This window comes from Mangrovicella endophytica, from assembly GCF_002893625.1.
Lineage (GTDB): Bacteria > Pseudomonadota > Alphaproteobacteria > Rhizobiales > Rhizobiaceae > Mangrovicella > Mangrovicella endophytica.
Genome location: NZ_PKMZ01000004.1, coordinates 54733 through 111970, shown reverse-complemented (window position 1 = coordinate 111970; position 57238 = coordinate 54733). Strand labels below are relative to the sequence as shown.

48 protein-coding genes and 2 tRNA genes (2 of these 50 running past the window's edge) are annotated in these 57238 nt (G+C 66.9%); 23 read left to right on the top strand and 27 right to left on the bottom strand.

What is annotated here, in order from left to right; all coding sequences use genetic code 11:
* Both C0R46_RS12085 and C0R46_RS12080 read right to left on the bottom strand, forming a co-directional pair.
* Positions 1 to 224: the 5' end (the start) of a peroxiredoxin gene (locus C0R46_RS12085; protein WP_102959895.1), read on the bottom strand. 262 nt of this gene lie to the left of the window's left edge; the window shows 224 of its 486 coding nt (coding positions 1–224); it begins with the start codon at positions 222 to 224; the stop codon falls past the left edge of the window.
* A gap of 93 nt (positions 225 to 317) precedes the next feature.
* Positions 318 to 1169, bottom strand: coding sequence for a protein-disulfide reductase DsbD domain-containing protein (locus tag C0R46_RS12080; protein WP_102959894.1), 852 nt, complete (start codon positions 1167 to 1169; stop codon positions 318 to 320).
* 195 nt (positions 1170 to 1364) lie between these two features.
* On the opposite strand from C0R46_RS12080, the gene C0R46_RS12075 reads away from it, so the two are divergent.
* Positions 1365 to 1970: a YqgE/AlgH family protein gene (locus C0R46_RS12075; protein WP_102959893.1), complete on the top strand. Its 606-nt coding sequence runs from the start codon at positions 1365 to 1367 to the stop codon at positions 1968 to 1970.
* A gap of 121 nt (positions 1971 to 2091) precedes the next feature.
* Here C0R46_RS12075 and C0R46_RS12070 read toward each other — a convergent pair whose 3' ends face one another.
* The 4 genes from C0R46_RS12070 to thrC are packed head-to-tail and all read right to left on the bottom strand — an operon-like array spanning position 2092 to position 8406.
* Positions 2092 to 4989 carry a sensor domain-containing phosphodiesterase gene (locus tag C0R46_RS12070; protein ID WP_102959892.1) on the bottom strand — a complete coding sequence of 966 codons (2898 nt, stop codon included), beginning with the start codon at positions 4987 to 4989 and terminating at the stop codon, positions 2092 to 2094.
* A 46-nt stretch (positions 4990 to 5035) separates the two neighbouring features.
* Positions 5036 to 5659, bottom strand: coding sequence for a GNAT family N-acetyltransferase (locus C0R46_RS12065; RefSeq protein ID WP_102959891.1), 624 nt, complete (start codon positions 5657 to 5659; stop codon positions 5036 to 5038).
* 12 nt (positions 5660 to 5671) lie between these two features.
* On the bottom strand, positions 5672 to 6988 hold the full coding sequence (locus C0R46_RS12060) for a M16 family metallopeptidase (RefSeq protein ID WP_102959890.1): 1317 nt from the start codon (positions 6986 to 6988) through the stop codon (positions 5672 to 5674).
* Entirely contained in the window at positions 6985 to 8406 is a 1422-nt protein-coding gene (thrC, locus tag C0R46_RS12055; protein ID WP_102959889.1) for a threonine synthase, read from the bottom strand. Before thrC ends, C0R46_RS12060 begins: the two co-directional genes overlap by 4 nt.
* Positions 8407 to 8544: 138 nt before the next feature.
* Between thrC and C0R46_RS12050 the strand changes: the two genes are divergently transcribed.
* Positions 8545 to 9072, top strand: coding sequence for a hypothetical protein (locus C0R46_RS12050; RefSeq protein ID WP_102959888.1), 528 nt, complete (start codon positions 8545 to 8547; stop codon positions 9070 to 9072).
* Positions 9073 to 9134: 62 nt separating this feature from the next.
* On the opposite strand, the gene C0R46_RS12045 is transcribed toward C0R46_RS12050, so the two are convergent.
* Positions 9135 to 9821: an HAD family hydrolase gene (locus C0R46_RS12045; protein WP_102959887.1), complete on the bottom strand. Its 687-nt coding sequence runs from the start codon at positions 9819 to 9821 to the stop codon at positions 9135 to 9137.
* 194 nt (positions 9822 to 10015) lie between these two features.
* Between C0R46_RS12045 and C0R46_RS12040 the strand changes: the two genes are divergently transcribed.
* On the top strand, positions 10016 to 11143 hold the full coding sequence (locus tag C0R46_RS12040) for a site-specific DNA-methyltransferase (RefSeq protein ID WP_102959886.1): 1128 nt from the start codon (positions 10016 to 10018) through the stop codon (positions 11141 to 11143).
* A gap of 51 nt (positions 11144 to 11194) precedes the next feature.
* Here the strand turns inward: C0R46_RS12040 and C0R46_RS12035 are convergent, their stop codons facing one another.
* Both C0R46_RS12035 and mutY read right to left on the bottom strand, forming a co-directional pair.
* Positions 11195 to 11815 carry an HAD family hydrolase gene (locus tag C0R46_RS12035; protein ID WP_102959885.1) on the bottom strand — a complete coding sequence of 207 codons (621 nt, stop codon included), beginning with the start codon at positions 11813 to 11815 and terminating at the stop codon, positions 11195 to 11197.
* A gap of 25 nt (positions 11816 to 11840) precedes the next feature.
* Positions 11841 to 12908, bottom strand: coding sequence for an A/G-specific adenine glycosylase (gene mutY, locus C0R46_RS12030; RefSeq protein ID WP_102959884.1), 1068 nt, complete (start codon positions 12906 to 12908; stop codon positions 11841 to 11843).
* A gap of 70 nt (positions 12909 to 12978) precedes the next feature.
* On the opposite strand from mutY, the gene C0R46_RS12025 reads away from it, so the two are divergent.
* From C0R46_RS12025 to ppdK, 4 genes are all read left to right on the top strand, one after another.
* A complete protein-coding gene (locus tag C0R46_RS12025) occupies positions 12979 to 14244 on the top strand; it encodes an O-antigen ligase family protein (RefSeq protein WP_102959883.1) in 1266 nt (421 codons plus the stop codon).
* Positions 14241 to 14747, top strand: coding sequence for a DUF721 domain-containing protein (locus tag C0R46_RS12020; RefSeq protein WP_102960024.1), 507 nt, complete (start codon positions 14241 to 14243; stop codon positions 14745 to 14747). Before C0R46_RS12025 ends, C0R46_RS12020 begins: the two co-directional genes overlap by 4 nt.
* Before the next feature lie 161 nt (positions 14748 to 14908).
* Positions 14909 to 15634 carry a DsbA family protein gene (locus C0R46_RS12015; protein ID WP_102959882.1) on the top strand — a complete coding sequence of 242 codons (726 nt, stop codon included), beginning with the start codon at positions 14909 to 14911 and terminating at the stop codon, positions 15632 to 15634.
* Between the two features lie 197 nt (positions 15635 to 15831).
* Positions 15832 to 18525 carry a pyruvate, phosphate dikinase gene (ppdK, locus tag C0R46_RS12010; RefSeq protein ID WP_102959881.1) on the top strand — a complete coding sequence of 898 codons (2694 nt, stop codon included), beginning with the start codon at positions 15832 to 15834 and terminating at the stop codon, positions 18523 to 18525.
* A 24-nt stretch (positions 18526 to 18549) separates the two neighbouring features.
* Here ppdK and C0R46_RS12005 read toward each other — a convergent pair whose 3' ends face one another.
* Positions 18550 to 18948 carry a hypothetical protein gene (locus C0R46_RS12005; protein WP_102959880.1) on the bottom strand — a complete coding sequence of 133 codons (399 nt, stop codon included), beginning with the start codon at positions 18946 to 18948 and terminating at the stop codon, positions 18550 to 18552.
* Positions 18949 to 19077: 129 nt separating this feature from the next.
* Between C0R46_RS12005 and C0R46_RS12000 the strand changes: the two genes are divergently transcribed.
* Positions 19078 to 19989, top strand: a complete 912-nt coding sequence (locus C0R46_RS12000; protein ID WP_102959879.1) for a DUF1499 domain-containing protein — start codon at positions 19078 to 19080, stop codon at positions 19987 to 19989.
* A gap of 13 nt (positions 19990 to 20002) precedes the next feature.
* On the opposite strand, the gene C0R46_RS11995 is transcribed toward C0R46_RS12000, so the two are convergent.
* Complete coding sequence (locus C0R46_RS11995; protein WP_102959878.1) at positions 20003 to 20920, bottom strand: MBL fold metallo-hydrolase; 918 nt, start codon at positions 20918 to 20920, stop codon at positions 20003 to 20005.
* A 193-nt stretch (positions 20921 to 21113) separates the two neighbouring features.
* On the opposite strand from C0R46_RS11995, the gene C0R46_RS11990 reads away from it, so the two are divergent.
* Positions 21114 to 21188: transfer RNA gene (locus tag C0R46_RS11990), tRNA-Gln, on the top strand.
* A 53-nt stretch (positions 21189 to 21241) separates the two neighbouring features.
* Here C0R46_RS11990 and C0R46_RS11985 read toward each other — a convergent pair.
* The 10 genes from C0R46_RS11985 to C0R46_RS11940 all read right to left on the bottom strand — a co-directional run bounded on the left by C0R46_RS11985 (position 21242) and on the right by C0R46_RS11940 (position 32391).
* Positions 21242 to 22615 (bottom strand): aspartate aminotransferase family protein, encoded by a 1374-nt coding sequence (locus tag C0R46_RS11985; protein WP_102959877.1) that lies wholly within the window; start codon positions 22613 to 22615, stop codon positions 21242 to 21244.
* A 128-nt stretch (positions 22616 to 22743) separates the two neighbouring features.
* On the bottom strand, positions 22744 to 23673 hold the full coding sequence (gene rbsK / locus C0R46_RS11980) for a ribokinase (protein ID WP_102959876.1): 930 nt from the start codon (positions 23671 to 23673) through the stop codon (positions 22744 to 22746).
* Positions 23674 to 23675: 2 nt separating this feature from the next.
* Positions 23676 to 24131, bottom strand: coding sequence for an RbsD/FucU family protein (locus tag C0R46_RS11975; protein ID WP_102959875.1), 456 nt, complete (start codon positions 24129 to 24131; stop codon positions 23676 to 23678).
* 42 nt (positions 24132 to 24173) lie between these two features.
* Positions 24174 to 26570 carry an aldehyde dehydrogenase family protein gene (locus tag C0R46_RS11970; RefSeq protein WP_102959874.1) on the bottom strand — a complete coding sequence of 799 codons (2397 nt, stop codon included), beginning with the start codon at positions 26568 to 26570 and terminating at the stop codon, positions 24174 to 24176.
* 10 nt (positions 26571 to 26580) lie between these two features.
* Entirely contained in the window at positions 26581 to 27606 is a 1026-nt protein-coding gene (gene deoC, locus C0R46_RS11965) for a deoxyribose-phosphate aldolase (protein WP_102959873.1), read from the bottom strand.
* A gap of 146 nt (positions 27607 to 27752) precedes the next feature.
* Positions 27753 to 29972 carry a hybrid sensor histidine kinase/response regulator gene (locus C0R46_RS11960; RefSeq protein ID WP_198598313.1) on the bottom strand — a complete coding sequence of 740 codons (2220 nt, stop codon included), beginning with the start codon at positions 29970 to 29972 and terminating at the stop codon, positions 27753 to 27755.
* Between the two features lie 302 nt (positions 29973 to 30274).
* Complete coding sequence (locus tag C0R46_RS11955; protein WP_102959871.1) at positions 30275 to 30622, bottom strand: DUF3140 domain-containing protein; 348 nt, start codon at positions 30620 to 30622, stop codon at positions 30275 to 30277.
* A complete protein-coding gene (locus C0R46_RS11950) occupies positions 30619 to 31131 on the bottom strand; it encodes a hypothetical protein (protein WP_102959870.1) in 513 nt (170 codons plus the stop codon). Before C0R46_RS11950 ends, C0R46_RS11955 begins: the two co-directional genes overlap by 4 nt.
* A 161-nt stretch (positions 31132 to 31292) precedes the next feature.
* Positions 31293 to 31946, bottom strand: coding sequence for a copper chaperone PCu(A)C (locus tag C0R46_RS11945; protein ID WP_102959869.1), 654 nt, complete (start codon positions 31944 to 31946; stop codon positions 31293 to 31295).
* Positions 31947 to 32016: 70 nt separating this feature from the next.
* Positions 32017 to 32391: a hypothetical protein gene (locus C0R46_RS11940; RefSeq protein ID WP_102959868.1), complete on the bottom strand. Its 375-nt coding sequence runs from the start codon at positions 32389 to 32391 to the stop codon at positions 32017 to 32019.
* Between the two features lie 213 nt (positions 32392 to 32604).
* On the opposite strand from C0R46_RS11940, the gene C0R46_RS11935 reads away from it, so the two are divergent.
* Both C0R46_RS11935 and C0R46_RS11930 read left to right on the top strand, forming a co-directional pair.
* Positions 32605 to 32681 (top strand) — tRNA-Pro (locus tag C0R46_RS11935).
* Between the two features lie 358 nt (positions 32682 to 33039).
* On the top strand, positions 33040 to 34764 hold the full coding sequence (locus tag C0R46_RS11930) for a peptidoglycan D,D-transpeptidase FtsI family protein (protein ID WP_102959867.1): 1725 nt from the start codon (positions 33040 to 33042) through the stop codon (positions 34762 to 34764).
* A gap of 580 nt (positions 34765 to 35344) precedes the next feature.
* Here C0R46_RS11930 and C0R46_RS11925 read toward each other — a convergent pair.
* From C0R46_RS11925 to C0R46_RS11910, 4 genes are all read right to left on the bottom strand, one after another.
* Positions 35345 to 36520 carry a GGDEF domain-containing protein gene (locus C0R46_RS11925; RefSeq protein WP_157944634.1) on the bottom strand — a complete coding sequence of 392 codons (1176 nt, stop codon included), beginning with the start codon at positions 36518 to 36520 and terminating at the stop codon, positions 35345 to 35347.
* A 206-nt stretch (positions 36521 to 36726) separates the two neighbouring features.
* Positions 36727 to 39942 carry an ATP-binding protein gene (locus C0R46_RS11920; RefSeq protein WP_102959865.1) on the bottom strand — a complete coding sequence of 1072 codons (3216 nt, stop codon included), beginning with the start codon at positions 39940 to 39942 and terminating at the stop codon, positions 36727 to 36729.
* Positions 39943 to 40103: 161 nt separating this feature from the next.
* Positions 40104 to 41153: a UV DNA damage repair endonuclease UvsE gene (uvsE, locus tag C0R46_RS11915; protein ID WP_102959864.1), complete on the bottom strand. Its 1050-nt coding sequence runs from the start codon at positions 41151 to 41153 to the stop codon at positions 40104 to 40106.
* On the bottom strand, positions 41150 to 42214 hold the full coding sequence (locus tag C0R46_RS11910) for a single-stranded-DNA-specific exonuclease RecJ family protein (protein ID WP_102959863.1): 1065 nt from the start codon (positions 42212 to 42214) through the stop codon (positions 41150 to 41152). The genes uvsE and C0R46_RS11910 overlap by 4 nt, the downstream gene beginning before the upstream one ends.
* Before the next feature lie 176 nt (positions 42215 to 42390).
* Here C0R46_RS11910 and C0R46_RS20795 point away from each other — a divergent pair, with 176 nt between their 5' ends.
* Positions 42391 to 42558 (top strand): hypothetical protein, encoded by a 168-nt coding sequence (locus C0R46_RS20795; RefSeq protein WP_157944633.1) that lies wholly within the window; start codon positions 42391 to 42393, stop codon positions 42556 to 42558.
* Between the two features lie 32 nt (positions 42559 to 42590).
* Here C0R46_RS20795 and C0R46_RS11905 read toward each other — a convergent pair whose 3' ends face one another.
* On the bottom strand, positions 42591 to 43367 hold the full coding sequence (locus C0R46_RS11905) for a GntR family transcriptional regulator (protein ID WP_245413551.1): 777 nt from the start codon (positions 43365 to 43367) through the stop codon (positions 42591 to 42593).
* Positions 43368 to 43609: 242 nt separating this feature from the next.
* Here C0R46_RS11905 and C0R46_RS11900 point away from each other — a divergent pair, with 242 nt between their 5' ends.
* From C0R46_RS11900 to C0R46_RS11880, 5 genes are all read left to right on the top strand, one after another.
* Positions 43610 to 44596 (top strand): ABC transporter ATP-binding protein, encoded by a 987-nt coding sequence (locus C0R46_RS11900; RefSeq protein ID WP_102959862.1) that lies wholly within the window; start codon positions 43610 to 43612, stop codon positions 44594 to 44596.
* Between the two features lie 34 nt (positions 44597 to 44630).
* Positions 44631 to 45914 (top strand): ABC transporter substrate-binding protein, encoded by a 1284-nt coding sequence (locus tag C0R46_RS11895; RefSeq protein ID WP_102959861.1) that lies wholly within the window; start codon positions 44631 to 44633, stop codon positions 45912 to 45914.
* A 191-nt stretch (positions 45915 to 46105) separates the two neighbouring features.
* Positions 46106 to 46984 carry an ABC transporter permease gene (locus C0R46_RS11890; protein ID WP_102959860.1) on the top strand — a complete coding sequence of 293 codons (879 nt, stop codon included), beginning with the start codon at positions 46106 to 46108 and terminating at the stop codon, positions 46982 to 46984.
* Positions 46985 to 46986: 2 nt separating this feature from the next.
* Entirely contained in the window at positions 46987 to 47871 is an 885-nt protein-coding gene (locus C0R46_RS11885; protein WP_102959859.1) for an ABC transporter permease, read from the top strand.
* A gap of 20 nt (positions 47872 to 47891) precedes the next feature.
* Complete coding sequence (locus C0R46_RS11880; protein WP_102959858.1) at positions 47892 to 48530, top strand: aspartate/glutamate racemase family protein; 639 nt, start codon at positions 47892 to 47894, stop codon at positions 48528 to 48530.
* 100 nt (positions 48531 to 48630) lie between these two features.
* Here the strand turns inward: C0R46_RS11880 and ribB are convergent, their stop codons facing one another.
* Positions 48631 to 49755 carry a 3,4-dihydroxy-2-butanone-4-phosphate synthase gene (ribB, locus tag C0R46_RS11875; protein WP_102959857.1) on the bottom strand — a complete coding sequence of 375 codons (1125 nt, stop codon included), beginning with the start codon at positions 49753 to 49755 and terminating at the stop codon, positions 48631 to 48633.
* A gap of 294 nt (positions 49756 to 50049) precedes the next feature.
* Between ribB and C0R46_RS11870 the strand changes: the two genes are divergently transcribed.
* The 6 genes from C0R46_RS11870 to fdhD all read left to right on the top strand — a co-directional run.
* A complete protein-coding gene (locus C0R46_RS11870; protein ID WP_102959856.1) occupies positions 50050 to 50784 on the top strand; it encodes a TerC family protein in 735 nt (244 codons plus the stop codon).
* A 148-nt stretch (positions 50785 to 50932) separates the two neighbouring features.
* On the top strand, positions 50933 to 51811 hold the full coding sequence (locus tag C0R46_RS11865) for a LysR family transcriptional regulator (RefSeq protein ID WP_102959855.1): 879 nt from the start codon (positions 50933 to 50935) through the stop codon (positions 51809 to 51811).
* 116 nt (positions 51812 to 51927) lie between these two features.
* Positions 51928 to 52404, top strand: coding sequence for a formate dehydrogenase subunit gamma (locus C0R46_RS11860; RefSeq protein ID WP_102959854.1), 477 nt, complete (start codon positions 51928 to 51930; stop codon positions 52402 to 52404).
* The gene (locus C0R46_RS11855) at positions 52401 to 53954 is read left to right on the top strand and encodes a formate dehydrogenase beta subunit (RefSeq protein WP_102959853.1); all 1554 of its coding nucleotides are present in this window, start codon (positions 52401 to 52403) and stop codon (positions 53952 to 53954) included. Before C0R46_RS11860 ends, C0R46_RS11855 begins: the two co-directional genes overlap by 4 nt.
* Before the next feature lie 100 nt (positions 53955 to 54054).
* Complete coding sequence (gene fdhF / locus C0R46_RS11850; protein WP_102959852.1) at positions 54055 to 56901, top strand: formate dehydrogenase subunit alpha; 2847 nt, start codon at positions 54055 to 54057, stop codon at positions 56899 to 56901.
* Between the two features lie 7 nt (positions 56902 to 56908).
* Positions 56909 to 57238: the 5' portion of a formate dehydrogenase accessory sulfurtransferase FdhD gene (fdhD, locus tag C0R46_RS11845; RefSeq protein ID WP_102959851.1), read on the top strand. The gene runs 552 nt beyond the window's last position; 330 of the gene's 882 nt are visible here — the first part of the coding sequence; its start codon is at positions 56909 to 56911; the stop codon falls past the right edge of the window.

The following is a 57238-nucleotide window of genomic DNA, read 5'->3' as shown; positions in this document are numbered from 1 at the left end:
ACGACCGCGATCGTATCGACGCCCTTGGCGCGGATCGCATCGTTATGATCGAGGAAGCCGGGCAGGTGATTCATGCTGCAGGTCGGCGTAAAGGCGCCGGGGACGCCGAACAGGACGACCTTCTTGCCCGCGAAGATCGCGTCGGTCGAGATGTCGGTCACGCCGTCCTGCGTACGCGTCTTGAAGCTCGCGTTGGGGATCGTATCGCCTGCCTTGATCGTCATGCTTATTCGTCTCCGCTGCCCTTCAGGGCCTGTGATGCCCCGCGCGACATAGGACGGTACCGGACCGTGTCGAGGATCACGTCCGGTTGACGGTCAGTCCCCGACGCCGCCGACCCGGAGGTTCCGCGTCTCGATCGCGCCGGCCTCTGTTGTCAGCACGGCGCGAACTGCCAGCCGCTCGGCGGCCGGATGGCGCGGCCGGCTGTTGACGGGAACGGTGAAAGTGACGGCGGGGCCGTCGCGCCTGGCTGTCGCGATGCCGAAGTACCAGCCCTTCGGTCCAGTAAGAAAGAGATCCGCCGCGCTGTTCTCGGCACGTGCGCCAAGGGCGACGGCGACGGTGACGCTGCCGCGGTCCGGCGCGAGCTCAGCCGAGACGATGCGGCCGATGGCGGGATCAAAGCCGGGCAGGGTGGCGAAGGCCGCTTCGATCTCCTCTGCGTCGTCTGCACTGACGGGTGCGCTTGATGTCGTGAGACTGGCCGTCACCGGAATGCAGATGTCGCGGCAGACGCCGAGCATGATCAAGGCCGTCAGCGTTTCTGTGTCGCCAGGTGAGAGGCCCTTCATCGTGAAGGCGAAGGCGGTGTCACCTTCATAGCCGTTGGAGCGGCCGGAGGCATCGTCGCCGAACCGGTGCGGAGCAGGGAAGTCGATCTCTGCCGCTTCGCCCCCGGGAGCGCCCGTCGCTCTGATCTCGACGGACGGTGGAATTCCGGCGTCACCGGGATCGATCCAGTAAGTTTTCCAGCCGGGTGCGAGCTCGACGAGAAGCGCGCCGCGCATGACGCCGTCCGCGCCCACGATACCCCTGACGAGCCGCAGCGTCACTTCGTCGCTGCGGTAGACCGAAGGATCTGCATCAGCCGGCTGAGGACGCGCCGGCGAGGCTGTAGCCACCGTCAGAGCGAGGAGCAGTGGAAGAATGCATAGACGCAACGACATCGATCAAGATCGCTCCTTCTGCCGGGAACTTCGTACCGGCAAGACCCTTCTGCAGGACGGTCGCGACCAGATCGTGACCCGCCCGCGCGCAAGCGCGAGCCGTCCCGCTCGACGCCGCATTGCAACAAAGATGTTTCCTTTTGTGCAGGAACGATGTCTGATGAAATCCGGCGACACCAGGATTATCTCTAGGTCATGACCCGAGACGACCATTCTGCCGACCGTAACGCCCCCTCGCTGGAAGGGCATTTCCTCATCGCCATGCCGGGCATGCAGGACGAACGCTTCGCACGCAGCGTCGTCTATATCTGCGCGCACTCTCCGAACGGGGCGATGGGCTTCATCATCAACAAGGCGCAGCCGGTCTCCTTCGGCGCGCTGCTGACCCAGCTGGACATCGTCCAGGACGAGAACGACATCCGCCTGCCGGAGAAGGGGCGCGAGGTCTCTGTCTGCATGGGTGGGCCCGTGGAGCGCGGCCGCGGCTTCGTGCTGCATTCGAGCGACTACGATTCCGAGTCCACCGTGCCCGTTGCCGAGCACATCTCGCTGACGCCGACACTCGACATCCTCAAGGCCATCTCGGAAGGGATCGGCCCGCGCACCGCCATCATGGCGCTCGGCTATGCCGGCTGGGGTGCCGGGCAGCTCGAGGAGGAGATCGCCGCCAATGGCTGGCTGACCTGCGAAGCCGAGGACTCGCTCATCTTCGACACCGAGCTGGACAACAAATACAATCGGGCGCTCGGCCTTCTCGGCGTCGACCCGACCTTCCTGGCCAGTGAAGCCGGCCACGCCTGAGCGTCCGCCGTCGGCGGGCGCATTGTGGTATCTCGCCGATTGACGGCAGCGACGTCAGCGATCGCCGCTCGAACTCTTTCCGAGACAGTATGGCTGGCGGCAGCGGCCGGCCGCCGTCGGCTCAGCCGGCGCGCTTCAGCCCAATCGAGCGCTCCTGCAGGCGCTTACGCGCCTGCTCCACCGTCAGCGGCGGCGCATAGAGGTAGCTCTGCGCATATTCGCAGTTGAGCTGGCGCAGCTGCACGGCATCCGCCTCGCTCTCCACCCCTTCCGCCACCACCGCCAGACCCAGCTCGTGCGCCATGGTGACGATGGAATGGAGGATGATCGGCCGCTGCGGACGGTTGTCGTTGCGCAGAAACGACTGGTCGATCTTCAGCGTGTCGAACGGGAAGCGCAGGAGGTAGGACAGTGACGAGTAACCGGTGCCGAAATCGTCGAGCGACAGGCTGACACCCATCTCCCGCAGCCGCGCCAGCAGCTGCGCCGAGCGCTCCGGATTGTCCATGACGATGGACTCCGTCAGCTCCAGCTTCAGCGTCTGCGGCGGCAGCTCGTAGCGCTTCATCACCGTCTTCACATCGCTGACGAGGTCCTGGCGGATGAGCTGGCGGCTGGAAATGTTCACCGCCATGGTCAGCGTGTCGTCGCCGGTGAGCTTCTGCCAATCGGACAGGCGCTTCGACGCCTCCTCCAGGGCGAACTGGCCGAGCTGCACGATGAGGCCGGTGCTTTCGGCGATCGGGATGAACTCGGACGGGGAGATCGCCCCGCGCTTGGGATGCTCCCATCGGAGCAGCGCCTCGAAGCCCGCCGTCTCGCCGTCGCTGAGGCGGATAATCGGCTGGAAGGCCAGCGAAAGCTCGTCGCGGCTGAAGGCGCGGCGCAGATCGGACTCCAGCTGCAGCCGGCCTGAGCCCGACTCGCGAAACGCCGGTCGGAATGGCTCGATGCGGTCGCCACCGAAACGCTTGGCTTGGTACATCGCCAGTTCGGCTTCCTTCAGCACCTCTTCGCAGCGTGCGCCGTCGCTCCAGCCGGTGAGGCCGATGGCGCCGGTCAGGATGATCTCGCGATTGGCAAAGGCGATCGGCGCCTTGATCGTCTCGCGCAGCGTCTCGGCAAAGGCGGCGATCGCGCCAACCTCGCTCGTCGACATCAGGATAAGGCCGAACTCGTCTCCAGAGAGCCGCGCCAGCGAGTCCTGGGGCTTCAGCAGTCGCTTCAGCCGGCGACCGACGGTGAGCAGGATCGTGTCCCCGGTTGCCATGCCGAAGTCGTCATTGACCTGCTTGAAGCGGTCGATATCGACGACGAAGATGCTGGGCCTGAGGTCCGGGCGTGTCGCCGCCAGCGCGCCGATGGAGTCCAGCCTGTCGAGGAAAAGCTCGCGGTTCGGCAGCCCGGTCAGCTGGTCGTGCAGCGCGTCGTGCAGAAGCCGTTCCTCGGCCTTCTTGGCGTCGGTGACATCCTTCATCGTGCCGACGCAGCGCACCACCTCGCCGTCGCTGCCGAGCACGGGGCGGGCCCTCAGTGCCATCCAATGATAGTGACCGTCCTCGCCGCGCACTCGGAAGTCCTGCACGATACGGCCGCGGCGATGCTCGACGATGGTGTCCAGCGTCAGCTTGAAGCGGTCGCGATCTTCGGGATGCAGGATCGGCAGCCAGTCGCGCGCCGGCCCGTTCATCGAGGCGACCGGCATGCCGCTCAGCGTGTCGCCGTCGCTGCCGGCAAAAATCCGGTCGCGCGTGACGTCCCAGTCCCAGATCGCGTCGCCCGTGCCGGCGAGTGCGAGCGAGCGCCGCTCCATGTCGGACAGGATCCCTTGCGCAAAGGTGCCGCCGGCAAAGGCGTGCTGCATCACCGTAAAGCCGATCAGGAGCACGATCAGCACGAGGCCGCCGCCGAGCGCCGGCTGGATCACGTCGTTGGAGAGGCGGCCGGTGACGGTCAGCCAGCCACCGAACAGCCAGACGATGATCAGGCACCAGGTGGGGATCAGCATGATCGCGCGGTCGTAGCGCAGCCAGGTGAGGTAGAGAATGAGGATGAGACCCACCGCAGCCGTTGCTGCCATTGAGATGCGGGCAATGCCTGCGGCGATCTCCGGATTGACGGCGGTGACGACGCCAAGGCCGATCAGTCCGACGAGCCAGAGAGCCGTGAAGGCCGACAGCAGCCGGTGCCATCGGTTGAGGTTCAGATAGGCGTAAAGGAAGACGATCAGCGTGAAGGCGAAGGCGACTTCGGTGCCGGCCCGCCATATGCGCTCCTGGCCCGGCATGATCGGCACCAGCTTCTGCCAGAAGTCGAAGTCGATGCAGATATAGGCGAGCACCGACCAGGCGAGTGCAGCCGTCGCGGGGAACATCGCCGAACCCTTCACGACGAAGAGGATGGTGAGAAACACCGCCAGAAGGCCCGCAATGCCGAGGACGATGCCGCGGTAGAGCGTATAGGCGTTGATCCAGTCCTTGTAGGCGTTGGGCTCCCAAAGCCGGATCTCCGGCAGGTCATGCGAGGAGAGCTCCGCCACGAAGGTAACCACCGAGCCCGGATTGAGCGTGACGAGGAAGACATCCGCCTCCGAACTCGGCTGGCGTTCCAGCGCAAACCCTTCCGACGGCGTGATCGAGGCAATGCGCTGCGAGCCGAGATCCGGCCAGATCACGCCCGAGCCTGCCAGCTTGAAGTTCGGCGCGACGATCAGGCGGTCGAGCTGCTCGTCCGTATTGTTGGCGAAGGCGAAAACCGCCCAGTCGCCGGAGGAGTCGGGCGACTGCGCCTCCACCTCGATGCGGCGCACGATCCCGTCCGATCCGGGGACCGTGTCGACCTGAAAACTGCGGCCGCGCGCCTGATGGATGTCGACCGCGGTCTTCAGGTCGATGGCGACGTCCTCGCGCGAAACGTCGACGGGCTCCAGCGCTGCTGCCGGCAGAATCGCGGCGACCACCAGCAGCCACGCCAAAGCGATAGAAGCGGCAAACGCACGAAGGCGAAGGATGAAGGGCATTTAGACTGTCGAGATCCTTAGGCCGCAGGGGATGCGGCAGAACCGGTCACTCCGCCGCTGCGGAGTGCAGGCGCGACCCGTTATCCGACCGAATCCAGTCGTCGACGAGCAGCGAGTACAGATAGTGATCCTCCCAGGAACCGGCGATTTTGAGGTACTTTCGCAGATACCCCTCACGCCGGAAACCGGATTTTTCGAGAAGCCCGATGGAGCGGGCGTTCGACGGCAGGCACGCGGCCTCCATGCGGTGCAGCCCCTCCGTCTCGAAGACGAAGCGCTTCAGTGCCTCCACGCCCCGATGCATGAAGCCGCTGCCGGCATAGTGGACACCCATCCAGTAGCCCAGCATGCAGGATTGCGAGACGCCGCGACGGATCTGTCCGACCGTAGCGCCGCCGAGAATGTGCTCCCCAGAGGCGTCGAACAGGAAGAAGGTGTAGCTGGAGCGCTCGCGGGCATCGTCGCGGTAGCGCTGCAGGCGCAGGCGATAGGATTCACGGGACAGTTCATCCGCAGTCCAGGAGGGCTCCCAGGGCGTCAGAAAGGCGCGGCTGGCGCTGCGAAGATCACGCCAGGCCACGTAGTCACCCGGCTGCGGCATCCGCAACAGGACGCCGTCCCCGCCGACAACCGGGAAGGAGGCGCCGAAGAGGGTGTCGATGAAGCCCATTCCCCGCGCCGTTCAGTGACGGGCCGCCGTCCTCGTCGCGGCCGGGGCGGTGCCGCCGAGCCGCAGCTCCAGCTCGCCGAGGCTGGGAAGGGCGGCGACGGGGCCGATGGCGGCAAGCGTCGGCATCTTGCCGGCAAAGGTCGCGCCGGCGAGCTCGGCGAGGCGCTGCGGCGTGATCGCCGAGAGGCGATCCATCAGCTCCTCGTTGGTGATGATGCGGCCCGCGAACAGCAGCTGCCGCGCGATCTGGCCGGCGCGCGAGGCGGGGCTCTCCTGCGACATCAGGAGGCTGGCCCGCATCTGCGCCCGCGCCCGCGTGACCTCTTCGAGCGTGATGCCTTCGCTTGCCTTCATCAGCTCGTCGGCAATGACCGGTGCCAGCTCGGCGAGCTCGTTCTCGCCGGTTGCCGCATGGACGCCGAAGAGGCCGGAGTCCGAGTAGCTCCAGTGGAAGGCATAGATGGCGTAGCAGAGGCCGCGCTTTTCGCGGACCTCCTGGAAGAGGCGCGAGGACATGCCGCCGCCGAGGATCAGCGACAGCACCTGCGAGGCATAGAAGTCGCGGGCATAGTAGGGCCGGCCCTCGAAGCCGAGAACCATCTGCGCGTCCATCAGGTCGCGCGTCTGCCGGAATTCGCCGCCGGTATAGGATGCGGGCGCTCGGGCTGGCGTCACCGCAGGAATGTTGGGCTTCGGCGTGCTGACGCCCGCGAAGGCCTCCTCGACGCGCCGCACGATCTCCTCGTGCGAAACCGCGCCGGCGGCCGAGACGATCATCTTGTCGGGGGAGTAGTGCCGCGAGAGGTAGGAGCGCAGCTGCTCCGGCGAGAAGGACTTGACCGTCTGCCGCGTGCCCAGGATCGGGCGACCGATGATCTGGTCGCGGAAGGCGGCGGCCTGGAAATGATCGAAGACGATGTCGTCCGGCGTGTCTTCGGCCGCGCCGATCTCCTGCAGGATGACATGCTGCTCGCGCTCCAGCTCCTCTTCGTCGAAGAGGGAGTCAGTCAGGATGTCGGACAGAATGTCGAGTGCCAGCGGCACGTCGTCCTGCATCACGCGGGCATAGTAGGCGGTGGACTCGACGCTCGTCGCCGCGTTCAACTCGCCACCGACATCCTCGATCTCCTCGGCTATCTGCCGTGCGGTGCGCCGGCTCGTTCCCTTGAAGGCCATGTGTTCGAGAAGGTGGGCGATGCCGTGCTCGCCCTGCGTCTCGTCGCGCGCGCCGGTCTTGACCCAGATGCCGAGCGCGGCGCTTTCCAGATGCGGCATCTGCTCGGTGGCGACCGTCATGCCGTTCGGCAGCGTGCTGATCTTGACGTTCATGCGGCAGCTCCCCCCGCAGCCTCTTGCCGCAGGGCGCGCGAGCGCTCCCGCACGAAGCGCTCCACCGCTTCGAGATCGTTCGGCAGGCGCTCGAACACCTCTCGCTTCTGCATCAGATCGTGATGGCTCGGCGGCAGGCTCGGCTCGATGCCGCAGGCGGCCTTGACGGCTGCCGGGAACTTCGCGGGATGGGCAGTGCCGAGCGACACCATCATCTCGTCCCTGAGATGCTCCTCGGCGACCTTCACCGCGACCGCCGTATGCGGGTCGAGGAGATAGGCCGTGGTGTCCAAGACGCCAGCGATCGTGCGCGCCGTGTCGTCTTCGCTGGTGCGGCCGGCGCCGAACGCGGCGCGGATCGTTTCCAGCGTCTCGGCCGGCAGATCGAAGGCGCCGGATTGCGTCAGCTGCTGCATCATCCGGCGGATCGCCGCGCCGTCGCGTCCGCCCGCCTCGAACAGCAGGCGCTCGAAGTTGGACGAGATCTGGATATCCATGGAGGGAGACGTCGTGGCGCGAACGCCCGCCGTCTCATAGCGTCCGGTTGCAAGTGTGCGCTCCAGGATGTCGTTCTCGTTGGTCGCGATGACCAGCTGATCGATCGGCAGCCCCATCCGCTTGGCGGCGTAACCAGCGAAGATGTCGCCGAAATTGCCGGTCGGCACGGTGAAGGAGAGCGGGCGATCCGGGGCGCCAAGGCTTGCCGCCGCCGTGAAGAAGTAGACGATCTGGGCCATGATGCGGCCCCAGTTGATCGAATTGACGCCCGACAACGCCGTTTCCTCGCGAAAACGCCGGTCATTGAACATCGCTTTGACAAGCGCCTGGCAGTCGTCGAACGTGCCATCGACGGCAACGGCGTGGATGTTGGCGCCGCCGGAGGTGGTCATCTGGCGCTGCTGCACCGGCGACACGCGCCCATGCGGGAAGAGGATGAAGAGGTCGGTCCGTTCGCTGCCCGCGAAAGCGGCGATGGCGGCGCCGCCGGTGTCGCCCGAGGTGGCGCCGACGATCGTGGCTCTGCGGCCGCGCTCCTTCAGCACATGGTCCATCAGGCGCGCGATCAACTGCATCGCGACGTCCTTGAAGGCCAGCGTCGGGCCGTGGAACAGCTCCAGCACGAAGTGCTTCGGCCCGATCTGGACCAGCGGGGCCACGGCCGGATGCGGGAAGGTCGCGTAGGCCTCCTCGACCATGCGCTCGAGATCCGGCGCCGGGATCTCACCGCCGACGAACGGCGTCAGAATGCGTAGCGCCACATCCTTGTAGGGCATGCCGCGGAAGGCGCGGATCTCCTCCGCGGTGACGGTCGGCCAATCCTGGGGAACGTAGAGACCGCCGTCGCTGGCAAGACCTGCCAGCAGCACGTCCGCAAATCCCAGCACCGGCGCTTCACCGCGCGAACTCACATATTTCACGTCGTTTCCACTCCGCGTTCCCGACATTCGGCGGGACTGGCTATTCGCTGTGAAGAGCGGCGGCGCTGCCGTCGCCTAGCGGCCAAGGGCCTGATATAGAACGCCAGGGTACGATAAGGGAAGAACCGAAGCATGCATATGGTCACACCCTCCCGTCTGGCTGCTCTCGCATCTGCCGCCTTTATCCTGTCGGCCTGCAATTCGACGGGAACGACCGGTCCGGCTGCCGCCGTCGAGGAGGCCAAGGGGCCTCCGGCCTCCGCCTTCACCGAAGGTGTCGAGCCGCGCTACTGCCCGAAGATCGTGCTCAGGGAAGGCACGGCGATCCTGAAGCGCCAGAAGGGCGACGCGCTGGATTTCGTCGCCTCGGTCACCGGGACGTCCCGCGATTGCCGCATCATCGACGGCCAGCTTCACATGAAGGTCGGCGTCGCTGGCCGCGTCGTGCCGGGATCCGCCACCAAGGCCGCCAAGGTCAACCTGCCCATCCGCATCGCCGTCGTCCGGGGCAACGAGGTGCAGTATTCCCAGATGGGACGCCAGTCGGTGACGCTCGAAGGCGGCGCGACGCAGTTCGTCTATGTCGACGAGGCGGTTGTCGTTCCGCAGCCGACGGCGCAGGACCTGCAGGTCTTTGCCGGGTTCGACGAGGGGCCGCAGTCCTGACGCCCGGCTCGTACGGAGCCCGTTCTACTTAGCCGGAATGCCCGCTAGCGCAGCGGCGGGCCTCAGGCCCGCTCCCATTCGGCAAAGGCCTCGATCACGGCGGGGAAGTCGGCAAGCCGGCTGATCACCGTCTCGGCGCCGGCGTCTGTCAGCGCCTCGGCATGGCCGGCATAGGTGTGGCTGGCGCCGGTGAAGCCTACGACGCGGCAGCCGGCGGCTGCCGCCGCGGTCACGCCGTGCACAGAATCCTCGATGACGATCGCCTCGCGCGGCGCAACGCCGAATTCCTTGCAGGCATAGAGATAGACGTCCGGCGCCGGCTTGCCCTTTCTCGTTCCGACTTCGAGGGCGGAGAAGACGTATGGGCGGAAGCGATCCCACAGCTCGACGCGCTGCAACTCCATTTTCAGCCGCTCGGTCGTCGAGTTCGAGCAGATGCAGCGCGGCTGGTCGAAGCGCTCCAGGATGTCGGCGGCGGATGCGATCATCTCGACGCTGGACGCCAGCGCCTCGTCGATCGCCTTGTCGGTATCCTTCGCGAAGCCTTCGCGGAAGCGCACGCCCGTCTCTTCGGTGAGCAGCTCCATGATGCGCGGCCAGGTGAGGCCGGCGAAGCGCGTCGAGAACTCGTGCGCCTCGAATTCGATGCCGACCTCCTTGAGCATCTCCACCTCGACGCGGGCGGCAACGATCTCGCTATCCACGAGCACGCCGTCGCAGTCGAAGATGACGAGGGACAGGGCTGGCATGGCGGTTCCTTGCAGGGCTGGGAAGTTTTGGCCTCGCGCGAAGCCGGTCGCGCATCGGGATGAGGCTTGCGGTCAGGCGAGGTGCGAGCCGTTAGCACGCCAGGCCGGGCCCGGACAAATCGCATTTCATCGATTGTTTACGCCATTCGGTAACCATGAGGGTCGGTTTGTTGTTCTGAGTACCGGTGATCAAAATGGCGAAAGCGCAGGTGGCGGCTCATGCCGTCGCGGACGATGTCTCCTTTCTCGACACGATCATCAGGGGCGACTGCATCGCCCGCATGGAAGCCCTGCCGGAGAAATCCGTCGACGCGATCTTCGCCGACCCGCCCTACAACCTGCAGCTCGGCGGCGACCTGCATCGGCCCGACCAGTCGAAGGTCGATGCCGTCGACGATGCCTGGGACCAGTTCGAGAGCTTCCAGGCCTATGATGCGTTCACACGCGCCTGGCTGTTGGCGGCGCGGCGCGTCCTGAAGCCAAACGGCACCATCTGGGTCATCGGCTCCTACCACAACATCTTCCGCGTCGGCGCGACGATGCAGGACCTCGGCTTCTGGATCCTGAACGACGTCGTCTGGCGCAAGACCAATCCGATGCCGAACTTCCGCGGCCGCCGGTTCCAGAATGCCCATGAGACGATGATCTGGGCCTCCCGCGACCAGTCGGCGAAGGGCTACACCTTCAACTACGATGCCATGAAGGCGGCCAACGACGACACGCAGATGCGCTCCGACTGGCTGTTCCCGATCTGCTCGGGCTCCGAACGGCTGAAGGACGAGGAGGGACGTAAGGCGCACCCGACGCAGAAGCCGGAGGCTCTGCTCGCCCGCGTGATCCTGTCCTCGACCAAGCCCGGCGACGTGGTGCTGGATCCCTTTTTCGGCACGGGCACGACCGGCGCGGTCGCCAAGCGCCTCGGCCGCCACTTCGTCGGCATCGAGCGCGAGGAGAGCTACATCGAGGTCGCGACGCAGCGAATCGCCGACATCGTACCGCTCGACCAGGCAACGCTCCGCCTCGTGGCCGGCAAGCGCGCGGAGCCGCGGGTTTCCTTCGCCAGCCTCGTCGAGGCCGGGCTCGTTGCGCCGGGCGCCGAGTTGACCGATGCCAAGGGGCGCTGGACGGCGCATGTGCGCGCCGACGGCACCATCGCCATCGGCGACCACGCTGCCTCCATCCATCGCCTCGGCGCCAAGGTGCAGGGGCTCGACGCCTGCAATGGCTGGACCTTCTGGCACGTGCGGGCAGGGGGCACGTTGCAGTCGATCGACGAGCTGCGCCAGACGGTGCGCGAGCAGATGGGCGCCATCAGCGCCTGACCCGTCAGCGGAGCGCTTGCCAATGGCGAGAAGCGCTTCGCAGCTCCCGGATCAACCGGAGGCGCCGACCGGCAGATCGAGGTCCCTGAGGGCCCTGCCGAGCTGGTCGGCATTTTCGTGGCGGATGGCGCGCCATCCCGCGGCAATGGCGCCGGCGACGTTGTGCGCGTTGTCGTCGATGAACACGGTGCAGGCCGGATCGAGGTCGAAATCCTCGGCATGGCGATGGAAGATCTCGGCATCCGGCTTGATCATGCCGATGCGGCCGGACACGGTGACGCCGCGCGGCTCGGCGAGGAAATCGAAGATCATCTCCGCTTCGGCGAAGGTCTCGTCGTTCCAGTTGGTCAGCATCGTGACGTCGATGCCCTTGGCGATAAGGTCGCGCATGATGGCGACCGTGTCTTCAAAGGCGTAGGGCACCATCTCCCGCCAGTGGCGGCGGTAGGAGCGGATCAGGTCTTCCTTGTCCGGGTGGAGGGCGATCAGCTCGGCCTCGGCGTCGCTCCAGGAGCGGCCGCGGTCCTGTTCGAGGTTCCAGGCCGGTGAGCAGACCTCCGCCAGGAAGCGCGCGCGCTCGGCATCGTCGAGGATCAGGCGCCTGAAGGGAATTTCCGGATCCCAGTGGATCAGGACGCCGCCAATGTCGAAAACGACATGCTCGATGGTCATGGACGCGCTCGCCTTGCTGCCTCGATCAATCAGCGGATGCCGCCGCACCTGCCACCTCGACGACCTTTCGCATCAGGGTCGGCAGGTCTCGCGAGGATAGAGCGCCAGGGGCGGACCACCAACCCTCGCCGGGCGGATCGGCGAGAACAGCCGCTCGCCAGACCTCGAGCGTCAGGTCGAAATGGGTGAAACCGTGCTCGACACTGCCGGCGCGCACCCACACGGCGGGAAAGGGTGCGGCCTGTGCACCTGTGTCGCCGTCGCGCCGGGAGCTCCAGCCGGTGGTCGGCGGAGCGGCGGTGCCGCCGAGGAGACCGGCCGGCGGCCGGCGGATCAGCCAGACCGCGCCGTCCGGTCGACAGGCGACGAAGGCGGCGCCGACCCGCTGCGGCCGCGCGCGCTTCGGCGCCTTCACGGGGTAGCGCTCCATGGTTCCGGCCCGGCGCGCCTCGCAACCGTCGGCGATCGGGCAGAGGATGCAGGCCGGGCGCTTCGGCACGCAGATCGTGGCGCCGAGATCCATCATCGCCTGAGCGAAGTCGCCCGGCCTGTCCTGGGGCGTCATTGCGGCCACGGCTGCGCGCACAATCGGCTTGGCTGCAGGCAGCGGCGTCTCGATGGCGCCGAGGCGCGTGACGACGCGCTCGATATTGCCGTCGACCACGGGCGCGGCCTCGCCGAAGGCGATCGAGGCGATCGCCGCCGCCGTATAGTCGCCGATGCCGGGCAGGCCTTTCAGCGCCGCCGCCGTGGACGGGAATCGACCACCGTGCTCGGCGGCAACGACCTTGGCGCAGGCATGCAGGTTGCGCGCCCGGGCGTAGTAGCCAAGCCCCGCCCAGGCCGCCATCACCTCCGCCGTCTCCGCTTGCGCGAGATCCTCCACGCGGGGCCAGCGATTGACGAAGGCGACGAAGTAGGGCTTCACAGCGGCGACGGTGGTCTGCTGCAGCATGATCTCCGACAGCCAGACGCGGTACGGATCTGGCCGGACGCCGGACGCCAGCGCCTGCGGCGAAACGCGCCAAGGCAGGACGCGGGCCGAACGATCATACCAGTCGAGCAGGGACCTGGTGAGCGGAAGAACAGTCATGTGGCGGAGCGGCAGCGCTCGTTCGGCAGGAGAGGTGCAGCGACCGGACGGCCGAAGCAGGCTTGGCGCGATGCTCTATCCTCCCGTCGCCGACTTGGGGAGGCGCAATCGCGTCGCATTCGTCCTCACCTTCGCGGCAATCGCCACCATCGGGTCGGGAGGGACGGTTCTGATCGCCCTGTTCGGCGCCTGGGCGCTGATCTCAATCGTCGTCGGCCGGCTGCCGTTCCGCCTGTCGCGATCGGACTGGCCGGTCGCACTCTCCTGTCTCGTCTTCCCGCTCGTGCTCGTCGCCACCAATCTCCTGCAGACGCCGCCGCTAGACGTGGCGGCAAAGAGCCTGCCGCTGCTGACCTTTCTGATTCCGGTTTTCCTGATTGCGCGGATGCGCATGACAGAGCCCGCCGAGGTCCTGCCGGCCGCTTTCCTGGGCGCGGCCATCGGCGGTCTCGTTCTGCTGCCGCTGGTGATCGGCGAGGCGGTGATCTGGGGCGACAGGGTCGCGGTCTTTGCCGGCAATCCCGGTCCCTTCTCCGTCACCAGCCTCTTCATCGCCGGGCTTGCCGCGCTGCATCTGTCGAAGGACCGCGCCCTGTCCGGCAACCTGCTGGCGCTTGCCGGCTGCTTCGGCGCGAGCCTTGCTGTGGTGCTGTCCGGCATGCGGGGCAGCTGGGTCGCCCTTCCGATCGTCTTGGCGGTTGCCGCGGTGGCACGACGCGCCGTCATCATCGATCTCTGGCGCGCGGTCGACTCCCGGCGAAGACTGGCTGTGGTCGCCGCCGCCGCCGGATGCCTGATCCTCGCCGGCGCCCTGGCCGTGCCGGCCATCACAGCGCGGATCGCGATCCTGGAAAGCGACCTGTCGCTGCTGGAAACGGACGTCACCGCGCCGACCTCGCTCAACCTGCGCCGCAACATCTACTGGGGCAGCATCAAGGCTTTCGCCGAACGGCCGCTGACCGGCTACGGCATGAGCCACGAATGGGCGGCGATCACCCCCTATTTCGAGGAGCCATCCTTCAAGGCTTTCGAGTTCAGCCACCTCCACAACGTCTTCCTCACCGTCGCCATCGATGCCGGTATCTTCGGCATCGCGGCGCTCATCTTCGTCATAGGGGCGCCGCTCTGGATCGCCTGGCACACCCGAGATAGGATCGGCGGAGGAGATCGTGCCGCCTATGCTCTGATCCTCGTTGCCGCCTTTCTCATCCCCGGCATGACGAACCTGATGTTCTTCCACGACATCCTCGATGCCGTCTGGGTCTTTGCGGCTGCAACGCTATGCGCCAGCGTTCCGGTGCCGCGGCTGCAGGCATCGGAAGGCGCAACGCCATGAAGCCGGCGCGACGCCGCGGCGCCCAGCCCGTCAGCGATCTGATGGCAGCGCTGATGGACCCGATTCTGGCGCGTCGGTCCGGCATGACCAGCGGCCTCGTTACCGCCTGGCCCGAGATCGTCGGTCCACGTCTGCAGGACGTCACGCGGCCGGAGAAGATCGCCTGGCCGCCGCGCCGCGACATCGATGATCCGCACGAGCCGGCAACCCTGGTGGTGGCCTGCGAAGGCGCCGCGGTGCTGCGCCTTCAGCACCAGTCTGGCGAGATCATCGCGCGCGTGAACGCCTTCTTCGGCTACGGCGCCGTCGATCGCATGCGCATCGTTCAGAAGCCGGTGCATGTGCAGCGTGTCAGCCGCAAGCCGAAGACCCGTCCGCTCGCCGCCGCTGAAGAAGCCCGGATCGACGCGATGGTCGCGCGGATCGAGGATCCCGCTCTGAAGCGGGCGCTGGAAGCCTACGGCCGCAGCGTCTTTGCGCGGCTGCCGCCGCGACAAGGCTAGCGACGGCACGCAGTGTACGGTCGGCCATTGGAAAAGCCATATTGTCCCCGTACACAAGACGGAGCGGCGCCAGGCGCGCCGGACAGCAGCAGAAAGGCTCGTCATCGATGATCAACAGCGGTTTGGAACGCGGGACCCTTCGTCGATCCCCGGGCGTGCGGATGCTGTCCGTGCTGGCGGCCGGGACCGCTCTCCTTCTGACGGCGGCGCCGCTCGCCGGCAGTGCGACCGCTGCCGACCGCTCGATCCTCCTGGCCCAGGCGACCACGACCGAAGCACCGGCCGCCGATGCCGCGGCGCCCGCCAAGCCGGCCGTTGCCGCACCGGAAGCGGCCGGATCCGTTGATGTTGCCAAGCTGATGGCCGAAGGGCCGCTGAAGGACATCGTCATCGGCGACCCGAAGGCACCCGTCACGATCGTCGAATATGCGTCCACCACCTGCAGCCATTGCCGCGACTTCCATGAGGAGACGCTGCCGACGCTGAAGAAGGACTATATCGACACCGGCAAGGCCAAGCTGATCCTGCGCGAATTCCCCTTCGATCCGCGCGCGCTCGCCGCCTTCATGCTGGCGCGCTGCACCAATGACGATGCCAAGCGTACCGCAATGGTCGACATCCTGTTCCAGCAGCAGGATCAGTGGGCCCGCGCCGAGAACGCCTCGGTGGCGCTTCTCGGCATCGCCAAGCTCGCCGGCTTCACGCAGGACAGCTTCACGGCTTGCCTAAGCGACAAGGCACTGCAGCAGAAGGTGGTCGAAACGCAGCAGCGCGGCGAAACCGAGTTCGGGGTCAACGCCACGCCGACCTTCTTCATCAATGGCGACAAGTATGCCGGGGCGCTGTCGCCCGAGCAGATGGCGGCCGTGATCGACAAGCACCTGTGATCGAGAGGCGCTTCGGCGGCCTCGCTGCCGGAGCGCCGCACTCGGAGCGGTCGACGTGAAGGTGGCGAAAGCGGTGCATCCATCGCCTGATGCAGGTCGGCGTTTGCCGCAACGCAGCAACTAGACTCCTGCGGCAATTCACCTAAACGTGGACTGACAGCGGGCACGATCGGCGGGAGACGGCGGCAGCCTCCGAAATGGCCAGGAAGATTTTCACGTTCATGCGCGGCGCGTCGGACCGGACCGCCGATGCAACCGAGGCGCTCGGCTTCAAGGGCGCCAATCTGGCTCTCCTGGCATCGCTCGACATGCCGGTACCGCCCGGGTTCACCGTGTCCACAGCCGCATGGCGCGAGGCGGCGAACCTGCGCGGCGGCCTGCCGCAGCCCCTGCGTTCGGAGATCAATGCTGCTGTCGAATGGCTGGAAACCGTCACCGGCCGCAAGTTCGGCGGCAACGAGAAGCCACTTCTCCTTGCCGTGCGCACCAGCGCCCGCACGCAGATGCCGGGCCTGGCCGAAACCGTCCTCGACGTCGGTCTGAATGACGCGACGGTGGAAACCGTCGCGATCGAACTGGACGACCTGTCCTTCGCCTATCGCAGCTACCGCCGCTTTATCGAGAGCTTCGCCGCCCTCGTCTACGACGCCGATCCGGGCGCCTTCGAGGAGATCGCCGACGAGGAAGCCGAAGCATCCGGCCGCAGCGGCGATCCGCAGACGCGTGAGGAGTGGCGGCGCCTGATCGCGCGCTATCACGCTTTCATCGAGGCCGAATACGACGCCGTGCTGCCGCAGACCCCCCTGGAGCAGCTCTCCATGGTGATCGAGGCGAGTTTTGCCAGCTGGCGCAATCCAGTGGCCCGCTCGCACCGCGTGTTGCATGGCATTCCGGAAAATGCGGGTCTTGCCGTCACCGCCCACGCGATGATCTTCAATGAGCGCGACCGCAATTCCGGCACCGGCCGCGCGGTCTCGCGAGACCTGCGCAGCGGCGAGCCGCGGCTCACGGGCGAATTCTGGCTCGGCGGACGCGAACGGGCCGAGATCGGCGATCCCGTCGGCAGCTGGCCGCTCTCCGATCTCATCGCCGATGGCGGCCGGCCCGCCGGCGACTGGTTTCCGGCCGATGCGGCGGCGCTAGCCGCACATGTGCGGCGGCTCGAAAGCCATGTCGGCGACGCGGTCGAAGTCGACTTCATGGTCGGCGACGGCGAGCTTTTCTTTCTGCAGTCGCGGACGGCCCGACGCGGCGCGGGCGAGGCGATCCGCGTTGCGGTGGAACTCGTCAAGGAAGGGCTGATCGAGGAGGAGGAGGCGCTTCTGCGGATCGATCCAGCCTCGCTGGATCAGCTCCTGCATCCGACCATCGAGCGCACCACCGACCTGCCGATCATCGGGCGCGGCATGCCAGCCTCGCCGGGCGCGGCGACCGGCGAGATCGCCTTCACGTCGGAGCGCGCCGAGGCGCTGGCAGCGGAGGGGCGGCCGGTCATCCTGGTGCGCAACGAGACGTTTCCCGAAGACATCCACGGCATGCATGTCGCCAATGGCGTACTTGCCATCCGTGGCGGCACCACCAGCCACGCCGCCGTCGTCGCGCGCGGCATCGGCAAGCCCTGCGTCACCGGCGTCGGTGCCCTGCGGATCAATCTCGAGGACGAGACGCTGCAGGCGCCGGGCGTCATCTTGCGCGCCGGCGACATGATCACCATCGACGGTTCCTCCGGCGAGGTGATCGAGGGGCGAGTCGAGCTGAAGCGCCCCTCGCTGATCGGCGACTTCGCGACCCTGATGGACTATGCCGACCGGGCCCGCCGGATGCGCGTGCGCACCAATGCCGAAACACCGGTCGAGGCGCGCGCCGCCCGCGCCTTCGGCGCCGAGGGTATCGGCCTCTGCCGCACGGAGCACATGTTCTTCGAAGGCGACCGCATTCGCGCCATGCGCGAGATGATCCTGGCGCCGGATGGCGACGGTCGCCGGCTGGCGCTGGAGAAGCTCTTACCCTTCCAGCGCTCCGATTTCATCGAGCTGTTCGAGATCATGGCCGGGCTGCCGGTGACGATCCGCCTGCTCGACCCGCCCCTGCATGAATTCCTGCCGAAGGGCGACGCCGAGATCGCCGAGACCGCCGCGATGCTCGGCATCGAGGAGGGGGTGCTGCGCCAGCGCATCGCCAAGCTCGAGGAGTTCAACCCCATGCTCGGCCACCGCGGCTGCCGTCTGGCGATCTCCTATCCGGAAATCGCAGAGGCGCAGGCGCGCGCGATCTTCGAGGCCGCCGTCGAGGCCGGCGAGCGCGCCGGCGAGGCGGTGGTGCCGGAAATCATGGTGCCGCTGGTCGGGATGCGTAAGGAGCTCGCCTTCGTGAAGGAGCGCATCGACCGGGTCGCGCAGCTCGTCGCGGCCGAGCGCGGGCGCAGCGTCCATTATCAGGTCGGATCGATGATCGAGCTGCCGCGCGCCGTGGTGCGGGCGGACACGATCGCCGAGATCGCCGACTTCTTCTCCTTCGGCACCAACGACCTGACGCAGACCGTTTTCGGCATCTCGCGCGACGACGCCGGCAACTTCCTGTCGACCTACTATCGCCAGGGCATCATCGAGCGCGATCCGTTCCAGACGGTGGATGCCGACGGTGTCGGCGAGTTGATCGCGCTGGCGGTGGAGAAGGCGCGGCGCACGAGGCCGGACATCCAGCTGGGCGTCTGCGGTGAGCAGGGCGGCGACCCCGCCTCCATTGCTTTCTTCGAGCAGACGGGCCTCGACTACGTCTCCTGCTCGCCTTTCCGCGTACCGATCGCCCGCGTCGCGGCGGCGCAGTCGGCGATCCTGGAGCGCCGCGCCACCCGCGGCGGCACCGGCGTCAAAGGCCGCAGCCGGGCCTGAGCGTGTGCCGCAGAGGCGGCGCCCTCAGGCGCGGCCTTCCTCGGCGGAAAAGGGAAGGTCGTCGCGAATGCGCGTGAGCACGCCGACGAAGGCACGCGCAAAGCCGTAGAAGCGGTCGCCGATCTCCTCGCGGTCGGGAACGCGGACCTGTTCGCCCGCCTCGTCCAGCACGGCGAAGAGGATGCGGTCGCGCTCCTGCGACGGCAGGCGCACCGCTGCGATCCGTGAGGCGTCCTCGATCGTCCCATCCGACGGCATCTCGAACAGAAGCTCGCCGCCGATCACGGCAGCGGCGCTGCGCACGCTCGTCTCGAACGTTTCGGCCGTCGCACCCTGCAGGTCGAGGGCCAGCTCGAACTCGACCGACTCGAAGACGTCGGTCCCGACCTCGCCGGCAGCCGCCGCTGATTTCTCCATCATCATACGCAGAACCTCTCTCGCGGCCTCGTGACCTGCCGCAACGCAAACTGTCCGCCTGAAACGGCCGAACTGTGGCGACTTGGCAGACATGACAGAGCTTCCGGGCCGTGCATCGATCGGTTATGAACGGGCATGAGCGTCGCACTCGGCCGCATCCGCCCCACGGGCCATTACTTGAGGAAGCGCCTGCGGCTTGCGGGACTTGCCAGGCGCCTTGCCGCCTTCAGCCTCGTCCTCCTCCTCGTCGCGCTCGGCTTCTTCCGGCTCGGGAGCATCGGTCTGCCGGCGCTGCAGGGCTCGCTCGCGCTGGCTTTGGCACTCGCCGTCGTCGCAGCCTTGATCGGGCTGGGTGGCCTCTTCAAGGTCTGGCGCACCGGTGCCGAGGGTGGCGGCCGGGCTGTTGGCGCCTTTGCTCTGGCGCTGGTCGTGCTGGCGCCTTTCAGTCTCGCCGGCGTCCTCGCCTATGACAATCCCGCCACCAACGTGGCGGCAACGGACGGCATGGCCGACGCGGCGCCGGATCCGGTGGCCGCCGTCATCGCGCGGGCCGGAGCCGATACGCCTGCACAGCCGCTGACGGGCCGCCGCTTCGATGCGGCCGCGCCGACCGTCTATGGCGCCGCACGCCTGGTGCTCGCCGACGAGGGGTGGACGATCGGCACCGTCACCGCCGGTGACCCGCTCGCGCAGCCTGAGGAGGATGTTCCCTCGGCCGATCTCGGCCGCAGCGGTACCGGTCTCATCCCGGTGCCGACGCCGCGCACCAGCATCGATCGTGACGCCGAGGAGGATCCGCTGGACCAGCCTGACGCCGACCAGTACGCGATCACGGCCGTTGCGCATGATGTCGTCTTCGGCCTGCCGAGCGACATCGAGATCCGCATCATGCAGGACGATGCCGTGACCTTCGTCGACATCCGCTCGACCTCGCGTTCCACCAAGATCGATCTCGGCCAGAACCGGCGCTTCATCGAGGACTTCCTCACGCGCTTGGACGAGGCGATGGCGACCACCGGCACCCTCGCCGACGACGACGCCGACTGAGTTCTGCGGAACCTCAGGCCGGCCGGAAGGCGCTGCCGATCAGCGGGGGGCCTTCGCTGACGACGAGCCCGCGGGCGACGAGATCCTCCAGATGCGCCAGGACCGAGAGCCCCGCCGCGCCGAGGAGACGCGGGTCGGTGTTGCGGTAGATCGCAGCCACGATCGCCGGGATCTGCCGATCGCCCACGCGCAGTCGCTCGAGAATGGCGCTTTCCCGCATGCGGCGATGCGCCCGCAGAGCGCGCAGGAACGGCCGCGGCCGCGCCACAGGACCTCCGTGGCCGGGCAGGTGGAGAGTGTCGTCCCGCTCCAGCAGGCGGTCGAGCGAGGCCATGAAGTCGCCCATTGAGCCGTCCGGCGGCGCCACCACCGTCGTCGACCACGCCATCACGTGGTCGCCGGAAAGGAGCGTGCCGGTACCGCCGATCTCAAGGGCGAGGTGGTTGGCCGTATGGCCGGGGGTTGCCACTGCGGTGATGTCGAGCCCGGGCAACGCGAAGCGCTCGCCATCGGCGATCAGCCGGTCGAGCGTCAGGCCGGTGTCGCCGGCGGCATCCATCAGATTGGTCTCCCCGGCATGCAGCGAACGGGCGGCGCGATGCGGACCTTCCGCGATCACCGGGGCGCCGGTGGCGGCCTTCAGCTGCGGCACCAGGGCCGTATGGTCGCGATGGGTGTGGGTCAGAAGGATGGCGGCCACCGGCCGGCAGGCGATGGCGCTCAGAAGCGCCGCGAGATGGCGTGTGTCGTCCGGACCGGGGTCGACCACAACGACGGCATCGGGGCCGCCGACGACATAGCTGTTGGTGCCGCGGAAGGTGAAGGGACCACCATTATCGGCGGTGACACGGGTGACGAAGGGCGCGACCGGCACGGCGACGCCATGGGCAGGATCGAAGTGCGTGTCGAACTCCAGCGTCTCGGAACTCATGCCAGGCGGTGCTTTCGAAGATCGGCCGATCAGCGAGCGGCAGGTGCCGGCCGTCGGCGCCCTCCAAAGGCTCCAGATCGCCGGCTTCTCCGCCTCACATAGAAGGCGTTGGCCGCCTGTTCCAGCGGGCGGTAAGCGTTTGCCATGGGAGAGGGGAGCGGTTATAGCTCCGCCGCTTCCGCGATGCGGGCAATGGGGCGTCGCCAAGTGGTAAGGCAGCGGTTTTTGGTACCGCCATTCGCAGGTTCGAATCCTGCCGCCCCAGCCAGACCGGCGGCACGAAAGGTGCCGCAGGTCAGCCGGCTTCCTAAACGAGCGACCTTACCCCGCCGCCAGCACCGCTGCCGTGTCCTCCAGCGCAAGGCCGAAGCGCTTCACCATCTCGACGACTTCGTCTTCGGTGATGATCATCGGCGGGCAGAAGGCGATCTGATCGCCGATCGCGCGGACGATGACGCCGCGCTCGTGCCCCTTGCCGAAGAGGATGCCGCCCGCCTTGCCGACGGGGTCGAAGCGCGCCTTGGTCGCCTTGTCCGCCACCAGCTCGACGGCTGCGATCAGGCCGGCGCCGCGCACCTCGCCGACCAGCGGATGATCGCGGAAGCGGGCGAGTTCACGATGCAGCACCTCGCCCATGGCCTTGGCGTTGGCGACGAGGTTCTTCTCCTCGATGATGTCGAGATTCTCGTTGGCGACGGCACAGGCGACCGGATGGCCGGAGGTCGTGAAGCCGTGGCCGAAGGTGCCGATCTTCGCCGTGTTGTCGGCGACCGTCTGGTAGATCTCGTCGGTCATCAGGACGGCGGCGAGCGGGATGTATGACGAGGTCAACTGTTTTGAGATGACGAGCACGTCCGGATCGATGCCGTAATACTCGCAGGCGAAGGTCGTGCCGAGGCGGCCGAAGCCGTTGATCACCTCGTCGGCGACGATGAGGATGTCATGACGTCGACAGACCTCCTGCACCTTCTGCCAGTAGGTGGCGGGCGGCGGCATCACGCCGCCGGCGCCCATCAGCGGCTCGCCGATGAGGGCTGCGATCGTGTCCGCACCGGCTTCGAGGATCGTGTCCTCCAGCTCCTTGGCCAGACGCGTGGCGAACTCCTCCTCGCTCTCGCCCGGCAGGGCGTTGCGCCAGTAATGCGGGCAGGTGAGCTGGCGCACAGGGATCGCCGGCAGGTCGAAGTCGCGGTGGTTGGCGGCGAGCGTCGTCAGCGATCCAGAGGCGATGGTGATGCCGTGATAGGCGCCCTGGCGCGTCAGGAAGGTCTTTTTCTGCGGGCGGCCGCGGGCATTGTTGTAGTACCAGAGGAGCTTGACGACGGTGTCGTTGGCTTCCGAGCCGGAATTGGTGAAAAAGACGCGGCTCAGCCGCTCGGGGCTCATCGCCACCAGCCGCTCGGCGAGATTGATCATCGGCTCGTTCGATTTGTGGCTGAACGAGTGGTAGTAGGGCAGCTTCTGCATCTGCCGGAAGGCTGCGTCCGCGAGGCGCTTCTCGCCGAAGCCGACACCGACGCTCCAGAGCCCGGCCATCCCCTCGATATAGCGGTTGCCCTCGTCGTCGATGACATAAATGCCTTCGCCGCGGTCGATGACGATCGGCCCCATCTCCTCGTGCCGGCGCGCATTGGTGACGGGGTGGAGCACGTACTCCACGTCGCGGGCATGCGAGGAGTTGGGCAGCTTTGACATCGATCGATCCTCTTGCATCGCGCCGGTCTTAGACCGGCGCGCTCATGGCATCGCCAGTGGTCTCGCATTTTGCAGCCGCCGTCCAATCCGAAATGGAGATTTCGAAGATCGATCGCGGCTGACGCTGCTCAGGTGGCAGCGAGGAGAGCCTCCACCTCCGCGCGGCGCGGCATGGAGGGCGCGGCTCCGGCGCGGGTGACGGACAGGCCGGCGACGGCCGAGCCGAAACGCGCGGCCTCCGCCGGGTCTGCCCCGCCGGCCAGCGCCGCCGCGAAGCCGCCGACGAAGGCGTCGCCAGCGCCCGTCGTTTCCACCACCGGCCCGGCCTTGAAGGCAGGGATCAGCACCGAGCGGTCGGCGGAATGGAGAAGCGCACCGCGCTCGCCGAGCGTGATCAGCGCCGCGCCGGCGCCGCGGGCGAGCAGCACGTCGCCGGCTTCGCGGGCACCGTCCTCCGTTTCGAGCGAGACGCCCGTCAGCGCCGCCGCCTCGGTTTCGTTCGGCACGATATAGTCGCAGAGCGCGTAAAGCTCATCGTCGAAGGGCAGGGCGGGCGCCGGATTGAAGATGGTGGTGACGCCGGCTGCGCGCGCGATCTGGAGGCCGCGTATGGCTGCATCCAGAGGCTGCTCCAGCTGGGTGACGAAGACCCGTGCCGCCTCGATCGCCGGTGCCGCAGCATCCACATCGGCGGCCGACAGACGTGCCGCCGCACCGGAAAAGACGATGATGGCGTTGTCGCCGGTCGTCTCGCTGACGAAGATGAAGGCGGCGCCCGTCGGATCGTCGGGCGAGCGGATGACCCGCGGCACGATGCCCTCCGCCTCCCATGTCGCCATGGCGGTATCGCCGAAGGCGTCGGTGCCGATCCGCGAGATGAAGGTGACGGCCGCGCCGGCCCGTGCCGCGGCGACCGCCTGGTTCGAGCCCTTGCCGCCGGAATTCACCGCAAAGCCGGAGCCGGCGATGGTCTCGCCGACGACGGGCAGGCGTGCGGCGCGAAAGGCGAGGTCGGCATTGTAGATGCCGAGGATGGCGACGCCGCCCTTATCCGCCATGCTCACAGCGCCTCCGGCGGGATGACGCCCTTGGTCAGGATGAAGCAGCCATAGAAGCGGCGCTCGCCGGTCTGCACCACGCAATAGGCCTGTGAGGCCTCCTCATAGAAGTCGAAGCGCTCGACACCGACCAGCGGCCAGGAACGCCCCTCGGCACGGTCGATCTCGGCCTGCATCTCCACCTGCACCTCCGGCCACTCGTCCGGCGCGCCGACCACCTCCATGCGCATGGCGGCATCATCGATGAAGCTGTCGAGCGGCATCAGCGAGAGGATGGCGCGCGCTGCCCGCGGCGCCGACACGCCGTCGATGCGCAAGAGCTTGCCGAGCGCGGTCTGCCGCGCCAGCGAATCGGCGGGAAAGTTGCTGTCGGCGATCACCAGGCGGTCGCCATGCCCCATGGCCGCAAGCGCATGGAGAAGGTCCGCATTTAACAGCGGGTCGATGGTCTTCAGCACGGTCGTGTCCTCCCGGCGGCTATTGTCTCGCCGCCTGTTCCCTTATTCCCCGTAGGGTATCCAGATGCTCTTCACCTGCACGGCATGGCGCAGCAGCACCGCGCCTTCCGCCGCTGCCGGATCCTGCCAGTCGGTGGCAAGGCCGTCGTCGGTCAGCACACGCTTCAGATTGCCGGCCGACAGCCGTTCCGCGTCCGCGGCAAGCGCCGGGTCGCCGAAGACCCAGAGCGCGTCGACATCGTCGTGTTCGGCGAGCGTGCGGGCGAGGGGGCGCTGCGGCCCGGTGACGATGTTGATGACGCCCGCCGGCACATCTGACGTCTCGATAACCTGGTAGAGGTCGGTGGCGCTCAAGGGGTGCCGCTCCGACGGCAGGACGACGACGCGATTGCCCATTGCAACGAGCGGCGCGACGAGGCTGACCAGCGCCAGCAGCGGCGCTTCCGGCGGACAGACGACGCCGACCACGCCGATCGGCTCGTTCACCGCCAGCGCGACGCCTCGGATCGGCGGGTTGCGGACTGCGCCGTCGAACTTGTCCGCCCAGGCGCCATAGGCAAAGAGCCGGCGGATCGAGGCCTCGACTTCCGTCTCGGCATCATCGACGGAGGCGCCGGTCATCGCCGCGATGCGCGCCGAGAACTCCGCGGCGCGGGCGGAGAGGTTCTCGGCGAGATAATAGAGGATCTGCGCGCGGCCGTGTGCCGTGGCGCGCGACCACCCTTCGGCCCCGCGCGCGGCGGCGACGGCGTTGCGGATATCCTTGCGGCTGCCCTCACCGACTTCGCCGAGGCGGACGCCTTGAGGCGACAGCACGGGCAGCGAGCCGTTGCCGTCGGGCCGGACTTGGCGGCCGCCGACGAAGAGTTTGGCCGTGCGGTCGATCGGCGGGATGGTGAAGCTGCCGCTCGAGGCGGCCTGGATCGCCGTCTCCGGCAGCGGTGGCGGCGCGGCCAGCGGCCGGCGCTCCGCCCAGGCGCGGGGTTTCAGATAGTCGAGTGCGCCCTCGCGCCCGCCCTCACGGCCGAAGCCGGATTCGCGCGTGCCGCCGAAGCCAACCGCGGCGTCGAAAAGGTTGGTGGCGTTGATCCAGACGACGCCGGCTTTGAGCTTTGGCGCGATGTCGAGAGCAAGACCGATCGTCTCGCTCCAGATGCTGGCGGCAAGACCGTAGCGGGTGTTGTTGGCGAGCTGCACCGCTTCTTCGGGCGTGCGGAAGGTCATCGCCACCATCACCGGCCCGAAGATCTCCTCCTGCGCCACCGTCGCGGCCGGGTGGACGCCGGTCAAAAGCGTCGGCGGGAAGAACGAGCCGCCCTGCGGCAAGGCCGTCTGCGGTTGCACCAGCGTGGCACCCTCGGCAACGCCGGTCTCGACCAGCTCGCGGATGCGGTGGAGCTGGATGGGATCGACGATGGCGCCCATGTCGATCGTCTTGTCGAGCGGCGAGCCGATGCGCAGCGTCTCCATCCGCCGCTTCAGCCGGGCGATGAAGGGCTCGGCGATGCTCTCCTGGACGAGGAGCCGCGATCCCGCGCAGCAGACCTGACCCTGGTTGAACCAGATCGAGTCGACGACGCCCTCCACCGCGCCATCGAGATCGGCATCGTCGAAGACGATGAAAGGCGACTTGCCGCCGAGCTCCAGCGTCAGTGATTTGCCCGAACCGGCCGTCGCCTGGCGGATCTGCCGCCCGACCTCCGTCGAACCGGTGAAGGCGATCTTGTCGATATCTGGATGGCGCACCAGCGCCGCGCCGGTTTCGCCGCCGCCGGTGACGATGTTGAGGACGCCGTCAGGCAGGCCGGCATCGCGGGCGATCTCGGCAAAGAGCAGGGCCGTCAGGGGCGTGTATTCCGCCGGCTTCAGCACCACCGTGTTGCCGAGGGCTAGCGCCGGCGCAACCTTCCAGGCCAGCATCAGCAGCGGGAAATTCCACGGGATGATCTGCCCGACGACGCCGAGCGGCACGTGATCGGGGAAGCTCGTCTCCTGCAGCTGTGCCCATCCGGCGTGGTGATAGAAGTGGCGGGCGGCGAGCGGCACGTCGAGATCGCGCGACTCGCGGATCGGCTTGCCGTTGTCGAGCGACTCCAAGACCGCGAGGATGCGGCCGTGCCGCTGCACGGCGCGCGCCAGCGCATAAAGATGGCGGGCGCGGCCATGGCCGCCGAGCCAGCTCCACGGTTCCTGCGCCGCGCGGGCCGCGGCGACGGTGGCGTCGATGTCGGCCGTGTCGCCCTCGGCGACGGACGCGAGCATCCGACCGGTCGCAGGCTCCAGCGTATCGAAGCGGCGCCCGCCCGCCGGCTCCACGAAGCGTCCACCGATGAAGTGGCCGAAGCGGGATCCGTGTCGCTGCAGCCAGGCGCGCACGGCGTCGTCCGCTTCCGGCGCGCTGCCATAGTCCATGCTGTCGAAGAACTCTGCGACGCTCATCGCGATCCTCTCAGCCGACAGGGTGGCGGTTGAAGGCCGAATAGCGGCCGGTGACGTGATGCTCCAGCTGCCGCTCGATGTCGGCCAGCAGGCTCGAGGCGCCGATGCGGAAGAGCTCCGGCTCCAGCCAGGGTCGGCCGAGCTCCTCCTTCATCAGGAACTGGTAGGCGAGAACGTCCTTGGCCGCCGAGATGCCGCCGGCCGGCTTGTAGCCGACTCTGATGCCCGTCAGCTCTTCATAGGCGCGGATGGTGCGGATCATCGCCAGCGTCACGGCGAGGGTTGCGTTGACGCCCTCCTTGCCGGTCGAGGTCTTGATGAAGTCGGCGCCCGCCATCATGCAGACCAGCGACGCCCGCGCGACATTGCGCAGCGTCTTCAGATCGCCCGTGGCGAGGATCGCCTTCACATGCGCATCCCCGCAGGCAGCGCGGAAGTCGCGCATCTCGTCATAGAGCGCCTGCCAGTTGCCGGTAAGGACGTGCTCGCGGGTGATGACGATGTCGATTTCGGCAGCCCCGTCAGCGACCGACGCCTCGATCTCCCGAAGCTTCACGTCGTGTGGGACAAGACCGGCGGGAAAACCGGTCGAGACCGCCGCGACCGGTATGCCGCTGCCGGCGAGAGCCTCGACGGCGGTCGCGACATAGCGATGGTAGACGCAGATCGCGCCGGTGGTGATGCGCGTCGCGCTCATGCCGAGAGCATCGAGGATGTCGGCCCGCACAGGCGCCTTGGCTTTGGCGCAGAGGCGCTTGACCCGCTCCGGCGTATCGTCGCCGTTCAGCGTGGTGAGATCGATGCAGGTGACGGCCTTCAAGAGCCAGGCGGCCTGCGCGTCCTTCTTGACCGCGCGGCGGCCGGTGATCGAGGCGACGCGCCTTTCGGTCGCGGAGAGGTTGACCCTCACATCGGCGAGGAGGCCGAGATCCAGCGCCAGGCCTTCGTTGCGCGGCACGGTGTTCCGGCCGTGCGCGGCGCCGGCCGGCAAAGCTCCGGAGGCCGGCAGAGCCTTGAGGTTCGTCCCCGCCTCCATCCGCCTCGTCTCCACCCATCGTCTTCGACTTCGTGGCCGTTATGCTCCCGGCCTTCGGAGCCCGTCAATGTGGACAGAATGCTGCAGCGGTCCGACGGGATGCGGGCGTCAGGCCCGGCGCACCTCGGGCTGCGGCTGCGGTAGGGTCAGGCCGCCGCAGCTGGCCCAGGACCGCCGTCGAGCACCTTGCCGACACGCCGGGTCAGCTCATCCAGCGGGAACGGCTTCGTCAGCAGCTCCACCGGTCCGCCGGAGGCATCCGGCATCAGCGTCGCCTGCTCGGCATAACCGGTCATGAAGATGACCTTCAGGCCGGGACGCTCGATCCGTATCGTGTCGACGAGCTGTCGCCCGTTGAGGCCGGGCATGCCGATGTCGGTGATCAGCAGATCGACGCTCGGCGTCCGCCGCAGAAGAGCGAGCGCCGCCGTACCGTCGGCCGCTTCGAGCGTCCGGTGGCCGAGATCGCCGAGGATCTGCACCACCTGGTCGCGTACGGCCGACTCGTCATCGACGACGGCGATGAGGCGGCTCTCCGCGCGTCCGCCCCAGGCCGGATGGTCCTGCGCCACCACCGATGATGCCACCGCTGTTCGGCGCGGCAGGTAGAGGTGAAGGGTCGTGCCGACACCTTGCTTCGAGGCGATATCGACGAAGCCATCGGATTGCCTGACGAAACCATAGACCATCGAGAGCCCGAGGCCGGTTCCCTTGCCGAGTTCCTTGGTGGTGAAGAAGGGCTCGAAGGCCCGTGCGATCACCTCGGGGGGCATGCCGCTGCCGGTGTCGGCGACGGAGATCTGCACATAGTCGCCGGGCGGCAGGCCGGCGGGCATGCCCGCTGCGCCCGGCGCCAGCACGACGTTGGCGGTGCTGATCGTCAGCGACCCGCCCTCCGGCATGGCGTCCCTGGCGTTCACCGCGAGATTGAGTATGGCGTTTTCCAGCTGGTTGGCATCGCAGACCGTTCCCCAGAGATCCGCGGCCGGTGCCAGGCGGATGCTGATGGACGGTCCGAGCGTGCCCCGCAGGAGGTCCTGCATCGAGCCGAGGAGATCGTTGACCGCCACGGGTCGCGGGCTGAGCGGCTGCCGCCGGGAAAACGCCAGCAACCGGTGCGTCAGCGCCGCCGCGCGGTCGGCGGAGCGCAGCGCGCCATCGATGAAGCGGTCGAGATTGTCGGTCCGGCCTTCGGTGAGTCGACGCTTCAGGATGCTGAGGGCGCCGGTGATACCCTGCAGCAGGTTGTTGAAGTCGTGCGCGATGCCGCCGGTGAGCTGCCCCACCGCCTCCATCTTCTGCGCCTGGCGGAGGGCCTCTTCGGCGGCTTCGCGCGCCTGCACGGCCTGCTCGCGCTCCAGCGAAGCGGACTTCATCGCCTCATAGGCATGGAACTGGCGCACCAGTGCGACGATCAGGAGAAGGACGCAGAGAATGGCAAAGGCGATCGCGCCGCCGACATAGATGACCTCGCGGCGCCAGCCGGCGAGGATCAGCTCCTTGCTGCGTGCGACATTGACGAAGACCGGAAACCCGGCGACAGCATGGGAGGAGATCAGGCGCCTCGTCGTGATGCCGGCGACGGAGAAGTCGCTTTCGAACACGCCGTTGAGATCGTGCAATCCGGCTGAGTCCTGCGGCGGCAGGACCTGGCTGATCTGCACCCGCTGACCGACGAAGGCTTCCGGGTGGCGGGCCAGCAGCGTGCCGTCATCGCGCCAGAGGGAGATGACATTGCCCGGCTGGAGCTCGAGCGAGGCATAGAAGCTCTGATAATGCTCGAGCGCGATGGCGCCGAGAACGAGGCCGACGAACCTCCCGTCGGGAGCGCTGACGCGGCGCACGAGGTAGATGGTCCAGGTGCCCGAGCCGCGATTGACGACAGGTTCGCTGAGGAACGGCTTGTCCGTCGCGTGGTCGCGTAGATAGCGATAGTAGTCGCGGTCGGTCAGATCGACGTCGGGCACCGGCCAGGATCGGGAGAAGTTGATCAGCTTGCCGCTGGCGCTGATCATGGTGATGGCGTCAAGCTGCGGCACGCCAGCGAGGCGCGAGCGCAGAAACGTGTTCATCGCCAGCGTGCCCTGACGCTCGACAAAGGCCTCCGGCGTGCTGATGCCGTCGTTCTTGATCTGGTCGACCACATTGTCGAGGACAAGTTCAACGCTCTGAAGCGAGCGCGCCGTCTCCTGCGCGAGCAAGAGGTCGAGCGTGCGGATCTCGCGAGCCGCGTTAGCGAGTTCGATCGTGTAGCGATTGACGGCGACCGCGATGGCGGCCGCAACGATGGCAACGACAACGAAGGCCCCGATGCTCACGACGACAGCAATTGGATTGGCGAGCCGCGGAGCGATCCTGCCGATCAAGCCGCCTCGTCTCCGATCCTGCGCCGCATCAAGCGCCAATCTGGGTTCCTCTGGCTGCTTTCACCCGGCGCATTCGCAGCCGAGGCCTGCTTCGTTGAGCGATAGATACCAGCCAAGGTGTCGCGAGCAACGAAAAAAATGGGCAGCTGGGCCATAGTCCGCATGGACTGCCGCGCGATCAGCGGATTTCGCCTCGCCTGGGATGCGCATGGCGAGGAACGGCCAGTCGACCGCAGAGCAACTGCGGAGCCGCCCGTCTCATGATCCGCTATACGCCGCGTCGCCGGTGGAGGATGCAGGCGCTAGTCCTTCAGCGGATCATGCCCCCAGTTCATCAGCGAGTAGCGCCAGCGCGTTTCCTTTACGTCACCATTGGGACGCTGGGCCAGATGGCGGTGCACATAGCCGACCACCTTGCGCATGTGGGCATAATCATCGTTCGTGAGGTCTGCCTTGGCTTTGCGCTTGATCTCGACGATCCGCCGGCCTGAGTGGTGCCCCACCGACTCGGACGAGCCGTGGTCCGGCGGCCAGCCGACCGCGCGGCTGTCATCGCTCTCCAGCCAATGCTCCAGCTCAGCCGGCGCCATGTTGACAGCGTCCCGGAAAGCGGTGGCCGTCTCGTCATGATCCGCCTTCGCCGCGCTCACGATGCACGCTCCAGCGCCCGTTCCAGCTCGGCCTTCGACATCTTGGAGCGGCCCTCGATGTTGCGCTTCTTGGCTTCGGCATAGAGGTCGGATTTCGTCGGCTCGCCTTTGCCGTCATGGCGATAGGCGGCTGTCTTTTTGGCAACGTCCTTGGGCTGGTCGGAAAACTGCTTCCCCTTTGCCGAGTCCCGCCGTTTCTTGGCGGTGGTGCGGTCGTATTCCTCCTTTGTGAGGTGCTCGCGCGCTTCCTTGGGCAGATAGCGCTCGCCGGTCTCCCCGCTCTTCTCGCCGGACTTTGTACCCCAATCCTCCTCCGTCCATTGATGAAGGTGATTGTCCTCGCTCTTGGCGCCGACATAGCCGCCGCCTTCGCGCTTGTATTCCTGGACGGCGAGCTGCGCCTTGCGAGCGGACCACTCGCCGGCATCACCGCCCTTGCTGCCTTTGGTGACCTTCGTCTTCACCTTGTCCCAGAGCTTGGGATCGCTCTTCTTGGCCGTGCCCGCCATCGTTCATGTGTCCCTGTTGAAGGACATCAAACGCGGTTTGACGGCGAACGCTGCGGGTGCAGCCATCCGTAGCCGTCACTTCATCGTCATCACCCTGCCGGTTCGGACGGGCGGCGGCTTTGGGGGCGCCGCTATCGCCGGCGTCCCCAAGCTGCGCGTGATCAATGATTGGCGTGCGCGCCGTCGGCCGGTGCAGCCGTGGCATTGGGAGCAAGGACGGGGAGGGTGGTGGAGAGGCTGCCGGCCTTCTCGAAGGTCAGCGTCACCGGGACGCTATCACCGACCCTGAAGGGCTGCTTGACCGCCATGAACATCAGGTGCTTGCCGCCAGGCGACAAGGCGAGTGAGCCGCCGGCGGGAATGGCAACGGCCTCGTCGATCCGCCGCATCGTCATCACGCCGTTGTCCATCGCCATATCGTGCAGTTCCACCTGCCCGGCAGACGGCGATGCGATCGTCAGCAGCCGGTCATCTGCCGTGCCGCCGTTGATCACGGTGAGGTAGCCGCCGCCGACGGGTGCACCGGGCAGCATCGCACGCACGAAGCCGCCCTCGATCCGGATCGCATCGGCGGATTGCCCAGCGGCTGCTCCGGCCGCGACCTGCTCCGGCTGGTGGCTGGCACCGGCAGCGGCGCCATGAGCATGTCCGGCGGCAGCCTTGTCCTCTGCGGCGCTCATCCGCAGCAGCGGCGCCGAATGTTCCAGCCCTTGCGGATCGCCCGCCTGTGCCGGCGACGGTCCGATAAGGGCGGCGGTTGGCAGTGCGACACCGAGCGATAGCGCGCCCAATGCGATAAGGAACGTGGTCTTCATGGGAGTTGGTCTCGTCTGAACCGGTCAATCGATGTCCCCGATCCCGATGATCGAGGATGCTGGCATGGGGTCAGGCGAGGCGTGGTGGACTTCGGCCGGCGCGGGCGAAAAGCGCGAGCGGACGGCGATCCGATGGATCGACTCGTGCGGCGAAACAAGGCGGAGTCGCGCTGCCGGACCTATGGCCAGGCTTCGCGTCGGCGGCGGGCGCCGCGGCGAGGGCGGCAGAGCAGCAGGCGGAGCCTGAAAGGCAGGGGCAGTCCTTCAGCCCCAGTCTTTTCGCCGGGACTTGTTGCGGACCGAACTCGTGGCAGATCGCGCTGCCTTGCCCCAGCATCTCGGCAGCAAGGGCGCCCTGCGTCAGCCCGCCGAGGGCCATCTGGAACAGCAGCAGAAAGGCCGCCACGAGAGCGAACAGGCGGCCGTCGCGTCGCAGCGCGTCCATTGCCTCGTGTTCATGCCGTTGTTTCATGAGGGCGCTGTAGCATGGCGGGCGGCCGGTGCCGAGGGGACGCTGCAGTCAGCGCCGGCAAACATCACGGGGCAGATCGTGCGAGCACAAGCGTCCCCGCAGGCAGAGAAAATGGCAGCGTGCAATCGACCCGATTTGCCGCTTGCGACGGGCAGGACTCCCGGTTATACACCGCGCCGCAGGTCACGGAGTGTAGCGCAGTCTGGTAGCGCACCTCGTTCGGGACGAGGGGGTCGCAGGTTCAAATCCTGCCACTCCGACCAGCATTTTCCCGATTTTTTCAGACATATCGACGCAGAGCGGCCGGCCCGACGATGATGGCTGATGCTTCTGTTGCTGGAACACGCCGTGCGTATCCTTGCAGGGCATCTTCCGGCGTCCGCGCCGGCGTCCGGCTCGAGACGAAGCCGGATCGGCCAGCGATGCTGACAGGCGGCTGCTGCCGTTCAGCCCGGAAGCGGATGCCGCCAGGTGCAGCACGCCTGCGCCGCTCCACGAAAAAGGTGGCGTCGGAGCGTCATCAGAGCCGAAGCTTTACTAAGCCTTAGGGATAATTGCCTCATTTCATGAGGGAGGGCCGGCATTGCGCCTGGGTCCGCCTCGTGCTGCTGCAGGTTGGTCATGATCCCGGATTTCATCGGCGTTCGGTTCGGTGCTCTGCGGAAGCTGCTGGCGCCCACAGCGCCCGCCATGCCGGGTGTGGCTGCGCGCCAGAAGCGCTCCCGGGCAGCGAAGTCGCGCGTCATCATCGCCACCGGCCTGTTCTGCGCCGTTTACGGCGTCATCGGCGGCAAGCTGGTCTGGATGGGCGCCTTCTCGCCCACTGGCGGGTCCTACTTTGCGCCGCTCGCGGAAGCCGTCAGCCGTCCGGACATCATCGATCGCAACGGCAGCATCATGGCCATCGATGTCAAGACCGCCTCGCTCTACGCCGAGCCGAAGCGCATGGTCGACATCGACGAAGCGATCGAGCGGCTGCAGACGGTTCTGCCGGACCTCGACACCAAGTCGCTGTACAACAAGCTGTCGTCCCGCGCCGGCTTTGCCTGGCTGGAGCGCAAGCTGACGCCGGCGCAGCAGCAGCAGGTTCTGGAACTGGGCATCCCCGGCCTCGGCTTCCGCACGGAGAAACGCCGCTTCTATCCCGGCGGCTCGACGGCCGCCCACATCTTGGGCGCCACCAACGTCGACAATCACGGCATCTCCGGCATGGAGAAGTACATCGACGACAGCGGTTTCAGCGCGCTGCAGATGAACGGGCTTGCATCCGGTGAGCATCTGGAGCCGGTGCGGCTGTCGATCGACAATCGTGTCCAGCACGTCCTGAACGACGTCATCACCGATGCACTGCAGCGCTATCGCGCCGTTGCGGCCGGCGGCCTCGTTCTCGATGTGGAGACCGGCGAGATCATCGCGATGGCCTCGGCGCCGACCTATGACTCGAACCAGCCGGCCGATGCGCTGAAGAAGGAGAACCTGAACCGCATTTCCGCCGGTACCTTCGAGATGGGCTCGACCTTCAAGATCTTCACCACCGGCATGGCGCTCGACTTCGGCAAGGTCAACATGAACAGCCGCGTCGACACGACGCCGTTCCGCGTGGCCGGCCACACGATCAAGGAGTTCCACAACAAGGGGTCCTCCCTGACGGTCCCCGAGATCTTCAAATATTCGTCCAACGTCGGCTCGGCCCGCGAAGCCGACATGGTGGGCGTCGAGGGGCACCAGGAGTTCCTGACCCGTCTCGGTCTCTTGTCGCGCGTTCCCACGGAGCTGCCCGAGGTCGCGATGCCGACCCAGCCGAAGGTCTGGAAGAAAATCAACTCCATGACCATCGCCTTCGGCCATGGCGTCTCGACCACGCCGCTGAACACGGCCGTCGCCGCCGCGGCGCTGATCAATGGCGGCTACTACATCCCGCCGACTTTCCTGCCGCGCACCAAGGAGGAAGCGGACGCGATCAAGACGCGTGTGGTGAAGGAGCAGACCTCGCTCGACATGCGCGAGATCTTCCGCATCAACGGCATCGAAGGATCTGGCCGCCAAGCCGACGTCCCGGGCTACCACGTCGGCGGCAAGACCGGCACGGCAGAGAAGGTCGAGCACGGCCGCTATAACCACGACAAGCGCTTCAACGCCTTTGTCGGTGCCTTCCCGATCGAGAAGCCGCGTTATGTGGTCCTCTCCATCGTCGACGAGCCGAAGGTCGAGCCGGGCAAGCCGAACGCGCAGGCCGGCTGGAACGCCGCACCGATGGTCGGTGCCATCATCCGGCGCTCCGCGTCCTTCCTCGGCGTCAAGCCAGACTTCGGCCCGACCGGCAAGGCGCTGATGGTCTCCTACTAAGCCTCTCTGAGAGGTGCATGGCCACTAAAGTCAGGCGCGTCTGCATCGCTACTGAATCGGCGGCGGCGGGATCATCGGTCCCGCCGCCGTTCTGCTTCTGAGGGCCAAAGCTGGAACCTTCGCTCCGCCCTCGCCTGAAGCGAGCTGCGCGACGGGACAGCGCCGTCTCGGCCGCTGCCGTGAAGCCATCGGGCCCGGCCCATGCCTGCGACCCCCAACGAGAGCCCGCTCTGCCGCAACGGCATGGCGGCAAGAGCGCGTCCCGCAGGCGGGGCCGGCATCTGCCTCGAGTCTTGCCGCTCGACGTTCGGGAGAAACGCTGGACCTTCGGAGGTGGCTTGCCAGCATCAGAGGGCGGGGGATGCTTCGCCGACACGACAAGCACTTGCTCCACGCCCTGAATGCGCCCGGCCGACGTCGTGCGTGCCAGCGCCAAGCATTCGGCCGTGACGTCGCGGGATGGCTTGGATCGATCGGGGAACAGCAGGGATCACGCGCAGGGCGCTGCGGGGGCAGTCGCTGATAGCGCTGAGCCTGCCTTAGTTGGCGGGCATCGACCGGCGACCTCTCACCCGTTCCGTCAGGCCGCGGCGAGTGCCGAACCGGCCCGTCTCACCACCTGCTCGCCCAGCATCACGCGGTTCCGGCCGGCAGCTTTGGCGGCGTAGAGGCTGGTATCGGCGCGGGCGATCGCATCATGGAGTGAGTGATCGCCCGGCTGCGGTGAGGCGATGCCGAAGCTCGCCGTGATCGAGCGCTGAATGCCGCAGTCGCTCCAGTCGCGCGCGTTGAAGGCGCGTCGGAGGCCCTCGGCGACCAGCGAAGCGGTGTGCGCGCTGTGGCCCGGCAGATAGGCGACGAACTCCTCACCGCCGAACCGCGCCGCCAATGCGTGCTGCGGCAGGTGGCTGCGGAGCATCTGCGCAAAGGCGACGATGACATTGTCGCCGGCGCCATGGCCGTAGCCGTCGTTGATCGATTTGAAGTGGTCGATGTCGCAGGAAATCACCGCTCCGGAGCTTGGGCGTCCGCGCGCAGCATCCGGCGACGCGCGTTCGAAGCCGCGGCGGTTGAGAAGGCCGGTCATCGGATCGTGCTCGGCGGCGTCGCGGTAGGTGGCGACGACGTCGAGCGTCACCGCCGCCAGCGCGACGAGCGCCAGGACGAGGCCGAGCACGCTGGCCGTCGCCTGCATGTAGAAGGCGTAGGGCGAGCCGATGAAGCCCGCCGTGTCGGCCGACGGAGCCATAACGGCGGCGGTTATGGCTGTTCGGATCATCGTGTCGAGCACGACGAGCGAGACGATCACGAAGAGAGCCTTGTGGATCGGCTGCTGCAACCGGCGCCGGATCGCCACCAGCGGCACGGCAAGCATCAGCGACGAGGTGAGGTCGTGCAGGATGAGCTCCGCGGGCAGGCTTTGCCGTCCCAGCACGGCGAAGGTCACGAGCATTCCTCCGACCAGGCAGATCGACATCCGCAAGGCTGCGTAGGATGGCATCCCGAACTGGATCAGCAATGCCTGCCCGAACAGGTACATTGCGCCAAGCAGCAGCGTGTCGGCCGTCAGCGCCATGACAACGGTGGGGAAGGCCGACATCACCATCGGCGCGGCGAAGCCGCAGCCCGCGCAAAGATAGCCCATACCCCAGGCAAGTGCCGGCCGTGATCCCCAGCGTGCGACCACCAGAAAGGCGCACGCGAAGGTCAGCATCATCACCGGAAGCATGTAGGCGAAGTTGTCGCCAGCGTCCATCCAACCCTCGCGTGACGGCAGCACGCCGCCCAAGGCTCATTATCCCGAGCGACCCCCGTCCCTCGGCTCATGAGCATCTGCTTGGATAAGAGGTGCGGCCCCACCCGCTGAGCGCCCCCGCACTCTGCCTCTCATCATCTAAGCTCTAGATCACTGCGTCTTAAGAAACTCCTCCGGGTCCGGGCCGACATTTGATCCGCATTTCGTCAACCGGCCTTCCTGAGCGGCTCGTCTACCGAGACGGGTGGATCGAGCAACAGCCGCCGGATCGCATCCCTGGTCAAAGCGAAGATCCGGTCCAGATGGCCGGAGAGCGCGTTCAACTCGGCCATCTGCGGCTGTCCCGCGGCACGTGCACGCTTCTCCAGATCTTCCGCCAGAGCGGCCATGCCGGAGGCGCCAAGGATGCGGCTGGAGCTCTTGATGGTATGGGCGGGCATGACCGCGTCCTCCACCTGGCCCATGGCGAGCGCCCGCTTGATCTGCTGCAGGTAGTCCACCGTGTCGGTCAGATAGTACGACGCAAGGACGTCGAACTTCTTCATTCCCGCGCGGGTGCGGTTGAAGCTGTCGAGGTCGATCAGCGGGATTTTCGCACGGGGTTCCACGGGCTTTGCCAGCGCTTGCGCCGCCGCCGGTGCCGCGCTCTCGGGGGAAGCCGGGGAAGCCGCGGAGGGGGCGCTGGCCGGCGCAGGCGCAGCTTGCAAGGACGCCGAGGATGTTGCGCTTTCCGGCTGCCCTTCTCCCGCCGCTGCCTCGTTGGAGGCGCCGAGCGTGTTCTCGAGCACGAGTTCCAGATCGGTCATCCGCAGCGGCTTGGTGAGGAAGGAGTCCATGCCCGCCGCCAGGCACTTCTCGCGGTCGCCGCGGAGCGCATTTGCGGTCAGCGCGATGATCGGGACGCGCCGCACGGATCCTTCTGCCATGAGTTTGCGGATGATGCTGGTCGCCTGATAGCCGTCCATCACCGGCATCTGGCAGTCCATCAGTATGACGTCGAAGTCGCCGGACCGGCTGGCTTCCACGGCCTTCTTGCCATCGGTCGCCGTGGAGACGACGAAGCCGAAGCCGTGCAGGATTTCCTCGCCGAACATGATGTTGACGTTGTTGTCGTCGACCAGCAGCGCCTTCCGCCCGTCAAAACGCAACGGCTTGCGCGCCGGGACGCCGATCTCCCCGCGAACCTGCTCCGGCTCGGCCATGCCGGAGCCGGCCGTCAGCCGGCAAACCGCCTCGGCGACGAAGGCTGCCTCGAACGGCTTCACGACGACGGCATTGAACAGCGGGTAGAAGCTATGCGTCGGTTGGCGTCCGACGATGATGCAGGGAAGCGCTGCGATGCTCGGCTCGCTGTGAAGCAGCTTGCGGCCGGCCGCGGCGGCGTCCATGTCGCGCCCGCCGTCGAAGATGACGGCATCGAAGGCGCCATAGAGATCGGCGGCACTGGCGATCCGGGTCGCCAGGTCGGGCGTATTCTGGAAGCAGATGCAGGCGATGCCGCGGGCCGCCAGTCCGCGAACGATGATGCGGCAGAGGCGGTCGCAGCCGGAGACGAGCGCCACGCGGCGACTGATCTCGGTCTGCGGCAGCGCTTTCTCCAGCACCGGCAGCGCGAGGGTGAAGGAGAAGGTGGATCCTTTACCTTCCTCGCTGACGACGCCGATCGAGCCGCCCATCAGCTCACAGACTTCCTTGCAGATGGAGAGGCCGAGTCCGGTACCGCCGAACAGCCGGGTCGTGCTGGATTCAGCCTGTGTGAAGCGCGAGAACAGCCTGGCGATGTTCTGGTCGGAGATGCCGATGCCGGTATCGTTGCACGAGAACTCGATGATGCAGCGGCCGTCGCGGTCGCTGAACTTCTGGACGTTCGCCGCGACCGTCACCTCGCCGACCTTGGTAAATTTCAACGCATTGCTGATGAGGTTGCTGAGCACCTGCCGCAGCCGGGTCGGATCGACCTCGACATATTCCGGCAGGCCCGGATCGAGGTCGAGAAGCAAAGCCAGGCCCTTCTCATGAGCCGTCGCGGCATAGAAGGTGACGATCTCGCTGATCAGCGCCGGGAGCCGGGTGCGAACCGGATCGATCGCCAGCTGGCCGCTCTCGATCTTCGAGAGGTCGAGAATATCGTTGAGGATCGCCAGAAGGACGCTGCCGGAGGATTTGATCTGCTCGACATAGCGGCGCTGGGCTTCCGACAGGGTGGTCCTCGACATCAGCTCGGCCATGCCGAGGACGCCATTGAGGGGCGTGCGGACCTCATGGCTCATATTGGCCAGGAAGTTGCTCTTGGCCTTTGTCGCCGCTTCGGCCCGCTCCTTGGCCTCCGCCAGCTCCTGAGTCCGCTTCATGACGCGTTCCTCGAGACTGGCATTGGCGCTGTGCAGGTCCTCCTGGCTGGCGCGCATGTCAGTCACGGCCGTCGCGACCGCAGAGGCGAGGATCTTGAGCTCGCGATAGCCGCTGCTGTGCGGGAGAATGTCGACGGAAGCACCAGCCTGGATCGCCTCGGTCTTGGCGGCGAGATCCTTCAGTGGGCGGACCAGTATGGTGGCGAGCAGCCAGCCGATCAGGCCGGCGATACCGGCGAAGGCGAGGGTGGAGAAGGTGACCAGACGGTCGATGGCGTGGAGCGACGCGAAGGCCTCATCGCTTCTCTGCCGGGCGACGACGGACCAGCCCAAGCCATGGAATTGCCCGACCCGGCGCGTGCGCGTCTTCTCGGCGAGATACATCTCGTCCGGCTGATAGGTGGTGCCAACCAACTCGGATGGGCCGAGGATCACCTGGCCGACGCGAGAAAGTATCAGGAGTTCCGTGCCCCTCATCCCGGCGCTCACCGGCTTGATGCTGGTCATCAGCCGTTCTGCCCAGGTCCAGTTCAGATGGGCTGCCAGAACGCCGATGATCCGACCGGACGTGTCGTGGACGGGTGCGGCGACGTCGACGAAGCGAAGCGTCTCGCCGTGCGGTGACAGATAGCTCTGCAGCAGCTTGGCTTCGTGTACGTCCAGCGCGACAGGACCCTGCCGACCGGCGGAGAACCAGGGCCGTTCCGAGACGTCGACGCCGACGAGAAGATCTCCCGTAGCGCTGACGACGCGACCGGTGAGATCGGCAAAGCCGATCCAAGCGTAGTATGGGTCGGCCCTCTGCAACTGTCCAAGATACCGACGCAGATCGGTCCGGTCAGAGCTCATGAACAGTTCGGGCGCTGCGGTCGCCGTAACGATGTCGCTCATACGCTCTGACATCTGGAGCGAGAGACGCTCGCTCATCTCGCTGGAGAGCTGAGCGAGTTGCAGGTCGGCATTGGAACCAAAGACCGTCACGACCGCATGCCGGGAAATCCCAAGCGGAACCAGCACGGCAAAAATCGCGAACCCGGCAAAGATGAGCGACAGGCGGAAATGTAGAGGCATGAGACGGCTCCGAGGAGCCACAGAGTCTCATCGAAGACTTAAAAGAATGAGACTTACCTGCTCGACGGCTACTGATTTCATCAACGATAAAGTATACACATCGCGAAATATTATATCCTATAGATGATATCGGACACCCGTATCGAGAGTGGCAGGATCGGTCATGCGCCGCCTGGCACGGCTTCTTCCTCGAGCACCGCATCTTCCTCGGCTTCCAGATCGACCGCGTCCGTCGCGTCCAGGCCGAAGCGGGCCGCTACGTCAGGCGCATAGCGCAAGAGGTCCGGCCGCAGCCGCAGCAGGGCGAGGTCCTTCGCCTTGGCTTCCAGCATCACGTCGAAATCGAGCCCGTCCACCTCGCGCATGAAGGTCGCGAATTCGAAGGGGTTGCAGAAGTCGGCATGACCGGTGAACACCGGCGCGACGTGGCGGATTGTCTTCTTCCGCGTCTTCTTGTCGACGCGGACCTGCTCGCGCAACTCGGTGCGCGGCGAAGAGAAATGGATCTTCGGCTGCTGCCCGTCCGGCCATGTGGCAAGCACGGCTGCCAGCGTGTCGCGCAATCCTGCCCGTTCCGGATTGAGGCACCAGAAATGCTGATAGTCGAAGATCAGCCGCACGCCCGTATGTTCGTGGATCCACAGGACGTCGGCGGCCGAGAAGCGCAGATCGTCATGCTCCAGCACCAGCCGGCGCCGGACCGGTTCGGGCAGGATCTTCCACGTCTCGGCCCAGCGCGCGCGGCTGGCCGGGATGTCGCCATAGGTGCCGCCGACATGGATCACCAGAACAGCCTCGGGCCCGAGCTCCATCAGGTCGAGCATCTCGGCCTGGGAGGTGAGGTCCCAGACGCTTTTGCGCACCAGCTCCGGATCCGGGCTGTTCAGCACCACGAACTGCGAGGGATGGAAGGAGAGGCGGATGTCGAGCTGCCTCGACTTGGCGCCGAGCGCCGCGAGCTCAGCCTTGCTCTCCTGCACCATGCCATGGAACTGCGGCATGTCGGGATGCGTGGCGTAAGGCGCTATGTCGGACGACATGCGATACATGCGGATGTCGTGCCGATCGAGATGATCGAGGATCTGATCGATATAGCCGAGCGAGACCTTCAGATGCGGGTCGCTGGCGGCGCGGCGGGCATCGTTGCTCTTCAGGTCGTCCCGCGCCATCACTTTGACCGGGAAGCCCAGCCTCGAAATCCGTCTGGTCATGCGGCATCCGTCTCGTTGTGAATCAACATCGCTGCGTCGAAGCCGAGGCTCGCAACGAAGGCGTTCCAGTCGTCCGACCTCAGGGCTCCGCCGGAGGCGGCACGGTGGCCGTTGCCATATTGCTCGTCGGCCCCCGGTGGCCGGTGCTCGGCGAGGAAGGCGAGAATGTCGAGATCGAGGGCGGTGCGGACGGCGAAGTGCACCCAGCCGGGCCGGTAGCCGGTGTTGGCGGCAATCACGATTCGATCCTTGAGCCGGCCGCGCCAGGCCTGCGCCACCAGCGGATGGATCTGGCAGGGCGAGTGGAAGCGGATGATGGCGACGCGGCCCGCAATTTTCGGCGCGACCTTGCGCGCTTCATCCAGCGCACGGCTCACCTCGTCTCTGGCGGCCAGCAAGGCTGCCGTCTCGGGATAAAGGCCGGAGAGCACGTCCTTCGGCCGGTCGGCCTTCTGGAGGAGTGCGAAGGCGGCCGAGGCATCGCCGCTCGCCGAGCGTCGCGGCGCGTTGACGAGTGCCGTTGCCTTGCGAAGCGCGGTGATGCCGTAGCGCTCGCGCGCCTCGTCCATCTCCGGAAAGCCCGCGGTCTCGGCCATGTCGCCGATGATGCCGATCGCGGCGAGCCACAGCAGGTCGTCGGCATAGCCGAGCGCTCTCGCGCAGCGGTAGGCGAGCAGGCTGGACGTCGGAACGGGATCGTCGTCGATGCCGGAGATGACGCAGGCGTCCTCCGGCACGCCGGTCGGAACGTGATGGTCGATGAGGACCGTGGGTGTGCCGGGCTTCAGCGGCGTGGTGGAGACGCCGAGGTCGGTCACGATGACGCCGCCCATCGTCTGCTTGCCCAGCTCGGTCTGGAACGCCGGCGAATAGGCGTTCTCGCCCTTGCCGATGATCCGATGGCGGGGGTGATGCCCGCTCCGGTCGAGGGCGATCTCGAGGATGACCCCTGCCGACAGCCCGTCGGCATCATTATGGCAGACGATCAGCGGGTCTGGACCAAAGGCGGCCAGGGCAGCGGGGCATTCAGAGGGGGATGCAAAGCGGGTACGGACGGTCATGCGGCTCCGATCGTTGGTCCGGACCCGAACGTGCGTTCGCTGCATCCGATCCGCCGCCGTCGATCACGGTGAGGAGAGATCAGCCTCGTCCATGGTGCGACGGATCGAACACCGGCCGGAACGAACCCGGCTTGCGGCGCTTTCTCGTCCGCCACCAGCAATGACGGAGTTTCAGGGTGACAGTCGACGATCGGCACGAGCGCAAGCGGGTTGGTCCCGAGGATGAGGAGCGTGAGGACCTCAAGGGCGACCGCAGCGCCGCCCAGAAGGTGAAGGACGCCTTCGCCGCCGAGAACAATCAGCCGATGTCGGACACGGAGCCAGCGCAGGAGCCGAACCGCTAGCTCCTCGACAGCGGCTGCATATCCGTCAGTCTTTACCGGGCTAGAACGCGCGTCCCCTTAGGCACTCTCGCTGCGTCCCTAAGCGCTTCGGCGAGGCTCGACTGCCGCTGCGGCCTCTCCGACAGATCGAGCTGCCCGAGCAGCGCGGCGATGTGCTGGCGCATCAGCGTCGCCGCGCGATCCTGATCGCCGGCGGCCAGGCTGTCGACGATGGCGTGATGCGCCTCGTTCTCGCAGAGCGCCTGCGGCATGCGCCAGTAGAGCGCGATCACCAGCGACGAGCGCGACAGGAGATCGCCGAGGATGCCCGAGAGGAGCTGGTGCCCGGCGATGCCGGCGACCAGCCGGTGGAAGTTGGCGGAATGGTAGACGGCTTCGCGCGGCTCGTCCGACGCCATCGCCTGATGCTCGGCGTGGAGGCAGGCGTGCAGGCGTTCTGCATCGCCGGTGTTCATCCGGCCCGCCGCCAGCGCCGCGATCCGCGGCTCGATCAGCTCCCGCGCCTCGAAGATCTCCCGCGCCTCGTCCGGCGTCGGATGGGCGATGCGGGCGCCCTTGTTGCGCTGGAGGATGACGACGCCATCGCGCGCGAGCGCCTGCAGCGCGGCACGCACGATCGTGCGGCTGACGCCGAAGACCTCGGCGATCTCTTCCTCGACGAGCTTCGCACCGGGGTCGAGCCGGTGTCGGATGATGGCATCGTGCAGCCCGTCATAGACGGCGTGCCAGGAGGCCGTATCGCTGCTCGTCCGCACCAGTCCGGACGGCGGAACGGCCGCGCGTTCGGTCATGTCGGACTGCACCATCATCAACTCCCCTTCTGCCTCCAGAATGGCAGATCGTGCCCTTCGCGGCAAAGACCAGATCGAACACAGCGATTGTATACATTTTACGCAAGCTGAGTTCGGCCTGCCTCATACCTGCGCAACTCTGCCCGCTCAAACGCGCCCGGTGCTCGATCGCCGCCTCTAGCGAACGGGGGTTCCACCCACGCTCGTGAGATTGGCACGGGGCCTGCTTTGTCTTCTGCGAGCGATCAGCGGGGCAGGGCATGGCCAACGGCAATCTGGAACTCATCCAGCTGACCAAGCGCTACGGTGAGACCGTCGCGGTCGACGCCATCGACCTGAAGGTCCCGGCCGGGACCTATTGCTGCTTTCTCGGCCCGTCGGGCTGCGGCAAGTCGTCGACGATGCGCATGATCGCGGGCCACGAGGTCGTCTCGTCCGGCGACATCGTTTTGGGCGCCCAGAACGTCACCGACCTTCCGCCGGCCAAGCGCGGCACGGCGATGATGTTCCAGAGCTACGCGCTGTTCCCGCACCTGTCGGTCCTCGACAATGTTGCCTTCTCCTTGAAGATGAAGGGGGTCGAGAAGACCGAGCGCTACCGGAAGGCCGGCGCGGTGATGGAGCTTGTCGACCTCACCAAATATGCGAGCCGCATGCCGGCGCAGCTCTCCGGGGGCCAGCAGCAGCGCGTCGCGCTGGCCCGGGCGCTTGTCACCGATCCCGGCATCCTCCTGCTCGACGAGCCGCTTTCGGCGCTCGACCCGTTCCTGCGCCTGCGCGTGCGCACCGAGCTCAAACGCCTGCAGCGCGAGCTCGGCATCTCCTTCCTCCATGTCACGCACGGGCAGGACGAGGCGATGGCGCTCGCCGATCTCGTCGTCATCATGAAGGACGGCCGGATCGAGCAGGCAGGCACGCCGCAGGAGGTCTTCCACCGCCCGCGTACCGAATTCGTCGCCCGCTTCATGGGCGGCCACAACGTTGTCACCCTCGATGGCCGGCCGCTGACGATCCGGGCCGATCGCGTCCGCCTCGGCGGCGGCGAGGCGGGCGCCGACCGCAGCCTCTCCGGCGAGATCCGCGGCGTCGAATACCAGGGCGCCACCGTCACCGTCGTCCTCGCGGTGCCCGACGCCGGCGAGATCACCGCCGTCATTCCCGAGGAGCGGTTCGTGGCGAGCCCTGCCGCGCTCGGCGAAACCCGCGCGATCCACTGGTCGCGTGCCGACGAATACGCCTTCGCCTGAAGCCTTCCACCCCAACAAGACGGGAGACTGAGACATGACGACTAGTCTGAAGAGCGGCATCAGCCGCCGCACCTTCCTGAAGACGAGTGCTGCCGCCGGCGCTGCGGCGGTCGGCTCCGGCGCGGTCACCGGCTTTCCCTATGTGATGGCGCAGGAGCCGGTGACGCTGCGCTATCTCGGCACCGCCGTGAACCAGTCCAAGGAGATCGCCGAGAAGGTGAAGGCCGATCTCGGCATCACTATCGAATATGTGCCGGTCACCACCGACGAGGTGACGAAGCGCATCATCACCCAGCCGAACACCTTCGACATCGTCGATACCGAGTACTTCTCGCTGAAGAAGCTTGTGCCCTCGGGCAACCTGATGGGCATGGATGCCAAGCGCATCAAGGAATTCGACAACATCACGAGCGTCTTCACCAAGGGTGAGCTCGACGGCAAGAAGATCGGCGACCAGGGCACCGCGCCGTGGAAGGTCTTCTACCTCGCCGGCAACAAGTCGAAGGAGTTCTCCCCGACGCCGACCGAGTGGATCTCGCTGATCCCGACCACCTATAATGCCGACACGCTCGGTATCCGGCCCGACCTCATCAAGCGGCCCATCGAGAGCTGGGCCGAGCTCCTGAACCCGGAGTTCAAGGGCAAGGCCTCCATCCTCAACATCCCCTCGATCGGCATCATGGATGCCGCGATGGCGGTCGAGGCGAGCGGCGCCTACAAGTATCCCGACAAGGGCAACATGACCCGCGACGAGATCGACATGACGATTGACAAGCTGATCGAGGCCAAGCAGGCCGGTCAGTTCCGCGCCCTGTGGTCGGATTTCAACGAGAGCGTCAACCTGATGGCCTCGGGCGAGACGGTGATCCAGTCCATGTGGTCGCCGGCGGTCACGGCGGTGCGTGCCAAGGGCATCGACTGCGTCTTCCAGCCGCTGAAGGAAGGCTACCGCGCCTGGGCGTCAGGCTTCGCGCTGCCCGCGACGCTGGAAGGCCGCAAGCTCGACGCGGCCTATGAGTTCGTCAACTGGTTCCTGTCCGGCTGGGCCGGCGCCTTCCTCAACCGCCAGGGCTATTACGCCGCCGTCCTCCCGACCGCGCAGAAGGAGATGGCTACCTACGAGTGGGCCTACTGGATGGAGGGCAAGCCCGCCGAGCAGGAGATCAAATCCCCGATGGGCGACATCATCGCACCTAAGGGCGCGGTGCGCGACGGCGGCTCCTTCGCCCAGCGCATGGGCTCCGTCGCCTGCTGGAACGCGGTGATGGACGAGGACGCCTACATGGTGCGCAAGTGGAACGAGTTCGTCGCGGCCTGACCGGCTGAAGCCGAGAGTATCACCCCTCTGCCGCAGGGCGGAGGGGGCGATCGCCTCAAGGCTGCCCGGGACTGTCCGGGCCATAGAAGCTGTGGGCGAGGGGGCATGGCCGCCTCGCCCCGCCGCGCCGCAGCGCCGCCCGAGCGGGCGTCGCCGTCCGATCCGCAGCCTCTCCCCGTCAGGAGCCCTTCATGTCCCAGCGCGGCGGCATCGCGCCCTATCTGCAGGCAGCCCCGCTGGCGCTCGTCTTCCTCCTGTTCCTGGTGATCCCGCTCGCCATCATCGTGATGGTGAGCTTCTGGACCTACACGGACTATTCGATCCAGCCGGCCTTCGAGGTGCAGAACTATCTCGACGTCTTCGACCGCTGCATCGTGCGCCTGCCGACGCTCTGCACGACCTTCAGGACCTATCTCTCGACGCTGACCTTCTGCGCCATTGTCTGGGCGCTGACGCTCGTGATCGGCTTCACGGTCGCCTATTTCCTCGCCTTCGAGGTGCGCAGTCCCACGGTGCAGTCGCTGCTGTTCCTGGTCTGCACCATCCCGTTCTGGACGTCGAACGTCATCCGGATGATCTCCTGGATCCCGCTGCTCGGGCGGTCGGGCCTCGTCAACCAGGCGCTCATCGGCCTCGGGCTCATCGATCAGCCGATCGAGTGGCTGCTTTATTCCAGCTTTTCGGTGACGATCACCTTCGTCCACCTGTTCACCTTCTTCATGGTGGTGCCGATCTACAATTCGATGCTGCGGATCGACCGCTCGCTGATCGAGGCGGCGCGGGACGCCGGCGCCTCCGGCTGGCAGATCCTCTGGAACGTCATCGTTCCCCTGTCGAAGACCGGCATCGCCATCGGCTCGATCTTCGTCATCACCATCGTGATGGGGGACTTCATCACCATCGGCCTGATGGGCGGCCAGCAGATCGCTTCCGTCGGCAAGACGATCCAGACCGAGATCAGCTATCTCCAGTTCCCCGTCGCCGCCGCCAACGCGGTGGTGCTGCTCGGAACCGTCCTCCTCATCATCGTCGGCCTGACCCGCGTCGTCGACATCCGCAGGGAGCTTTGACGATGAGCGAGACGCGTGGTGCGGCCTTCTATCTTCTCGCGGCGTTCTTCGCCCTGTTCGTGCTGTTCCTCTACGGCCCGACGCTGACCGTCCTGATCCTGTCGTTCCAGGGGCCAGGCGGCGGGCTGACCTTCCCGATGAACGGCGTCTCCACGCACTGGTTCGGCGTCCTCTGGCAGGGTCTCGGCGTCGTCGACGTCTGGGCGGCCTTCGGCCGCTCGTTCCGGCTCGGCCTGATCGTGACGGTGCTGACCGTCGTCATCTCGGTTCTGGCCGGGCTCGCCTTCCGCCGCCGCTTCGTCGGCTCGACTCTCCTGTTCTATACGGCGATCGCGAGCCTGATCCTGCCGTCGATCGTCGTCTCCCTCGGGATCGCCTTGGAATTCCGCATCTTCGACGACTTCGTGAAGGCGCATGGCCTTCTCGGCGACGGCTTCCACTCCGCCATGGGCCTCTTCACCTCGGCCCTTGGCGCGCATCTCACCTGGACGCTGCCCTTCGGCCTTCTCGTGATGTTCGTCGTCTTCAACCGCTTCAATCCGGCCTATGAGGAGGCGGCGCGCGACCTCGGCGCGACGCCCTGGCAGACCTTCCGCCATGTCGTGCTGCCGATCATCGCGCCCTATCTGATCGGCGTCGCGCTGTTCGGCTTCACCCTGTCCTGGGACGAGATCGCCCGCACCAGCCAGACGGTCGGCGGGCCGAACACGCTGCCGCTCGAACTGCAGGGCCTGACGACCACCGTCACCAACCCGGCGATCTATGCGCTGGGCACCCTGACGACCGCGGTCTCCTTTCTGGTCATCGCCCTGACGCTCGGCACCGGCCTCTATCTGCGCCGCCGGCGCCTGCGCGGCGCCTCCGATGCCGGCAAGGGCACGCTCTGAGAAGGCCCGCCGGATCCGTCATGCGCATCTGCTTCATCAACCCGAATTCCACGGCCTCGATGACCAGGAAGATCGCCGCAGCGGCGCGCTCGGCGGCCGCACCCGGCACCGAGATCCTCGCGCTGACCTCGCCGAGCGGTCCGCCGGCGATCCAGGGCGAGGCGGACGGGCGCGCCGCGCTGCCGGGGCTCCTGCGCCTGATCGAGGGAAACGTCGATGAAGCGGATGCCTTCGTGATCGCCTGCTTCGACGATACGGGTCTGGCGGAGGCACGCGGACTGACGGCAAAGCCAGTGACGGGGATCGGCGAGGCGGCATTCCGGACCGCCAGCGAGGGCGGCCGGCGCTTCTCGGTGGTCACCACGCTCTCGGTCTCAGTGCCGGTCATCACCGCGAATGTGCGGGCCGGCGGCTTTGCCGGGACGTGCCTGCGGGTGCGCGCGTCGGAGGTGCCGGTTCTGGAGCTGGAACGCGAGGGCAGCGCGGCGCGCGAGACGGTGGCCGCCGAGATCGGCCGCGCCATTGCCGAAGACCGGCCGGAGGCGATCGTCCTCGGCTGCGCCGGCATGGCCGATCTCGCCGAGAGTTACACCGCCCGCTTCGGACTGCCGGTGATCGACGGCGTCGTCGCGGCCGTCAGGCTGCTGCAGACGCGCTAGACCTCGGCATCTGCGGTTTTGGCGCTGAGGTCGAACCGACGCGGCCGTTGCCGGTCGGCGGGGCAAGCCGGGAGGCGCTGCCGCCGCGCAACCGGGGTCGTCACTCTTCGACGAGGATGGTTCCCGCAACCTCGATGCCGAAGCCGGTGAGGCCGACATAGGCGCGCTCATGCGTCGCCAGCACCGAGATCGAGCGAACGCCGAGATCGCGCAGGATCTGCGCGCCGATACCGACATCGCGCCAGCGCTGCATGCGGGCGCGGGCGCTGCCGTGCTTCTCGCCGTCCTCCAGCGCTGCGGCGGCATCGAGCGGCTCGCCGGCATCCTCGAAGCGGTCGACCTCGGGCGTGCGCAGCAGCATCAGGATGCCGAGACCGTTCGGGCGCAGCTTGTCGACGGCGACATCCACCCAGCTCGCCGAGCCGCGGCTGCGCGCGAAGAGATCGTTCACCGGCTGCTCGCGATGGATGCGGGTCGGCACCTTCTCGGCGTAATTGACGTCCCCGAACACGGCCACGACGTGCTGCATCGTATCGAACGGCGTCTCATAGACGCGGATGCGGCCCTTCATGCCGCCGATCGTCATCTCCTCCTCGCGCACGCAGGTCACGAAGCTTTCGCGGCGGATGCGGTAGGAGATCAGGTCCTCGATCGAGATGATCTTCAGCCCGTGTTCGCGGGCGAACGGGATCAGCTCCGGGAGCCGCTTCACCGTGCCATCGTCATTGACGATCTCGGCGAGGACGCCGACCGGCTCGAGGCCGGCAAGATGGGCAAGATCGGTGCCGGCCTCGGTATGGCCGGAGCGGGTGAGCACGCCGCCCTCACGGGCGATCAACGGGAACATATGGCCCGGACGCAGGAAGTCGCTGCCGGGCACGTTGTCGTTGGTGAGCGCCCGCGCCGTATTGGCGCGCTCCTCGGCCGCGATGCCGGTCGTCATGCCGACCTTGTAGTCGACGGATACTGTGAATGCGGTGCGCAGGGGATCGAGATTGTTCGCCACCATCGGCGGCAGGTTCAGGCGCTGGGCGCGGTCGCCCGTCATCGGAACGCAGAGAATGCCGCTCGTATGGCGGATCATGAAGGCCATCTTCTCCGGCGTCGCCTTGGCGGCCGCCATGATCAGGTCACCCTCGTTCTCGCGGTCTGTGTCGTCGACCACCACCACCAGCTCACCGGCGGCGATCGCCGCGACTGCGTCCTCGATCCGGTCGAGCTCCATGCCATCCTCGATTCGTCTGCAAGCGTTATGCGGGCCTCGAAGCCGAAGGCTCTAGACAATCGCCGAACCCGGTTCAATCGCCAGGCGTCAAACGCTGCGTCAGCCAATCGTCCTTGTGATTGAAATCCGCACAGCCGCCCTATAAACCGCTTTCACCAGGCCGGGCCCCTCTGGCAGCTCTTGCTGCGATGTCGGACTGGGAAGAGCGCGTCTGCGTCAGCTTCGCATCGGCCCGGATCGTGGACGTGCGGACAGGCCAGCGTTCCAAGACCCATCCCGAACGCAAGAGCTCCCATGTTCGAACTTCTCAGCATCGAAGGATGGCTGGCCCTCGGCCAGATCATCATGATCGACATCGTCCTGGCCGGCGACAATGCGATCGTCATCGGCCTTGCGGTCGCGGGCCTGCCGAAAGAGCAGCGCACCAAGGCGATCTTCTGGGGCATTGCGGCGGCAACGGTGCTGCGCATCCTCTTCACCGTGGTCGCGACGCAGCTCCTCGGCATTTTCGGTCTGCTGCTCGCCGGCGGCATCCTGCTCCTCTGGGTCTGCTGGAAGATGTGGCGCGAGCTGCGCGAGGGCGGGCATGACGACGATGAGGCCGAAGCGGCCGCCGCAAATGCCGCAAAGGGTCCGCGCAAGACCTTCCGGCAGGCCGCGACGCAGATCATCATCGCCGATGTCTCCATGTCGCTCGACAACGTGCTGGCAGTCGCCGGCGCCGCGGAGGGGCATCACTGGACGCTGCTCGCCTTCGGTCTGCTGCTGTCGATCGCGCTGATGGCATTCGCCGCGAGCCTCATCGCCCGCCTGCTGAACCGCTTCCGCTGGATCGCCTATATCGGTCTGGCCATCATCCTCTTCGTGGCGCTGGAGATGGTGGCCAAGGGTGCCGTCGAGGTCTATCCGCCGCTCGGCGCCTATCTGCCGGTCGAGGTCCACACCGTGTCTGAGCCGCACGAGCCGGTCAGCGGGACCACGACGCCGCCGCTCGAGCAGGTGCCGGCGACGCCTTCGACGAACCCCTGAAGTCGCAGCGGCGCGTTCGAGCGGGGCGGCACAGCTCCGCTCGATCTTGCCGACATCAGGCAAGCCTCGTGCGCGACCTTATGCGCTGGCGCTTCCACAAGGCCGCCCGGGCCTGCTCTACTACCGTGGAGGATGCCGGGAGGCGGCCATGATCGACAAGCTCGACTACTTCATCGCGCTGGCGGCCGAGCGCCATTTCGGGCGGGCCGCCGAGCGGCTCGGCATCACCCAGCCGACCTTGTCGGCCGGGCTGCGCCAGCTGGAGGCGCAGCTCGGCGTCACCCTCGTTAATCGCGGCTCCCGCTTCCAGGGGATCACTGCCGAGGGTGAGCGGGTGCTCGTCTGGGCGCGCCGCATCAGCGGCGACGTGCGCGCCATGCGCGACGATATCAGCGGCCTCGACGGCCTGCGCGGCCATCTCACCATCGCCGTCATCCCGACCGCGCTGGCGATCGTCGCCAAGCTGACGACGCCCTTCCTCGACCGCCACCCCGACGTGACGTTCGAGATCCTGTCGAGGACCTCGGCCGAGATCGTCGCCGGCCTCGAAGACTTCGAATTCGACCTCGGCATCACCTATCTCGACGAGCGGCTGCAGCGCGCCGAAGGGCGCCTCCTCTACTCGGAGCGCTATTGCCTCGTCACGGCGAACACGGCTGATGGCGAAGGACGGGAGCGCATCAGCTGGGCCGAGGCCGCGAAGCTGCGGCTATGCCTGCTGACAGGCGCCATGCAGAACCGGCGCATCCTCGACCGCCACTTGCGCGAAGCCGGCGGGCCGTTCCGCACGGCGATGGAATCAAACTCGATGATTGCGCTGATGGCCCATGTGCGCACAGGGCGCTTCGCCACCATCATGCCGCTGCGCTCGGCGGAGATCCTCGGCCTTGGCGACAGCGTCCGCACGGTGCCGATCGTCGATCCCGACGTCAGCTACGATGTCGCACTCGCACGCAGCCAACGATCGCCGCACATACCGTTGGTTGAACGTTTCTGGGCCGAGTCTGCCGAGGTGGCATTCGACTGACCACCGATTGATAGATCGCCTCTATTGAAGCATGGCCTGTTGCCCATTGATTTCTGAACGAAAACGGCGCCAGACTTTCTGGAAGCATTCCAAATGCGTCTGGGGAGGCAGCATCTTTGAGCTACAGAGCGGCGTTCGACGCCGAAGAAGCGGCCGAGATCATCAGCGAGCTGAAGCATCTCGAAGGTCCGCTGCTGCCGATCTTGAATGAATTCCAGACCCGCTTCGGCTTTGTCGGCGAAGAAGCCGTGCGTCTGGTCTCGGCGGCGCTCAACCTGTCGCGCGCGGAAGTCTACGGCGTCGTTTCCTTCTACCATGACTACCATAAGGAGCCGCGCGGCCGGCATGTGTTGAAGGTCTGCCGTGCCGAGGCCTGCCAGTCCCGTGGCGGCGACGCGGTGGCCGATGCCGCCGAGCGGGCGCTCGGCATCCGCTTCGGCGAGACGACCCCTGACGGACAGGTGACGCTGGAGGCGGTCTACTGCCTTGGCCTCTGCGCCGTCGGCCCGAATGCCATGGTGGATCACCAGCGTGTCGTTGCGCGGCTGACGCCGGAGAAGGTCGACGCGCTGGCGACGGAGGTGCGGCTGTGACGCGCGTCTTCGTGCCGCTCGATTCCTTTGCCGTTGCCTGCGGCGCCGACGAGATCGCCGAGACGATCGCCCAGTACGCGTCGCATGGCGGGCTCGACGTTACGATCGTGCGCAACGGCTCGCGTGGAATGGCCTGGCTGGAGCCGATGCTCGAGGTCGAGACGGCAGAGGGTCGCATCGCCTATGGGCCCATCGATCCGGACGAGGTGGACGGGCTGCTTGCGGCCGGGTTCCTCGACGGCGCCCACCATGCAAAGCGCCTCGGCCGACCCGAGGAGATCCCCTTCCTCGCCAATCAGACGCGCCTGACCTTCAAGCGCTGCGGCATCGTCGATCCCCTGTCGCTTGAGGACTACGAAGCCGAGGGCGGCCTTGTCGGCCTGCGCCGGGCGATCGCCGTCGGCGCTGCGGCGACGGTGACGGAGGTCATCGAGTCCGGCCTGCGCGGCCGCGGCGGGGCGGGCTTTCCGACAGGTCTGAAGTGGAAGACCGTTGCCGACACGCCGGGAGCGCAGAAATACATCGTCTGCAATGCCGACGAGGGCGACAGCGGCACCTTCGCCGACCGCATGATCATGGAGGGCGATCCCTTCTGCGTCATCGAGGGCATGGCCATCGCCGGCCTCGCGACCGGTGCCACCAAGGGCTACATCTACACGCGCTCCGAATATCCGGCCGCAATCCGCATCACGCAGGCTGCGATTGAGATCGCCCGCAAGGCCGGTGTGCTTGGACCTGACGTGCTCGCTTCGGGGCGCGCCTTCGAGCTGGAACTGCGCGTCGGCGCCGGCGCCTATGTCTGCGGCGAGGAGACGGCGCTGCTCGACAGCCTGGAAGGCAAGCGCGGCCAGGTGCGCGCCAAGCCGCCGTTGCCGGCGCACAAAGGCCTGTTCGGGAGGCCGACCGTCATCAACAACGTCATCTCCATCGCCTCGGTGCCGGAGATCATCGCCCGGGGCGCGGCCTTCTACCGCGACTTCGGCATGGGCCGCTCGCGCGGTACGATCCCGATCCAGATCGCCGGCAATGTCCGCTTCGGCGGCCTCTACGAGACGGCCTTCGGCCTGACGCTCGGCGAGATCGTCGAGACGATCGGCGGCGGCACGGAAAGCGGCCGGCCCGTCAAAGCGGTGCAGGTGGGCGGACCACTCGGGGCCTACTTCCCGCGCTCGCTCTTCGACACACCCTTCGACTACGAAGCCTTCGCAGCGCGCGACGGCCTCATCGGCCATGCCGGCCTCGTCGTCTTCGACGACACGGTCGACATGCTGAAGCAGGCGAACTTCGCCTTCGAGTTCTGCGCCATCGAATCCTGTGGCAAGTGCACGCCCTGCCGCATTGGCGCGGTGCGCGGCCTGGAGACGACGCAGAAGATCATCCGAGGCGAGAGCCCCGCCGAGAACCTCGCCCTCGTCGAGGACCTCTGCAACACGATGAAGTTCGGCTCGCTCTGCGCGCTCGGCGGCTTCACGCCCTATCCCGTGATGAGCGCGATTACGCATTTCCCCGAGGACTTCCACGGGGAGCCGCTGCGCGAGGCGGCGGAATAAACAGCAGGCATCCGACATCCGGCTCCTGGCCGGACGCTCGACAACAAGGCCGAACGGCCATGGCAGGCGGACGCGCCAGCCACACGTGAGGAGGACGACGATGTCTCTCATCCATGAAACCGACTATGGCACGCCCCGCTCGAAGTCCGAGAAGGAGGTGACGCTCACCATCGACGGCTTCGAGGTGAGCGTGCCCGAAGGCACCTCGATCATGCGGGCGGCGATGGATGCTGGCATCCAGGTGCCGAAGCTCTGTGCCACCGACATGCTGGATAGTTTCGGCTCCTGCCGCGTCTGCGTCGTCGAGATCGAGGGCCGCAACGGCACGCCAGCCTCCTGCACGACGCCCGTCGCCGCGGGCATGAAGGTCTCGACGCAGACCGAGCGGCTGAAGAAGATCCGCAAAGGCGTGATGGAGCTCTACATCTCCGATCACCCGCTGGACTGCCTGACCTGTGCGGCCAATGGCGACTGCGAGCTGCAGGACGTCGCCGGCGCGGTCGGCCTGCGCGAGGTGCGTTACGGCTATGAGGGCCGCAACCATCTCGGCAAGCCGAAGGACCAGTCGAACCCTTACTTCCAGTTCGATCCCTCGAAGTGCATCGTCTGCTCGCGCTGCGTGCGCGCCTGCAACGAGGTGCAGGGCACCTTCGCGCTGACGATCGCCGGCCGCGGCTTCGATGCCATCGTGTCGGCTGGCCTGGAGACGGACAACTTCCTGTCCTCTGAATGCGTGTCCTGCGGCGCCTGCGTACAGGCCTGCCCGACGGCGACGCTGGAGGAGAAGTCGGTCATCGCGATCGGCACGCCGGAGCATTCCGTCGTCACCACCTGCGCCTATTGCGGCGTCGGCTGCTCCTTCAAGGCCGAGATGCGCGGCGAGGAGCTGGTGCGCATGGTGCCCTACAAGGACGGCAAGGCGAACCGCGGCCATTCCTGCGTCAAGGGCCGCTTCGCGCTGGGCTACGCCACGCACAAGGACCGCATCCTCAAGCCGATGATCCGCGAGACCTACAAGGATCCCTGGCAGGAGGTCTCCTGGGAGGACGCGCTCGCCTTCTCCGCGGCGAAGATCAAGTCGATCCAGGAGCGCTACGGCCGCGAGGCGATGGGCGCGATCTCGTCTTCCCGCTGCACCAACGAAGAGGTTTATCTCGTCCAGAAGCTGGTGCGCGCCGGTTTCGGCAACAACAACATCGACACCTGCGCCCGCGTCTGCCACTCGCCGACGGGCTACGGGCTGAAGACCACCTTCGGCACCTCCGCGGGCACGCAGGACTTCGACTCGGTCGAGGATTCCGACGTCATCCTCGTCATCGGCGCCAACCCGACCGATGGCCACCCGGTGTTCGGCTCGCGCATGAAGAAGCGCCTGCGCGAGGGCGCCAAGCTCATCGTCATCGATCCGCGCCGCATCGATCTCGTGCGCACGCCGCACGTCGAGGCCGAGTACCACCTGCCGCTGAAGCCGGGCACCAACGTCGCGATGCTGACGGCGCTCGCCCATGTCATCGTCACCGAAGGCCTGATGAACGAGACCTTCATCCGCGAGCGCTGCGACTGGGACGAGTTCCAGGACTGGGCGGCCTTCGTCGCGCAGGAGGAGCGCTCCCCCGAGGCCGTGGCCGAGATCACCGGTGTGCCCGCCGAGCTGGTCCGCAAGGCGGCGCGGCTCTACGCCACCGGCGGCAATGCGGCAATCTACTACGGTCTCGGCGTCACCGAGCACAGCCAGGGCTCGACCTCGGTCATCGCCATCGCCAACCTCGCTATGGTCACCGGCAATATCGGCCGGCGCGGCGTCGGCGTGAACCCGCTGCGCGGCCAGAACAACGTGCAGGGCTCCTGCGACATGGGCTCGTTCCCGCACGAGCTGCCGGGCTACCGCCACATCTCCGACGACGCGACGCGATCGATCTACGAGGATCTCTGGGGCGTCACCATCAGCTCCGAGCCCGGCCTGCGCATCCCCAACATGTTCGACGCGGCGATGGAGGGCACCTTCAAGGGCCTCTACTGCCAGGGCGAGGACATCCTGCAGTCCGATCCGGACACCAAGCATGTCTCGGCGGGCCTGGCATCTCTGGAGCTCCTGATCGTCCACGATCTCTTCCTCAACGAGACCGCCAACTACGCCAACGTCTTCCTGCCGGGCTCGACCTTCCTGGAGAAGAACGGCACCTTCACCAATGCCGAGCGGCGCATCAACCGCGTGCGCAAGGTGATGAGCCCGCGCAACGGCTACGAGGACTGGCAGGTCACGCAGATGCTGGCCCAGGCGATCGGTCTGGACATGAACTACAGCGGCCCATCCGCCATCATGGACGAGATCGCCGCGACGACGCCGTCCTTCGCCGGCGTCAACTACGCCATGCTGGACGAGAAGGGCTCGGTGCAGTGGCCCTGCAACGAGGCGCATCCGGACGGCTCGCCGATCATGCACACGGCAGGCTTCGTGCGCGGCAAGGGCAAGTTCGTCGTCACCGAATACGTCGCCACCGACGAACGCACAGGACCGCGCTTCCCGCTGCTTCTCACCACCGGCCGCATCCTCAGCCAGTACAATGTCGGCGCGCAGACGCGGCGCACCGACAATGTCGTCTGGCACGCCGAGGACGTCCTGGAGATCCACCCGCACGACGCCGAGCAGCGCGGCATCCGGCCGGGCGACTGGGTGCGGCTCGACAGCCGCTCCGGCTCGACATCGCTGAAGGCCAAGGTGACCGATCGCGTCGCGCCGGGCGTCGTCTATACGACCTTCCACCACCCGACGACGCAGGCCAACGTCATCACCACCGACTATTCCGACTGGGCCACCAACTGCCCGGAATACAAGGTGACGGCGGTGCAGATCTCGCCCTCCAACGGTCCGACCGACTGGCAGGAAGGCTATCGCGAGCTGTCGAACGAGAGCCGCCGCATCATGCCCGCGGAAGCCGCGGAGTAGGCGCGAGGTGGCCGGGGCGCCGGACGACACGGCCGGGCGCGTTTCCCGCATCGCCTTCGCCGGCGGCGCCTTTGCCGCCGGCTGGCGCCATGTGCCGGAAGAAACAGCCGTCGCCATCTCGGTCAACGGCTCGTCGCACGCGGTGATGATGGCAACGCCCGCCGATCTCGCCGATCTGGCGCTGGGCCTTGCCCTCAACGAGGGGATCGTCGCGCGGCCGGAGGAGATCGAGCGGCTGGAGATCGCCACGAGCGAGGCCGGCGTCGACTGCCGGCTGTGGCTGAATGCCGAGCGCTCCGGCCAGTATGTGGCCCGTCGCCGGCAGATGACCGGGCCG

Excerpts from the sequence above, each read along its gene's own strand:
- C0R46_RS12080 (WP_102959894.1), bottom strand. The coding sequence starts at position 1,169 with ATGTCGTTGCGTCTATGCATTCTTCCACTGCTCCTCGCTCTGACGGTG.
- C0R46_RS12075 (WP_102959893.1), top strand. The coding sequence starts at position 1,365 with ATGACCCGAGACGACCATTCTGCCGACCGTAACGCCCCCTCGCTGGAA.
- C0R46_RS12070 (WP_102959892.1), bottom strand. The coding sequence starts at position 4,989 with ATGCCCTTCATCCTTCGCCTTCGTGCGTTTGCCGCTTCTATCGCTTTG.
- C0R46_RS12065 (WP_102959891.1), bottom strand. The coding sequence starts at position 5,659 with ATGGGCTTCATCGACACCCTCTTCGGCGCCTCCTTCCCGGTTGTCGGC.
- C0R46_RS12060 (WP_102959890.1), bottom strand. The coding sequence starts at position 6,988 with ATGAACGTCAAGATCAGCACGCTGCCGAACGGCATGACGGTCGCCACC.
- C0R46_RS12050 (WP_102959888.1), top strand. The coding sequence starts at position 8,545 with ATGGTCACACCCTCCCGTCTGGCTGCTCTCGCATCTGCCGCCTTTATC.
- C0R46_RS12045 (WP_102959887.1), bottom strand. The coding sequence starts at position 9,821 with ATGCCAGCCCTGTCCCTCGTCATCTTCGACTGCGACGGCGTGCTCGTG.
- C0R46_RS12040 (WP_102959886.1), top strand. The coding sequence starts at position 10,016 with ATGGCGAAAGCGCAGGTGGCGGCTCATGCCGTCGCGGACGATGTCTCC.
- C0R46_RS12035 (WP_102959885.1), bottom strand. The coding sequence starts at position 11,815 with ATGACCATCGAGCATGTCGTTTTCGACATTGGCGGCGTCCTGATCCAC.
- mutY (WP_102959884.1), bottom strand. The coding sequence starts at position 12,908 with ATGACTGTTCTTCCGCTCACCAGGTCCCTGCTCGACTGGTATGATCGT.
- C0R46_RS12025 (WP_102959883.1), top strand. The coding sequence starts at position 12,979 with ATGCTCTATCCTCCCGTCGCCGACTTGGGGAGGCGCAATCGCGTCGCA.
- C0R46_RS12020 (WP_102960024.1), top strand. The coding sequence starts at position 14,241 with ATGAAGCCGGCGCGACGCCGCGGCGCCCAGCCCGTCAGCGATCTGATG.
- C0R46_RS12015 (WP_102959882.1), top strand. The coding sequence starts at position 14,909 with ATGCTGTCCGTGCTGGCGGCCGGGACCGCTCTCCTTCTGACGGCGGCG.
- ppdK (WP_102959881.1), top strand. The coding sequence starts at position 15,832 with ATGGCCAGGAAGATTTTCACGTTCATGCGCGGCGCGTCGGACCGGACC.
- C0R46_RS12005 (WP_102959880.1), bottom strand. The coding sequence starts at position 18,948 with ATGATGATGGAGAAATCAGCGGCGGCTGCCGGCGAGGTCGGGACCGAC.
- C0R46_RS12000 (WP_102959879.1), top strand. The coding sequence starts at position 19,078 with ATGAGCGTCGCACTCGGCCGCATCCGCCCCACGGGCCATTACTTGAGG.
- C0R46_RS11995 (WP_102959878.1), bottom strand. The coding sequence starts at position 20,920 with ATGAGTTCCGAGACGCTGGAGTTCGACACGCACTTCGATCCTGCCCAT.
- C0R46_RS11985 (WP_102959877.1), bottom strand. The coding sequence starts at position 22,615 with ATGTCAAAGCTGCCCAACTCCTCGCATGCCCGCGACGTGGAGTACGTG.
- rbsK (WP_102959876.1), bottom strand. The coding sequence starts at position 23,673 with ATGGCGGATAAGGGCGGCGTCGCCATCCTCGGCATCTACAATGCCGAC.
- C0R46_RS11970 (WP_102959874.1), bottom strand. The coding sequence starts at position 26,570 with ATGAGCGTCGCAGAGTTCTTCGACAGCATGGACTATGGCAGCGCGCCG.
- deoC (WP_102959873.1), bottom strand. The coding sequence starts at position 27,606 with ATGGAGGCGGGGACGAACCTCAAGGCTCTGCCGGCCTCCGGAGCTTTG.
- C0R46_RS11950 (WP_102959870.1), bottom strand. The coding sequence starts at position 31,131 with ATGGCGGGCACGGCCAAGAAGAGCGATCCCAAGCTCTGGGACAAGGTG.
- C0R46_RS11945 (WP_102959869.1), bottom strand. The coding sequence starts at position 31,946 with ATGAAGACCACGTTCCTTATCGCATTGGGCGCGCTATCGCTCGGTGTC.
- C0R46_RS11940 (WP_102959868.1), bottom strand. The coding sequence starts at position 32,391 with ATGGACGCGCTGCGACGCGACGGCCGCCTGTTCGCTCTCGTGGCGGCC.
- C0R46_RS11930 (WP_102959867.1), top strand. The coding sequence starts at position 33,040 with ATGATCCCGGATTTCATCGGCGTTCGGTTCGGTGCTCTGCGGAAGCTG.
- C0R46_RS11925 (WP_157944634.1), bottom strand. The coding sequence starts at position 36,520 with ATGGACGCTGGCGACAACTTCGCCTACATGCTTCCGGTGATGATGCTG.
- C0R46_RS11920 (WP_102959865.1), bottom strand. The coding sequence starts at position 39,942 with ATGCCTCTACATTTCCGCCTGTCGCTCATCTTTGCCGGGTTCGCGATT.
- uvsE (WP_102959864.1), bottom strand. The coding sequence starts at position 41,153 with ATGACCAGACGGATTTCGAGGCTGGGCTTCCCGGTCAAAGTGATGGCG.
- C0R46_RS11910 (WP_102959863.1), bottom strand. The coding sequence starts at position 42,214 with ATGACCGTCCGTACCCGCTTTGCATCCCCCTCTGAATGCCCCGCTGCC.
- C0R46_RS11905 (WP_245413551.1), bottom strand. The coding sequence starts at position 43,367 with ATGATGGTGCAGTCCGACATGACCGAACGCGCGGCCGTTCCGCCGTCC.
- C0R46_RS11900 (WP_102959862.1), top strand. The coding sequence starts at position 43,610 with ATGGCCAACGGCAATCTGGAACTCATCCAGCTGACCAAGCGCTACGGT.
- C0R46_RS11895 (WP_102959861.1), top strand. The coding sequence starts at position 44,631 with ATGACGACTAGTCTGAAGAGCGGCATCAGCCGCCGCACCTTCCTGAAG.
- C0R46_RS11890 (WP_102959860.1), top strand. The coding sequence starts at position 46,106 with ATGTCCCAGCGCGGCGGCATCGCGCCCTATCTGCAGGCAGCCCCGCTG.
- C0R46_RS11885 (WP_102959859.1), top strand. The coding sequence starts at position 46,987 with ATGAGCGAGACGCGTGGTGCGGCCTTCTATCTTCTCGCGGCGTTCTTC.
- C0R46_RS11880 (WP_102959858.1), top strand. The coding sequence starts at position 47,892 with ATGCGCATCTGCTTCATCAACCCGAATTCCACGGCCTCGATGACCAGG.
- ribB (WP_102959857.1), bottom strand. The coding sequence starts at position 49,755 with ATGGAGCTCGACCGGATCGAGGACGCAGTCGCGGCGATCGCCGCCGGT.
- C0R46_RS11870 (WP_102959856.1), top strand. The coding sequence starts at position 50,050 with ATGTTCGAACTTCTCAGCATCGAAGGATGGCTGGCCCTCGGCCAGATC.
- C0R46_RS11865 (WP_102959855.1), top strand. The coding sequence starts at position 50,933 with ATGATCGACAAGCTCGACTACTTCATCGCGCTGGCGGCCGAGCGCCAT.
- fdhF (WP_102959852.1), top strand. The coding sequence starts at position 54,055 with ATGTCTCTCATCCATGAAACCGACTATGGCACGCCCCGCTCGAAGTCC.